A 56509-nucleotide genomic window follows, 5' to 3' on the forward strand; every position below is an offset into this window, starting at 1 on the left:
AGGTGGCGGCCACCGCCAGGTCACCGGTCTGCAGCTCGTCCAGCCGGCGGCGTTCGTCGGCGAGCTTGGCGGCCAGCACCGACACCGTCCAGGTGCGCCGGGCGGCCAGCCGGGCCGCGGCGATCCGGATCGCCAGCGGCAGGAAACCGCAGGCCGCCACCACGTCCAGGGCGGCCTCCCGCTCCGCCGCCACCCGCTCGGCGCCGACGATCCGGGTGAACAGCGCCAGCGCCTCCTCCGGCGACATGACGTCCAGGTCGACCAGATGGGCCCCGGCCAGCCCCGCCAACCGCACCCGGGAGGTGACCAGCGCCGCGCAGCCCGCCGCGCCCGGCAGCAGCGGACGGACCTGGGCGGCGTCCCGGGCGTTGTCCAGCAGCACCAGCACCCGGCGGCCGTCCAGCACCGAGCGGTACAGCGCGGCCCGCTCCTGGAGCGAGTCGGGGACGGCCGAGTCGGGGGTGCCCAGCGCCCGCAGGAACGCGCCCAGCACCGTCTCCGGCTCGGCCGGCCGGGTCCCGGCGCCCTGGAGGTCGACGTAGAGCTGTCCGTCCGGGAAGGCGGCCCTGGCCTGGTGGGCGACGTGCACCGCGAGCGTCGTCTTGCCGACGCCGCCGATCCCGGCGACGGCGGACAGCGCCATCACCCGGCCCGCGGTGCCCGCCGCCGAGCCCAGCACCTCACTCAGCTCCCGTACGAACGCGGCCCGCCCGGTGAAGTCCGGCACCGTGGCCGGCAGTTGCGCCGGGCGGACCGGGGCCGGCGCGGGCCGCTCGACCGGCCCGGCGGGCTCCGCGAGGGCCGGGTCGGCGCGCAGCACCCGCCGCTGGAGCTCCTGGAGCCGCGCCCGCGGGTCCACGCCCAGCTCCTGGGCCAGCAGCTGCCGGGTGTCGGCGTACACGGCGAGCGCCTCGGCCTGCCGTCCGCTGCGGTACAGCGCCAGCATCAGCAGTTCGCGCAGCCGCTCGCGCAGCGGGTGCGCGGCGGTGAGCGCGGTCAGTTCGGAGACGGCCTCCGCGTGGCAGCCCTGCGCCAGGTCCAGGTCGAGCCGGGTCTCCAGGAGTTGCAGCCGCCACTCCTCCAGTCGCACCCGCTGCCCCTGCGCGTACGGCCCGGGTACGCCGGCCAGCGCCTCGCCGTCCCACCGGGCCAGCGCGCCGCGCAGCAGCTCCCGGGCCCGGCCCAGGTCACCGGCGGCGCGCGCCTTCTCCGCGGCGACGGCCACGTCCTGGACGTCGGTGAGGTCCAGCGCCCCGTCGGCCGGCCCGGGCACGGCGTACCCGCCGGACTCGCTGACCAGCACCCCCTCGCCGAGCACCTTGCGCAGCCGGGACGCGTAGGTGCGGACCGCCGCCAGCGCCCGGGGCGGCGGCTCCTCGCCCCACAGGGCGTCGATCAGCTCCGCCGCGGTCGCGGTGCGGCCCTCGCGCAGCAACAGGGCGGCGAGCAGGGCGCGTTGCATGGGCGAGCCGGTGGCCAGCGGTTCGTCGCCGCGCCAGGCGCGTACCGGACCGAGCACGCCGAACCGCAGGGCGGCCCGCTGCCCCGGCGTTCGCGGCTCACCGTCCATCCAGTCCCCCTAGATATCCCGAGCAACCCCGTCAGTCTGCCCTGTCCGTGCCGTCCCCGTCAGCCGGGGGACGCGCGGATCGGCGCCGGAGGTACGGCGTGGCACACAGCTCTCACACGGTCTCCCCAAACGGCCGGTGCGCCACCGCGGTCGCGGACGGTCCGTCTCCGGTCCGTCGCCCGTTGGTCATGTTCGCCGGGAAGCCTCGGGGAAGGTTCCCGTGGAGACCCGGGGACACCGGGACGCGGGGACGCGGGAGAGACGGGTGGTGCGGTCGTGCGGGTCGTGACCTGGAATCTGTGGTGGCGGTTCGGTCCCTGGGCGGAACGGCAGAAGGCGGTCCTGGCCGTACTGCGGGACCTCGGCCCCGACGTGGTGGGCCTCCAGGAGGTCTGGGCGTCGGAGGACGGCGGCAACCTCGCCGAGTGGCTGGCCGGCGAACTCGGCCTGCACTGGACCTGGGCGGCGTACGGCGCGCCGGAGCGCTGGCAGCGGCGGATCGGCTCCGACGCGGTCGTCATCGGCACCGCGGTGCTCAGCCGCTGGCCGGTGGTGGAGCGGGCGGCGCTGCGGCTGCCGGCGCCGGCCGAACTCGACGACGGGCGAATCGCGTTGTACGCCGGTCTGGACGCGCCCGGGCACCAGGTCCCGTTCTGCACCGCCCACCTGACCTCGGCGGCGCCCGCCTCGGCGGTCCGCCGCCGCCAGGTCACCGCGGTCACCGGCTTCCTCGACCGGCACCGGCGCGGCACCGCCCACCCGGGCGTGCTCACCGGGGACTTCAACGCCGGCCCCGGCACCGACGAGATCCGCCTGCTCGCCGCACGGGGCTACCCGGACGCCTGGGACCTGGCCGACCCGGCCGCACCGTCCGCCACCTGGGACCCGGCCAACCCGTACGTCACCGGCGACGGCCCGCCGAACCGCGTCGACTACATCCGCCCCGGCCCGCCCGGCCCCGGCGGCCTGGGCCGGGTCCGGGCGGTGCGCCGGGCGGGCGACGGTCCGGTGGACGGCGTATGGCCCTCGGACCACTTCGCGGTGGTCGCGGACCTGGCGGGGGCCGGCGCACCCCAGGGGGCGTAGGTCCCTGACGGCGGCCCACACCCCAGGGGACGCAGGCCCTTTAACGGCGGCCCACATCCCAGGGGGCGCAAGCCCCCTAACGACGGCCCAGGAACACCGGGTTGGTGAACGCCGCCAGCGCCCCCGGCAGCGCTCCCGCCGCCACCTCGTGCCGTACCTCCGCCCGGACGTAGGCCGCGTACGAGGCGGTGGTCCGCCACTCCACCACGCCCTCGCCGGAGACCGGCAGCGGGCCGCCGGTGTGCAGCACTCCCTGGTCGGTGACGAACCGGACGGTGCAGCGCGGCGCGCCGGTCACCGCCAGCCGGACGGTGACCGGGGTGTCGCCGGCCACCGCGAGCCGCTCGCCGATCCCGGCGTGCTCCCCGCGCCCGCCCGCCGCGGTGAACGCCAGCGTGAGCCGCGCGGACTCGGCGACGTAGCACCGCCCGGCCCGGATGCCGTCCTGGATCGCGCGCCGGGTCAGGTCGTCGGCGAGGACGACGGTCTGCGGCAGCCCGATCACGTCCGGATCGCGGTGCGAGTCGCTGCTGCCCATCGCCGGAAGCCAGCCCCGCCCGTCCCGCCCGTCGCTCCCGTCCCGCACCGACGCCACCAGCATGCCGTCCCAGTCGGCCAGCGCCACCTCGTCGTCCGGGGTGTAGGGCCCGTTCCACACCTCCACCGCGTCCGCCTCGTCGAAGCCGAACTTCCAGTTGCAGCCGATGCAGGTGGCGTGCGGATGGGCCGGGACGACCAGCCCGCCGGCCCGGCGGATCTGCCGGGCGAACCGGCCGAACCGGTTGTCGCGCGCCCGGTAGCGCCAGTCGACGAAGGTCCCCGGGTCCGTGCCCAGCGCCAGCACGTGTCCGTTGCGGGTCGTCACCTCCTCGCCGACCATGATCAGCAGGTCGTCCCCGGCCAGCTCGGCCCAGTGGGCGTGCGCGGCGTGCGTGTTGTGCTCGGAGGAGTTGATGAAGTCAAGGCCCGCCGCCCGCGCCAGCGCCGCGATCTCGGCCGGGGTGCGCCGCCCGTCGGAGTACCAGGAGTGCAGATGGCAGTCCCCCCGGTACCAGGCCCGCCCCCGTCCCCCGGCCCGCTCCGGCGGATAGACCGGCGTCGCGGCCGCGGCCGGTTCGCCGTACGCCAGCGTCACCGTGAGCTCGTACGCCAGCCCCTGCGGGGCCACCGTGTACGGGCCGAGCGCGATGTGCCAGGTCCCGGCCCGCACCGGCCCGGGGAGGTATCCCGGCGTCGCCTCGTCCGCCCGGACGAAGAACTCGGTGCGCGCCCCGCCCGACCAGCCCCGGAAACCCCGGCCGCCCAGCTCGGTGCCGCGTTCGTCGAACAGGCCGATGTCTAGCGCGTTGCCCGCGGTGCCGGCCGGCACGGCGGGCTTGTCGTAGCTGTAGGAGACCCGGAACTCCCGCACCCCGTCCGGTACTTCGACCGGCACGTACACGAAGTCCGGCGACCCGGTGGGCAGTGTGCCCCGGATCGTCCTGGTCTGTTGTCCTTCGGCGGCCGACGCGAAGCTCACGGTGCCGAGCGTAAGCGCGGCGGCGGCCCCCGTCACGAACACGGCGCGTCTGCCGATCCCGGCGGAACTCTCTTCGCACATGGTGGCTGCTCCCGATACCAGGCGGTGGCCGCGACTCTGGTATTGACCCGTGAACCGAGGGACAAGGGAAGACAGCGGGCAGAAGAAACAATCGCCGCGAAGGGCCGCCTCCCGGCCGTCACTCCGCCCTGATCACCGCGCTCGTATGCTCGAAGGATGACGACTTCCGCGCCCTCCGGAACCGGCCCCACCGAGAACTCCCTGCGCCGCGCCCTCAAACGCGCCCGGGACGGCGTCGCCCTGGACGTCTCCGAGGCCGCCGTCCTGCTCCAGGCGCGCGGCGAGCACCTGGCCGACCTCACCGCGTCCGCCGCCCGGGTCCGCGACGCGGGCCTCGCGGCCGCCGGACGCCCCGGCGTCATCACGTACTCGAAGAGCGTCTTCGTCCCGCTGACCCGGCTGTGCCGGGACAAGTGCCACTACTGCACCTTCGTCACCGTCCCCGGCAAGCTGCGCCGCGCCGGCCACGGCATGTTCATGTCCCCGGACGAGGTGCTGGACATCGCCCGCAAGGGCGCCGCCCTCGGCTGCAAGGAAGCCCTCATCACCCTCGGCGACAAGCCGGAGGACCGCTGGCCGGAGGCCCGCGAGTGGCTGGACGCGCACGGCTACGACGACACCATCGCCTACGTCCGCGCCATCTCGATCCGCATCCTGGAGGAGACGGGTCTTCTCCCGCACCTCAACCCGGGCGTCATGACCTGGACCGACTTCCAGCGCCTGAAGCCCGTCGCACCGAGCATGGGCATGATGCTGGAGACCACCGCGACCCGCCTGTGGTCGGAGCCCGGCGGCCCCCACTACGGCTCCCCGGACAAGGAACCCGCCGTCCGGCTGCGGGTCCTGGAGGACGCCGGCCGCTCCTCGGTCCCCTTCACCTCGGGCCTGCTCATCGGCATCGGCGAGAGCTACGCGGAGCGCGCCGAGTCCCTGTTCGCGCTGCGCAAGGTCTCCCGGGCCTACCACGGCATCCAGGAACTGATCATCCAGAACTTCCGCGCCAAGCCGGACACCGCGATGCGCGGCATGCCCGACGCGGAACTCGACGAACTGGTCGCCACGGTCGCCGTCGCCCGGCACATCATGGGCCCGAGCGCCTGCCTCCAGGCACCCCCGAACCTGGTCGACGCCGAGTACGCCCGGCTGATCGGGGCCGGCATCGACGACTGGGGCGGGGTCTCCCCGCTCACCATCGACCACGTCAACCCCGAGCGCCCCTGGCCGGTGATCGAGGAACTGGCGGACACCTCCCGGGCGGCCGGGTTCGAGCTGCGGGAACGTCTCTGCGTCTACCCGGAGTTCGTCCGGCGCGGCGAGCCCTGGCTCGATCCCCGGCTGCTGCCGCACGTCCGCGCCCTCGCCGACCCGGAGACCGGCCTGGCCCGCGCGGACGCGCGGCCCACCGGGCTGCCCTGGCAGGAACCCGACGAGGTGTTCACCGCCACCGGCCGCACCGACCTGCACCACACCATCGACACCGAGGGCCGCACCGGCGACCGCCGCGACGACTTCGACGAGGTCTACGGCGACTGGGCCGCCCTGCGCGAGGCCGCCGCCCCCGGCATGGCCCCCGAGCGCATCGACACCGACGTACGCGCCGCCCTCACCACCGCCGCCGCCGATCCCACCAGGCTCACCGACGACGAGGCCCTCGCTCTCCTGCACGCGGACGGCCCGGCGCTGGACGCCCTCACCGGCATCGCGGACGACGTCCGGAAGTCAGCCGTCGGCGAGGACGTCACCTACATCGTCACCCGCAACATCAACTTCACCAACGTCTGCTACACCGGCTGCCGTTTCTGCGCCTTCGCGCAGCGCCGCACCGACGCCGACGCCTACACCCTCTCCCTGGACCAGGTCGCCGACCGCGCCGAGCAGGCGTGGCAGGTCGGCGCGGTCGAGGTCTGCATGCAGGGCGGCATCCACCCGGACCTGCCCGGCACCGCGTACTTCGACATCGCCAGGGCGGTCAAGAAACGCGTCCCCGGCATGCACGTGCACGCCTTCTCCCCGATGGAGGTCGTCAACGGCGCGACCCGCACCGGCCTGTCCATCCGCGAGTGGCTGAGCGCGGCGAAGGAAGCGGGACTGGACTCCATCCCCGGCACGGCGGCCGAGATCCTCGACGACGAGGTCCGCTGGATCCTCACCAAGGGCAAACTCCCCGCCGCCACCTGGATCGAGGTCGTCGAGACCGCCCACGAACTGGGCCTGCGCTCCTCCTCGACCATGATGTACGGCCATGTCGACCAGCCCCGGCACTGGCTCGGCCACCTGCGCACCCTGGCCGGCATCCAGCAGCGCACCGGCGGCTTCACGGAGTTCGTCACCCTGCCCTTCATCCACACCAACGCGCCGGTCTACCTGGCCGGCATCGCCCGCCCCGGTCCCTCCATGCGGGACAACCGCGCGGTCACCGCGATGGCCCGCCTCCTGCTGCACCCCTGGGTGCCGAACATCCAGACCAGCTGGGTGAAGCTCGGCACCGAGGGCGCGGCCCAGATGCTCCGCTCCGGCGCGAACGACCTCGGCGGCACGCTCATGGAGGAGACCATCTCCCGGATGGCGGGCTCCTCCTACGGCTCCTACAAGTCGGTCAAGGACCTGATCGCGGTCGCCGACGCGGCGGGCCGCCCGGCCCGGCCCCGCACCACGCTCTACGGCGAGGTCCCCGAGGAACGGCAGCGCGCGGCGTCGGCGTCGGACGGACACCTGCCGGAACTCCTGCCGGTACTGGACTGAGGTCCGCTCCGGCGCCCGACCGCCGCCTGCCGGAGATCAGCTGAGCGGTCCCCGGGCCGGATGCCCGGACCGGGCACCCGGCCCGGACGCCCGGTCCGTCAGACAGACCGCTCACAGTACGATGATCCGACCCTGATATGACGGGGGTCCTGTAGCTGAGGAGATGCGTGCCCGTGCCTGCCCGACTGCCTTCGTGGGCCTGGGTCACCGGTCTGACCGCGGGCGCGGTCGTGGCGGTGGCCGCCCTGGCCATACAGGCGGAAAACGGGCCGCACCCGACCGCCACGGCCGCCGCCCGGCCCACCGCCTCGGCCTCCGCCCCGGCGGACGCGAAGCCGTCCGCCGAGGAGACGGAGGCCCCCGCGGTGCCGGACGGCTCCGGCACCGGCCGCCGCGTGGTCTACTCCCTCGGCCAGAAACGGGTCTGGCTGGTCGACGCCAGCGACGCCACCCGGCGCACCTTCACCGTCTGGCCGGGCACGGTCAGCCCCGACCCCGGCGGCTACACCATCGGCACCCGGACCGAGGCGACGACCGGCTCGGACGGCGTCGAGGTCGAGAACATCGTCTACTTCGCCCTCGCGGACGGCGTCAACGTCGGCTTCTCCAACGCGGTGGACGGCTCCTCGCCCCCGCCGGCCGAGTCCGGCACGAAGACCGGCGGGGTGCGCCTGCACAAGGCGGACGGCGCCGCGCTGTGGAAGTTCGGCACGGCGGGGACGACGGTCACGGTGGTCAGGTAGCCTCGCCGGCCGCGAAGTGGTCGACGAGCAGCACGACCCCGCTGAGCAGGAAGACCCGGGTGGCGGCGTCCAGCCCGTTCCAGTCCCCGGACTGCCACATGGCGAACCACTCCCCGCCGATGCCGATGAACCCGGCCCCGAACAGCAGCATCACCATCAGCAGCCCGTACGTGGAGATCCGCCGCCCCCGTACGTGATCGCGCCGCGCCCACAGCCAGGTCCCGTAGACCAGTACCAGCGCGGCGACCGTCTCCCAGACGATGACGACCACGTACGCGGCGTCCTGTATCCACCGGGTGGTGATCGCCCGCCACATCAGGTCCTCGTCCTTGAACGTGGTGTCCATGGCGAACACATGCCGGACGAACTGCTGATTGGTGCCGAAGTCGGTGATGTTGCCGAAGGCGACTAGCGCCATGTAGAGGGCGACGGTCCCGGTGAGGACGGTCGCGGCGAGCGGCAACGCGCGTGAGGTCGTGGTTGTGGCCATGTCACCACCCTCTCCCCACCGGTCCCGCCCTGAACAGCCCTCAGCCGACCAGCAGTTCGGACTTCAGGTGCCGCAGTTCCTTGGCGTCCAGCCCCAGCGCCTGCTTCTCGTACGCGCCGAACGACCCGTACGCGTCCTCGACCTCCTCGAACCCGGCGTTCAGGTACTCGGCGCGGACGTCCAGCATCGGCTTGTAGACGGCGGCCTGCGCGGCGGGCAGCGCGGCGAGCGCGGCGGCGTTGGCCTCGGCCCGGTAGTCGTTGGAGGCGAGGTAGTCCGCCAGCACCGTGGCGCGCGGCACACCCAGCGCGGTGAGCAGCGCGGCACTGGCCCAGCCGGTGCGGTCCTTGCCGGCGGTGCAGTGGTAGACCGAGCCCTCGGCGTCGGCCGCGATCCCGCCGAGCACGGTGCTGTACGCGGTCTTGGCGGTGTCGCCGCTGACCATCGACTTCTCGCCGTCGATCATCATCTGGGCGGCGTCCTCGGCGGTGGTGGGCATCGCCGTGAGGGGACTGGAGCCGCCGAGCACGTCCGCCACGACATAGCGCACCCCGCCGGGCAGCCGGTCCGGCGCGGCGGTCCGCTCGGAGGCCATCCGCAGGTCGTAGTCGGTGTCGATGCCGAGCCGCCGCAGCTTGGCCAGATCGGCGTCGGTGAGCTTGTCCCAGGCGTCGGAGCGGTAGACGACGCCCATCTTGACCCACTGGCCGTCGGCGGTCCGGTACCCGCCCGCGTCCCGGAAGTTGACCGCTCCGTCGAGCTGGATCAGCCGGTCGGCGAGGTGCAGCTTGCCACCGCGCTCGGGCACCAGGTCGAACCACTGCCGGTCGGCGGCGCGCAGCCCCTTGACCACGACGGACCCCGTCGCGCCCCCGGCGGCGACGGTCCGGCCGTTCGCCTTGACGGCCACCTTCCGCACGCCCGGCGCCTTCCAGGTGACCTTGTAGGACCCGTCGTCCTGCGCGGTGACCTCGGCGGCGGTGAAGGGTATCTCCCGGGCCTGCCGCGCCTGGTGCGCGTGGGGTGCCGCCGTGGCGGCGGGGGCGGCGAGGCCGGTGAACAGCGCGGCGGCCGTCAGGGCGTAGGCGGCCCTGACACGTGTCGAATTCGTCATGGCCAGAACTCTCCGGTGCCCTGACGGTCGCCGAGCCAACGGATCATGAACTGGGCGGGTCGGCAGGGCGACGCGATCGTGCCGGTGTACGGCGTCCAGGCGACCGGCACGTGAAACAACCGCCGAGGCGGCTCCGACAGCCACCGCTCCGACAGCCACCGTGAACACTCCTGCACCTTTCCCACCCTGAACCCACCGTCTCCGTTCGATTACAGTGCTGGGCGTCGTACGTACAGACGATGACCGGGGGAGGCCTGGGTGGGCGCGACGACCGGTGCCGTCTGGGGGCGTGCCGAGCAGCAGGACTTCCGGAGCCGGGTGCGCGGCGCCCTGCTCGGCAGCGCCCTGGGAGACGCGCTGGGCACCCCCGTCGACGGACTGGACCTCGACGGGATCCGGGAGACGCACGGCGCCGAAGGGCTGGCCGACCTCGCCCCCGCCTACGGCCGCCGCGGCGCCGTCACCCACCTCACCCAGCTCACCCTGTTCTCCGTGGACGGACTGATCCGCGCCCAGGTCCGCCGGGACACCGGCGCCTGGCACCCGCCCACCGACCTGCACCGCGCGTACCGCCGCTGGCTGGCCACCCAGCACGACTGGGGGCCGGACGAGCGCCGCAAGGACGACGGCTGGCTGGCCCGCGAGGAGTGGCTCTACGCCCGCCGGGACCCGTCCCGCCCGCTGCTGCTCGGCTTCGGCGACACCACGATGGGAACCCCGGACGCGCCGAAGAACCCCGCCGAACGCGGCCCCGAGGCCGCCGCCCGCTCCGCGCCCTTCGGCCTGCTCGTCGGCTGGGAGCCGCAACTCGTCGTCCAGCTCGCCGTGGAGTGCGCCGCGCAGACCCACGGCCACCCCACCGGCTGTCTGGCGGCGGGCGCGTACGCCGCGGTCGTGCACGGCGTGACCCGTGGCGACAGCCTGGACGGCGCCGTACAGCGCGCGCTGGCGCTGCTCGCCGCCCGGCCCGGCCACCAGCCGGTGTCGGACGCGTTGCAGCACGCGCTCGGCGCGGTGCGGCAGGGGCTGCCGACTCCCGCGCGGGTGACCGGACTCAGCGGTGCCGGGACGGCGGAGGGGGTGCTGGCCGCCGCCCTGTACTGCGCGCTGGTGAGCGAGGACGTGCGGCAGGGGCTGCGGCTCGCCGTCAACCACGCCGGCGCGTCGGCCGCCACCGGCGCCCTCACCGGCGGCCTGCTGGGCGCGCTGCACGGCGAGACGGCGCTGCCGCCGGCCTGGCTGGCCGAGTTGGAGGGCCGGCCCACGATCCTCGAACTGGCCGACGACTTCGCCATGGAGATGACCCAGGGACCGGCCCTGCACGGCCCGGCGGGTTCCGCCCCGGGCTGGCTGGCGCGCTACCCGAGAGCCTGACCCCGGCCCGACCGGCTTCCCGGCTTTCGGCTTCCCGGCTTCCGGCTTTCCAGCGGGCGGTCCACTCCTGCAAGATGACTGCGGTCAGCATATTGATCACTGATCACATCAGCACACTCACGGATCGTCCGGGGGAGAGCACCATGTCCGAACAGCCCCAGCAGCCGCCGCAGCCGCCCCAGCAGCCACCTCAGCAGCCGCAGCAGCCGCCCCAGCCGCCGCCCGGCTACGGATACCCGGGCCCCGGGCCCTACCCCGGCGACCCGAACCAGGGCGGCTACCAGCAGCAGGGCGGCGGCTACCAGCAGGCCGGCTACCAGCAGGCCGGGTACCAGCAGCCCGGATACCAGCAGGGCTACCCCCAGGGCGGCGCCTACCCGCCCCCGCCGGGCGGCTACCCCCCGCCGGGCGGCTTCTACACCGGCGACCCCAGCGCCCCCTACGGCTACGACCGTTTCGGCCGCCCCTACTCGGACAAGTCGAAGATCGTCGCCGGGGTGCTCCAGCTCCTGCTCGGCAGCCTCGGCATCGGCCGGTTCTACATCGGCAACGTGGGCATCGGCATCGCCCAGCTCTTCACCTGCGGCGGCTTCGGCATCTGGGCGCTGATCGACGGCATCATCATCCTGACCAGCGACAACACCACCGACTCCGACGGCCGGGTGCTGCGCAGTGGCTGATGTGGTGGGACGTCGCGCGGCCGTCGCCCCCCTCGCCGTGCTCACGGCGGGGGCGGCCGGCGCCGCGTACCTCTACACCACCGACCCGCACGAGCCGGGCCACCTGCTGCCGCAGTGCCCGTTCCGCCTCGTCACCGGGTGGCTCTGCCCCGCCTGCGGCGGCACCCGCATGGTGTACGACCTGATGCACGGTCAGTTCGCCGCCGCCTGGGCCGACAACAGACTCCTGCTGCTCGCCTCGCCGTACGCGCTGGCCCTGCTCGGCCGCTGGGGCTGGGAGGGGCTGCGCGGCCGGCGCTGGCAGCCGCGCCCCGGCCGGACCACGCCCGCGGTGATCCTCGCCGTCGCCGTGGCCTGGACCGTCGTACGCAACGTCGTGGGACCGGGCTAGGTTTTTGGTCACGGAAGGGGAACGATCGTTCGAGGTCACTCCCCATTGCCTCACCCGCCTCCCTATGCTCACGGCTCACAGGGGGGACGACCGGCGCTGCTGACAAGCGCGCTCGGACGTGATGCGTGACACACGGCTGCGGATGCGACGACCTGCTCGCGTACCGGCGTGCCTCCCTGGCCGCCGGAACACCCCGTTCCGGTGTCTCGTGAAAAATTCAGGAGCAGTACTCATGACCGTCCCCACCCCCGAGGCTCCCTACGGCGTCGACCTCAAGGGCCGCCCGTACTCGGACAAGTCGAAGATCGTGGCGGGTCTCCTCCAGATCTTCCTCGGCGGCTTCGGCGTCGGCCGCTTCTACGTCGGCTCGGTCGGCGTGGGCATCGCCCAGCTCTTCACCTGCGGCGGCCTCGGCCTGTGGGCGCTGATCGACGGGATCCTCTTCCTGACGAGCAACGACCGCACCGACAAGCAGGGCCGCGTCCTGCGCGGCTGAGCCCGCGGCACGACCCGGCGACGGCCCCGCTCCCGACCGGAAGCGGGGCCGTCGCCAGGCCGGTTCAGTCCTTGACCGCAGTACGGCCGGCCGGGTCCTCCGTCCCGTCCGCCGGAGCCGGAGCCGGAGCCGGAACCGGCACCGCGGCCGCCGCCGAGCCGTCCCCGTCCGTGTTCACCCGCTCGATGATCGCGAGCCGTTCCGGGGTGTCCTCCGGCTTGACGAAGCCGATCAGGATGTAGAGCACCAGCGAGACGGCGAGCGGGATCGACACCTGGTACTCGAGCGGGACCCCGCCCTCGACGGCCCAGTTGATCGGGTAGTTGACCAGCCAGAAGGCCAGCAGCCCCAGCGCCCAGCTGGTGAGCGCCGCGGTCGGGCCCGAGCGGCGGAAGGGCCGCAGCAGACCGAGCATCATCGGGATCGCGATCGGGCCCATCAGCCCGGCCACCCACTTGATCACGACGGTGATGATGTCCTTGAAGGTGGGCGAGTTGACCTGGGTCGCCACCGCCATCGACAGACCGAGGAAGAGCACGGTCGTCACCCGCGCGGCCAGCAGCCCGGACCGCTGGTCCCAGCTGCGCGCCCGCTTCGACAGCACCGGCGCCACGTCCCGGGTGAAGACCGCGGCGATGGCGTTGGCGTCCGAGGAGCACATGGCCATGGTGTGCGAGAAGAAACCGACGATGACCAGGCCCAGCAGACCGTGCGGCAGCAGTTGTTCGGTCATCAGGCCGTAGGAGTCGGAGCCGTCCGGCTTCTGCGACTCGACCAGCAGCGGCGACATCCACATCGGGAAGAACAGCACCACCGGCCACACCAGCCACAGCACCGCCGACAGCCGGGCCGACCGCTCCGCCTCCCGGGCGTCGCGGGTCGCCATGTAGCGCTGCGCCTGGTTGAGCATGCCGCCGTTGTACTCGAACAGCTTGATGAAGAGGAAGGCCAGCAGGAACACCGTGCCGTACGGGCCGACCAGCGGTTTCCCGTGGCCCTGGAGGGCCGGCTCGTCCCAGACGCCGAAGAAGCCGCCGTGGTCGCCGAGTTCCAGCACGACCGCCACGAACATCGCGACGCCGGCCAGCAACTGGATGATGAACTGACCCAGTTCGGTCAGCGCGTCGGCCCACAGCCCGCCGATCGTGCAGTAGATCCCGGTGATCGCACCGGTGATGAGGATGCCCTGGTTGAGGCTGATCCCGGTGAACACCGACAGCAGGGTGGCGATGGCCGCCCACTTCGCGCCGACGTCCACGATCTTCAGCAGCATGCCGGACCAGGCCAGCGCCTGCTGCGTCTGGAGGTTGTACCGGTTCTTCAGATACTCCAGCGGGGAGGCCACATGGAGTCGTGAGCGCAGCCGGTTGACACGGGGCGCGAACAGCTTCGACCCGATGGCGATGCCCAGTGCGATGGGGAAGGACCAGGTCACGAAGGACGTGACCCCGTAGGTGTAGGCGATGCCCGCGTATCCGGTGAACATCACCGCGCTGTAGCCCGACATGTGGTGGGAGATGCCGGAGAGCCACCACGGCATCTTGCCGCCCGCCGTGAAGAAGTCGCTGACGCTGTCGACGCGCTTGTGCGACCAGACGCCGATGGCGACCATCACGGCGAAGTAGCCGATGAGCACGGCCCAGTCGAGACTGTTCATGTGCCCCCTTTCCAGGGTCCGCCTTGTGAACGGCCCGCTCATCGTGAGTGCGGTGACTAGGACACGACAAGGAAGGGGAAAGTCAAGAGCAAGTAAAAAAGTTCGACCTGTTGGTCGCCGTTCACTCATCTGAACGGCGACTGGGCGGCGACCGGGCGGCGACCGGGCGCCCGCCGCTACTCCTCGCGCCACTCCTCGGGGCACTGCGTACCCCGCGGGAACTGGTACGGAGCCGCCAGCCGGTAGGTGCCCGCCTTCGGCGCCAGCAGCACCGTCCACTTGTCGCCGTCGGCGTCCTCGGCCGTCTCCATCAGACAGCCGTCGACGTTCTCGTACGTCTTCTCCTCGCCGTCCGCCCGGTTCTTCGACGCCTCGGTCTCCTGCGGCGCCTTCAGGCTCTTGCCCTTGGCGTCGACGATGCTCAGCCACGGCGAGTACGGGATCCGCACCAGGATCCGCCCGGCCTCCTCGACCCGGATCGTCCACTCGCCCTGTTCGGCCCGCAGCACCTCGGCGCCGGGCTCGGCCAGCGGCGCCGGATCGGCCACCTCGAACAGCTGCCAGTTCGCGTCGCCCCAGATCTGCTTCAGATACGGCAGCCCCCGCTGCACCAGCTCCCGCTCCCGCTCGCCGCCGTCGCCGTCCGGCTGGTCCTTCGGCAGCACCACGAAGTGCACCGCCCAGCGCTTCAGCCACTCGTTGTAGTTGGCCGAGTTGAGCGTGTCGTCGTAGAAGAGCGGGTTGCGCTCCATGTCGGCCTGCCGGTTCCAGCCGCGGGCCAGGTTCACGTACGGGGCCAGCGCGGACGCCTCCCGGTGCGAGGCGGCCGGCACCACCTCCACCCGGCCCCGGTACGCGCCGACCTCCTGCAACTCGTTGACCAGCGGCGCCAGCTCCCGCGCCCAGGACGCGGCCGGCGTGGTGTGCACCACGTCGTCGACCGACTTGTAGCCGATCCAGCCGACGAAACCGGTCAGGGCGACCAGCACCGCGTACCACTTGCGGGTGCGCGGCACCGTGAACGGCAGCGCGGCGGCCAGCGCCACCCCCGCGAACAGCATCGGCAGCCGGGTGATGTTGGACCCGATCTGCGAGCTGATCAGCCACACCAGCAGCACCGACAGCCCGTACACCGCGGACGTGATCCGCACCGTCGTCCAGCTCCGCGGCACCAGCAGGAAGACCAGCGCCGCGTAGACCACCGGCAGCACCGCCGAGCCGAACGACATTGGCTGCGTCCCCGAGAACGGGAACAGCCACGACGACAGCGCCACCACCGCGGCCGGCGCCAGCCCCAGCGCCCAGGCCCCCGGCCGCCGCTTCTGCAGGAACAGCGCGACCGCCACCAGCCCGACGAACAGCCCCGCCACCGGTGAGGCCATGGTGGCCAGCGCGGCCAGCGGCGCCGCGCACAGCGCCTTCGCCCAGCGCTTGTACCGCCACCGATACGGCCAGCAGAAGACCACCGCCACCGCGCCCAGCCCGAACATCGTGCCCAGGCCGAACGTCACCCGCCCCGACGCCGCGTTGCACAGCAGCGCGTACACGCCCGCGAGCGCGGTCCACAGCGGGTTGCGCACCACCCGGCCGCGCAGCAGCACCATCGTCAGCAGCCCGGCGGAGACGGTCCCCGCGATCATCATCGTGGTCCGCACCCCGAGCACGGACATCAGATACGGCGACACCACGCTGTACGACACCGGGTGCATGCCGCCGTACCAGGCGAGGTTGTACGCCGAGTCCGGGTGCCGGCCGACGAACTCCGCCCACGCGTCCTGCGCGGCGAGATCACCGCCACTGTTCGCGAACGTGAAGAACCAGACGACGTGCAGCACCCCGGAGAGGGCGGTGACGAAGAGGACGGGGTGGCGCAGCAGCCGCGCGCGGACCCGGTGGACCAGCCGGCGCCAGGCACCGGGTTCCGGTCGCGCGCGGGGGCCGTCCGGCGGGGGCAGGGGTATTCGGGAGCCGCCGCCCGGCCCGGGATCGGCGTCGTCGGCGCGTGTCGGCTCCGCAGTGGCCACCTGAAGGCACTCCCCGTGTCCCGGTCTTCTGATCTCGGCCGCGTCCCGTTCCCGTGCGGTTCACGCCCGCGCCGTTCCGACCGGCCACCTTGCCCGTTTCGTGACGCTAGCACGCACCCCGCCCAGCGGCTGCCGGGCGGGGTGCGGGAAGGACGCGTGCAGGTGTTGCCGGTCAGCTGATCCGGGTCAGCTTGGCGGTGAGGGGCGGTTCCGCCAGATCGTCCTTGAGCGCGACGGGCACCTCGACGGTCTCGGCGCTGCTGCCGTCGCCGACGGTGAGCGTGCCCACCTTGGTGCCGGCCTCGGCGGTGTGCGGCACCGAGGCGTCGCTCAGCTCGTTCAGCTCCAGCTTCACGGTCAGCCCCGACCAGCCGACGGCGGAGACGTCCTTGGTGGCGACCACTTCGGTGGTGCCGCCCAGGCTGTCGTCGACCTGCCCGACGACGTCCCCCTTCTTCACGATCGTCTTCGCGGTGAGCGCGTCCTGCCCCGACTCGATCAGTCCCCGTACGACGCCGGTGGCCTCGTCGATGTTGGCAGTGCCGTTCTGTCCGTACTGGCCGAGGGCCGCGCCGATGATCGTCTGGGTCTTGCCGCCGATGTTCTTCTCCGCAGCGAACAGGATGTTAGCGCCTGCTGCGGTGCTGGTGCCGGTCTTGATGCCGATGGCCACGGTCGGAACCAGCGTGAAAAAGTTGTGCTGCTCGTCGCCGTTGAGGTCGACGTAGCTGGGTAGCTTGGAGATCTCCTTGAAGACCGGGTTCTCCATCGCCGCCCGGCCCAGCTTCACCAGGTCCTCGGCGGTGGAGACGGTGGTCTTGTCCAGGCCGCTGGGGTCGGTGTACGTGGTGTTCGTCATCCCCAGCTCCTTCGCGGTCTTGTTCATCTTCGCGACGAACTCGTCCTCGGAGCTGCTGCCGGTGTCCCAGCGGGCGAGCAGCTTGGCGACGTTGTTGGCGGACGGCAGCATGACCGCCTCCAGCGCCTCGTACTCGGTGATCTTCTGGCCCTCGGTGACCTTCACCACCGACTCGTTCGCGGCCTTGCCGGTCTCGTAGTGCTTCTGCGCGGCCGCGTCGACGGTGATCTCCGGACCCTTCGCGCCGGTCTTCAGCGGGTGGTCGCGCAGGATCAGGTACACCGTCATGACCTTGGCGATGCTCGCGATCGGTACGGGCTTCTGGTCGCCGGAGGTACCGAAGCTGCCGATGCCGTTCACGTCCATGGCCGCCTGGCCCTGGGTGGGCCAGGGCACCGAGGGCTTGTCGCCCTCGAAGGAGACGGTCTGCTGCGCGGTGAGCTGGAGGGTGGGCGTCGGCAGCGGGCGCACCGCCTGTACGACCGCGAACACGATCACCAGCAGCAGGACCAGCGGCGTCCAGATCTTCACCCGCCGCCAGGTCGTGCGCAGCGGCGTCTCCGGCGGCGGCGGGGTGTTGGTCAGCTCCGCCAGCAGATCGAGCGGCGGCTTGGGCGGCAACGGCTGCTGCCGGGTCCGCTCGAAGCCTTCGGCGACGGGCGCGGGGGCGGGGGTGGCGGCGGTGGCCTCCGGTGCGGGCTTGCGCGCCGCCCGGTCGTCCAGCGGCTTGAGCGCGACGAACTTGCTGGTCCGCTCGGCGGGGGCCTCGGCCGCCCCGCCTGCCTCGCCCTGCTCGTCCTGCTCGTCCTGCTCCTTCTTCTTGTCCTTGTCGCCCAGCTTGAGCATGGTGGTGGGCTGGTCGACGGGGGGCGCGGCGGGCCGGGGCGCCTTGAAGACGGCGGTGGGCTGGTCCGGGGACTGGGGTACGTCGTCGGCGGCCGCGTCGGCGTCCGCGTCGGCGTCCGCGTCCGGCTTCTCGGGCTGGTCCTCGTCCGCGGCGGGGGACGGGGCGGCGGCGTCGGGCTCGGTGCCGTTGCCGCTCTCGGCGTCGGTGTCGGCGGCGGAGCCCTCCGCACGCTCCTGTGCGCCCTCGGACGCGCCGGAGCCCGCCCCGGGGCCGTCATCGGCGTCCGCAGGCCCCCTGGGAGCCTCCTGCGCCGCCTCCTCGCCCTTCTGCGGGCCTTCCGCGGCCCCGGTCACGTCCTCGGCCGGGCGCCCGGCGTCGCTCTCGGCGTCGTCGTCCTGTCCGGCGTCGGCGTCCGTCGGCTCCTCGTCGGCGTCGGCCGACCGCACCCAGGAGGCCACCGCCTCGCGCAACCGCCCGTCACCCTCGGTGCCGCTCCCGGCATCCTTGGCATCCGTGGCATCCGTGGCATCCTCGGCGCCCTCGGCGCCCTCGGCGCCCGAGTCTGCCGCGTCCGCCGGAGCCGACCGCACCCGCGTCGCCGTATCGGCACCGCCGGCCGGGCCCGGCCCCGAGCCCCGCCCCGCGGCACGCCGCGCCTCCGACTCCCGCGCCACCGCCAGCCGCGGATCACGCGCCTCCTCGGCCCCGCCCTCCGTCCGGGCCCCCGGAACCGGACCCACGCTCCCCGACGTCCGTTCTGCCGACGACTCGCGCTGCTTCGACCTGTCGGGGGACTCGCCCGCCACCGATGCCTCCTCCATGCGCCGCACGCCCCGCGTGCGCGTACCGAACCGTGAACCGCCGCCCGGGACACCGCCCGCAGGCGCTGTCCGAACCATGTACCAGTGTCCTGTGTACGGGCTTGACCGAACCGGTAGACGAGAACGACATACCTGCCGGTTCCCTTACGAAGCGGTCACGCACTCTCGACAGACCAATGTGAGAGGGGTCACCCTGTCTGTCATCCACGCGGGGAGGCATGGATGGGCAGGAGCCGCAGAACACTTCCGGAGGAGCTTCTGCTGCTGGCACTGGACCCGGCCACGGGTACCACTGCACAGCCGCAGTCGCTCGACCTCGGCCTGGCCGGGGCCCAGCTCGTCGAGCTGGCACTGGCCGGACGGATAGCCCCAGACGGGGATCGTATCGCCGTGGTCGCACCACGGCCGACAGGAGATCCGACCTTGGACTGCGCGTTGGAGTTGCTGCGAAGGCGCGGCGCCCCCGTACGCGCGGTGAACTGGATCGGCGGACCCCGGCTGGGGCTCCGCCAGACCTACCTCTCGCATCTGGAGCGGTGCGGCATGGTGCATGCCGTGGCCGGTCAGATGTGCGGAGTGCTGCCGACGACTCGCTACCAGGCGACCGACAACGAGATCAGCCGGGAGATCAGGGCCCGGCTGGACTCCGCGATCCGCACCGGCGTACCGCCGGACCCGCGGACCGCCGCGCTCGCCGCACTGGCGCACGCGGTGGGACTCGGCAAGCACCTCTACCCCGGGAACGAGGGGCGGTCCTCCCGCTCCCGGCTCCGGGATCTGATCCGGCACGACCCGATGGGCGGCCTCGTGGCGCACGCCGTGATGGACGTCCAGAACGGCGTCGCGGTCCAGCCGCGCCGCAGCCCGGCCCCGGCCGGCCGCCAGGCCGCCCCCGGAGCCGGACCCGCACCGGAACCCGCCCGCGGTGTTCCGTCGCAACCGCGCCGTGGCCCCATGGCGCGCGCCGCGGCCCACTGAGCCCCGGCACTACCGGCACCACCGGCACCACCGGCACTACCCGGCGCACCACCACGCACCACCCTCACACCCGCACCACCCGAGCCGCCGCACAACAGTCCCCGAGACCGGTCCGGGAGCCGCTGGCCGCGCGGGGCGACAGGACCGACGTCCGGACGACGACCCGGTCCCGCCGCCCCGCGCGGCCGCATGCGCGGCGCACATCGACCGTTTCCCAGCGGTAGTACGCACCTTGGTGGCAGTCTGCTCAACAGCAGATACGCAAAGTTGCAAGTGGCAGGCAAGACGCACGCAGCCGGAGGTGCACGTCCCGTGGCGTCCAATGTGAATCCCACCGTCCGGCGGCGCCGGCTCGGCCAGGAACTGCGCCGGCTCCGCGAGGTGAAGGGCATGACGGCCGAGGAGGTGGCGGAGCGGCTGCTGGTGTCGCAGTCGAAGATCAGCCGCCTGGAGAACGGCCGGCGCAGCATCAGCCAGCGCGACGTCCGTGATCTGTGCGGGGTCTACGAGGTCGAGGACCAGCGCATCGTCGATTCGCTGATGCAGATGGCCAAGGACTCCCGCCAGCAGGGCTGGTGGCACGCCTTCGGCGACATCCCGTACAGCGTCTACATCGGCCTGGAGACCGACGCGGAGTCGCTGCGCACCTATGAGCCGCAGATGATCACCGGCCTGCTCCAGACCCGTACGTACGCCGAGGCGCTGATCCAGGGCGCGCTGCCGGAGACCCCCGCCGCCGACGTCGAGAAGCGGGTGAACGTCCGGATAAGGCGTCAGGAGCGCATCCACTCCGAGCACGGCCCGCTGCGGCTGTGGGTGGTGCTGGACGAGGCGTGTCTGCGCCGGGTGGTGGGCGGTCCGCAGGTGATGCGGGAGCAGTTGGAGCACGTCGCGGAGATGTCGCAGCAGCCGCACATCACGGTCCAGGTGCTGCCGTTCGACGTCGGCGCGCACCCCGGCGTCAACGGCCAGTACTCCATCCTGGAGTTCGCCGACGCCGCCGACTCCAGCGTGGTCTACATCGAGGGCGTCACCAGCGACCTGTACCTGGAGAAGGCGCACGATGTGCAGAAGTACACGGTGATGTACGAGCACTTGAGGGCGCAGGCGCTGAACGTCGACGAGTCCCGGCGGCGCATCGAGGACGTGGCGAAGGAATACGCCCGCTGAGTCCGCGGCGGCCCCTTTCCCACAAAGCGGCGGGGATCGTACACCCCGGACAGGCCGCACTGGAAGACTCACCTGGAATATGCCATCCGGTCGGGTGAACGACTGCTCCGTATGGGGAGCACGGCGAGTAGCGTCGATCACGCCAACGATCACAACTCGCAACCGGAGCGGAAAAATGGCTATTCATCAGGGCAGCACCGACGCGTGGACCAAGTCCTCCTACTCCGGGGGGAACGGCGCGTGCGTCGAGGTGAAGTCCCCCGTCGTGTCGGCACTGCTGGTCCGGGACTCCAAGGTCCCGGCCGGCCCGGCACTGGCCTTCCCCGCGAACGCCTGGTCGGCGTTCGTGTCGTCGGTCAAGCACTGACGCACGGCACGCAGCACGCGCGGAGCCCTCTCGACCAGTGCGCCGACCTTGCCGAGGGGGCTCGGCTCGTGTCCGGGCGGTCAGGCCAGCTGCGCCTCGACGGCCGCCACCACCTCCGTGTCCTCCGGCTCGGCCTGCGGCGCGAACCGCGCGACGACCTCCCCGTCCCGGCCGATCAGGAACTTCTCGAAGTTCCACCGGATGTCCCCGCGGTGCCCGTCGGCGTCGGCGAACCCGACCAGCCGCTCGTAGAGCGGATGCCGCCCCTCCCCGTTCACCTCGGCCTTCTCGGTCATCGGGAAGGTCACCCCGTACGTGGCCGAGCAGAACTCGGCGATCTCCTCGGCGCTGCCGGGCTCCTGGCCCATGAACTGGTTGCAGGGCACGCCGAGCACGGTGAAGCCCCGCTCCGCGTACCGCTCGTGCAGCCGCTCCAGTCCGGAGTACTGCGGGGTCAGCCCGCACTTGGAGGCGACGTTCACCACGAGCACGACCTGCCCGGCGTACTGCCCGAGAGCCGCGGAACCGCCCTGGAGGGCGCCGATCTCGACGCCGAGCGGGGAGGAAGAGGTGTCGATGTCAGTAGTCATGTCCGGATGCTAGAGGGTGCCGGGCCCGCACCGGGCGACCGTGCACCCGGTGCGGTCCCGCTGGTTCAGCCGGCCGCGCAGCTCACGGTCGGCCAGGTCCAGTTGCCGTTGTGCTGGATGGTGACGCCGAAGGTGTTGCCGCTGCCGTTGGGTTTGGCGGTCAGGACCTGGGCGCTGGGGTAGGCGGCGCTGACGTTCCAGGTGGAGAGCACCTTGGCCGGGGCGGGCACGTTCAGCGTCACGGTCCAGGCGCTGGAGCCGGAGACGGTGACATTGAGGTTGTACCGGTCGCTCCACTGCTGTCCGGCGGAGAGCGTGGCGCTGCACGCGGCACCACCGCCGCCGCCACCCCCGCCCCCGCTGTCGGACGGGGCCACGGCCCGCCCGGTCGCCGGCGAGATCATGCCGGCGCACAGTCCGCGGGCGGTGAGACCCTGGGCGATCCGCGGAATCGCGGCGAGCGTGTTGGCGGGCCAGTCGTGCATGAGGATGACCTGGCCGTTGGTGAGCCGGCCGGCCGCCTGGACGATGGCGTCGGTACTGGCGCCGTTCCAGTCCTGCGAGTCGACGTCCCAGATGATCTCGGTCAGCCCGTACTTGGCCGCCACCGACCGCACGGTCGCGTTGGTCTCGCCGTACGGCGGCCGGAACAGCACCGGCGTACCGCCGCCCGCGCCCGCGATCGCCTGCTGGGTGCGGGCGAGTTCGGAGTCGACCTGGGCCTGGCTGAGCTGGGTCAGATGCGGGTGGGTGTAGCTGTGGTTGCCGACCCACATGCCGGCGTCGACCTGTGCCTTGACCTGGGCCGGGTTGGCGGCGGCGTACTGGCCCTGGTTGAACATGGTGGCCCGCAGCCCGTTCTGGCGCAGCGCGTTGAGCAGCGCGGGTGTGGAACTGGACGGGCCGTCGTCGAAGGTCAGCCCGACGTACCCGGTGCAGGCGGCGGCGCGGGCCGGTGCGGCGGCGGACTGGACGGCGAGGGTGCCCGCGGCGGCCAGCGCGAGGACGACGGCCCGGACCAGGAGGGCGCGCAAGGATGGCATCATCTCGGACTCCTCGGTCAGCTCGCGGCGCACGAGACGGTCGGCCAGGTCCAGTTGCCGTTGTGCTGGATGGTGACGCCGAAGGTGTTGCCGCTGCCGTTGGGTTTGGCGGTGAGGGTCTGGGCGTCGGGGTAGGCCGCGGCGGTGTTCCAGGTGGAGAGCACCTTGGCCGGTGACGGGACCTTCATGGTGACGGTCCAGGCACTGGAGCCGGAGACGGCGACGTTCAGGTTGTACCGGTCGCTCCACTGCTGCCCGGCGGAGAGCGTGGCGCTGCACCCGGTGCCGCCGCCACCGCCCCCGCCGCCCGAGTCGGTGCCGCCCACGGTGATGTTGGAGTTGCCGCTGCTCTGGTAGCCCTCGGTCGCCATGATCATGTAGTAGCTGAAGCTGCCGAGCGGCATCCCGGCCCGGGCCCAGGCGTCGAAGTGGTTCCCGGTGGTGATGGTCCCGCCGGTCCGCTTGGACTGCCGCACGCTCCAGTACTGGTCGAAGGTCTTGGTGCCCTCCACGGACGGGGCGTTGTACCGGGTCGTCTTGTAGATGTCGTACGTACCGCCGTCACTGCTGACGGTCCCCATGAAGGTCCCGGTGGGCCGGAACGTCCCCCAGTTGTCGACGATGTAGTACTCGACGAGCGGGTTCGAGGTCCATCCGTAGAGCGCCAGGTAGGCGTTGCCGGACGGGTTGAAGGTGCCCGAGTAGGTCACGGCCCGGCGCCCGCCGTTGCTCCAGCCCTTGCCGGCGACGAAGTTGCCGGTGTTGGACCAGGAGGTGCTGTAGTTCCCGCCGGAGCCCAGGTTCATGGAGACGGTGCCCTGGGCGTCCGTCCAGAAGGAGTAGTAGTACCCGTTGTTCGTGCCGGTCTGGTTCGTGGTGACGACCGTGTCGGCGTGCGCGGTACCGGGCGCCATGGCGGCCAGTACGGCGGCGCAGAGCGCGCTGATGAATAACCGGAAGCGATGTCTCATGCCGGGCAGTTTTGAGGTGCCCTCGTCAACTGTCAATAGTTTTGGTTTCGGCAGCTTCGCCGAAACATTCGATAACCCGCTTCCATTGCTGTACGGCGACGGTACGGCGATGATCGACCGTCCGCGCCTCGCCCATCCACCCCTGATCGCGTATCTCCGCCGAATGTTTCGAAGCCAAAACTACTGTGGCCGCTGTAGACATTCCTTGATCTCAGGGCTAACGTATGTGCTGTAGCCAGAAGTCAGTGAGGCGTGGCAGAGATGAACTGCCCGCATGCAGTACGCACGAAGGACCGCAGTACTACCGAGAAGTCGGCCCCGGAACGGAAGGTGGTCCCACGGTCAGGCACCAGTACGCAAAGGGCAGGCCGGTACCGCAGTAGGCCGGCCGATGGTGTTAGAAATCCCTAGGGGCCTTGGTGCCGTACGGCACCAAGGCCCCTCGACGCGTGGCCCCCTCAAGAACTCGAAGGTCCATCAGAGGTGCAGATGACCGCAGACACACCGCTCGACCGAATCGACGACGACGACTACCCCGCCTACACCATGGGACGGGCCGCGGAGATGCTGGGCACCACGCCCGCCTTCCTGCGCGCCCTCGGTGAAGCCCGGCTGATCACGCCGCTGCGCTCGGAAGGCGGTCATCGTCGCTACTCCCGCTACCAGCTGCGCATCGCCGCACGCGCCCGCGAGATGGTCGACCAGGGCACCGCCATCGAAGCGGCCTGCCGCATCATCATCCTGGAGGACCAGCTCGAAGAGGCCCGGCGCATCAACGAGGAACTGCGCAGCGGTACCGCCAGGGCCGGCCGCGGGCCGGACGCCTGACCCGGACGACCGCCCGGGGATCAGACGGAACGCGTGATGCCGAGCATCGCGGAGGCCCGCTGGAGCGGGTCGACGATCCTGGCGACCGCGGCCGTGGGCGCCGGCGCGGTACGGCAGGTGAAGCCGAGCTGCGTCATGGCCCGGAGCACCTCGCCGCTGCTGAAGTCGCGGCGGTCCTGCCGGGTGACGACCTGGCCGACCTGTTTGACGGGGTAGTGCCGCCGCCCGACGATCACGTAGTCGCCGTCGACCGGCTCGGGCTTGACGCCCTTCATCGCTTCCAGCACGCGTTCCTTGGTGAGCTCGAACGGAAAGCGGGCGATGACACAGCGCATGATGCCTCACAGAGGAAGAGACGGGGTTTCAGGGGGGTGCGGGCGAGCACGCCCGGCGCGTCGCCGTGACCTTCGGTGCCGGCCTAGGCCGCTGCCGTGCCGGTGGCGGAGCGTCGCGCGGACGCCCGCCGGGCCGCCGAGGCGGGGCGGCGCCGGCCGCGTCCACCGGAGCCGCGCTTGGGCCGTTCGGGTGCGGCCGGCGCGGCGATGACGACCGGGACGCCGGACGGCGCCTGGGCGCCGGTGATCCGGTGCAGGGCCTCCGCGCCGGCCCGCACCTGAGTGGTCTGCGGCACGATGCCGGCCGTCGCCATCAGCCGGCTCATGGCCCGGCGCTGACTCGGGGTGACCAGGGTGACGACGCTGCCGGACTCGCCGGCCCGAGCGGTACGGCCGCCGCGGTGCAGGTAGTCCTTGTGGTCGGTCGGCGGATCGACGTTGACGACGAGGTCGAGGCTGTCGACGTGGATGCCGCGCGCGGCGACGTTGGTCGCCACCAGCACGCTGACGTGCCCGCTCTTGAACTGCGTCAGCGTCCGGGTGCGCTGCGGCTGCGACTTGCCGCCGTGCAGGGCGGCGGCCCGGACCCCGCTGTTCAGGAGGTGCTCGGTGAGGCGGTCGACGGCGTGCTTGGTGTCCAGGAACATGAGCACCCGGCCGTCCCGGGCGGCGATCTCGGTGGTGGCCGCGTGCTTGTCGGCGCCGTGCACGTGCAGGACGTGGTGCTCCATCGTCGTCACCGCCCCGGCCGACGGATCGACGGAGTGCACGACGGGATCGCTCAGGTAACGCCGCACGAGCAGATCGACATTGCGGTCGAGCGTGGCGGAGAACAGCATCCGCTGACCGTCCCGGCGCACCTGGTCGAGCAGTGCGGTGACCTGCGGCATGAAGCCCATGTCGGCCATCTGGTCGGCCTCGTCGAGGACGGTGACGGCGACCTGGTCGAGGCGGCAGTCGCCGCGCTCGATGAGATCCTTGAGCCGCCCGGGCGTGGCGACGACGATCTCGGCCCCGCCGCGCAGCGCGCTGGCCTGCCGGCCGATCGGCATGCCGCCCACCACCGTGGCCAGCCGCAGCCGCACCGCCCGGGCGTACGGCGTGAGGGCGTCGGTGACCTGCTGCGCCAGCTCCCGCGTCGGGACCAGGACCAGCCCGAGCGGCTGCCGGGCCTCGGCACGGCGACCGGCGGTACGGGCCAGCAGGGCCAGCCCGAAGGCGAGGGTCTTGCCGGAACCGGTGCGGCCCCGGCCGAGTACGTCCCGGCCGGCGAGCGAGTTGGGCAGCGTCGCCGCCTGGATGGGGAACGGCACGGCGACGCCCTGCGCCCCGAGCGCGGCCAGCAGCTCGGCGGGCATGTCGAGCTCGGCGAAGGCGTCCGCGGCGGGCAACGCCGGGGTGACCGTCCGGGGCAGCGCGAACTCGGCCGAACTCCGGGAACTCACCGAACTCGTCGAACGGAACCGTTGGGTGGGACGTGCGCGGTTCATACGGAACCTTCCTTGCTTCCTTGATTGCGGTGCGGCACATATCAAGGAATCCCCGCATGACCTGGAAAGCGGCATGAAGAATCGCAAGTACGAGCCGTATGGAACGCAGCCGAAAATTTTGGGAATGCAGCTGGGGCCCGCACCCCGAAGGATGCGGGCCCCAGCTACGAATTACGCGCAGGCGTCAGGCGAGGACGATGTTCTCGGCCGTCGGGCCCTTCTGCCCCTGCGCGATGTCGAAGCTCACCTTCTGGCCCTCGAGCAGCTCACGGAAGCCCTGGGCAGAGATGTTCGAGTAGTGGGCGAACACGTCGGCGCCGCCACCGTCCTGCTCGATGAAGCCGAAGCCCTTTTCCGCGTTGAACCACTTCACGGTGCCAGTAGCCATGTCTTTTTCTCCTTCGGGGTGAATCAGTATCCGCACTCCGCGGATACCACGTCGCCGCGATGATCACCCTGCCCGGAAAAAGCACCGGTACCAAAAGGAATGCGGGAACCACAACTGCAACTGAGATCGACAGTAGCACGTTGCGCCGGACCGTGCGTGTTGAGTAATTACACTCGGCCCGTCGCCCCATGAAAACTGCCCGCGAAATTCGGCAAACCCTCCTGCCGCCGATACAGCTTTCCCACCGCCGCGCAGCACGGCCCGCCCGAAACCGCCCGGGACCCCGAGCCGTACCGCGACCCGCTGCCTCCAGACGTGGGTCGAGGCGTCATCCCTGGCGTCGTGCGTGCCGGTTCGACCGTCGTCGCACGGTGAAGACACAGGCGAGCATGCCGAGGGCCCAGGCAATCAGAAGAGCACCCCACAAGGGCATCGTCACCATCGGAACGAGAAGGCGGATTTCGACACTCGTGCGGTTTTCGAAGATGAAGACCAGGGCGATCGCGGTGATCAGAACGAACGGTACGAGGCGGCGGACAGCGGGGCGGGTAAGGAACGAACTGTGCGCCTTGTCTGTGCTGGTCCGAGTCATGAGATGCCTCTCTCCGTCTCACTGCCCCCATGTCCAGCCTCCTCTCGCACCGCGTGCCCCGCCACTGAAGGGACCGCACGGACGTACACCACATCGCGGTCGCCCGCGGGCGGTACGCCGGTCCCGCGCCGCGACCTTGAGCAGGCCGGCGCTGATGGTCAGCGGGCAGAAGGACTGGATGTGGCGGGGGCGTGTCCCGCGTGTCCCGCAGGGCCGTGTCCGCTCAGTACCAGCTCCTTCGCCCTGCGGAACTCCTCGTCCGTGATGGCTCCCTGATCGCGGATCTCGGCGAGCCGGGTCAGCTCGTCGACGCTGGTGCGCTGTCCGCCGCTCGCGGTCTTCCTGATGTAGGCGTTGAACTCCTCCTGACGGGCGCGGGCATGGGCCGTCTCCCGGCGGCCCATGTTCTTCCCGCGCGCGATGACGTAGACGAAGACGCCCAGGAATGGCAGGACAAGGCAGAACACCAGCCAGCCGGCCTTGGCCCAGCCGCTCAGCCGGTCGTCGCGGAAGATGTCACCGATGATCCGGAAGAGCAGGACGAACCACATGATCCACAGGAAGACCAGAAGCATGGTCCAGAACATGTTCAGCAGCGGATAGTCGTACGCCAGGTAGGTCTGCGCGTTCATGTCCGTCCTCCGTCCCGGGCGTGCCCGGCCGTGGTCGCGTACTGACCTCAGGATGGTCACGGGGCTCACCGTCAGACGTCACCCGGCACGGGTGAGTGCGGCCCCACCCGCGGCCGGCCGGCCGGTTCCCCGCCCGGAGCCACGGCGCTCGTTCATCAGGCTGCTCGATGAGCCGACGGACGCGCCGGTCCGACGGCTGCCGCCAGGACCGCCAGGACGATCGGCGCGGATCGGCGCGGCCGAGATGATCCCGAGGACGACCGCCACAGTGGCGCCGGGCGCCGCCTGGTATGTGTCCGTTCCAGGGTCGGGCCGGCACCGGGGTCACCCGTCAGGGGTGATCCCGGTCTGCCGGCGGGGCGGTGGGGTGGGAGCCGGGAACAGCTGACTACCGGGCGTCCGGACGAGACGGAGCGGACGTGACATGAGCGGACCGGAGTCGCGGCGCGGCCCTCGACGGCTCCCAGACGCGGATGAGGGGAACGTGTGATGGCCCGCACTTCCCAGCAGCACACCAGGAGGACCGCGAGCAGGCCGCACACCTGGAGCGCTCCGCACCCGGCTCGTTCAGCGAGCCGCTGGGCAGGACGGACGCGCCGCACCTCACCCTGGCCACGCTCGTCGGTGGGCCCGTGGAAGAACCGGAGGCCGGACCATGACTGCACCCAGTGCCCTCACCGTCTCCCTGCCGCCGGCCGAGCGGGCCGCGTACGGCAGGAAGGCCCGGGAACGAGCCTCGCGTTCGTGCCACGGCTGGTACGAGACGGGGCAACGGCGGGGCGACCCGGTCGACCTGCTGGAGCGCCAGTCGGATGAGCGCGTACCGGCACTGGTGCCGATCCGCTACGGCCGCATGCTGGAGTCGCCGTTCCGGTTCTACCGCGGGGCGGCAGCGATCATGGCGGGGGACCTGGCAGCCTTGCCCAGCAGCGGGCTCCAGGTGCAGTTGTGCGGGGACGCGCACCCGCTGAACTTCCGGCTCCTGGCCTCACCGGAGCGCCGGCTGGTCTTCGACATCAACGACTTCGACGAGACGCTGCCCGGCCCCTTCGAGTGGGACGTCAAACGGCTGGCGGCCGGCTTCGTGATCGCGGCCCGGGCGAACGGCTTCTCGCCCAAGGAGCAGAACCGCACCGTACGGGCTTGTGTGGGCGCCTACCGGGAACGCATGCGGGAGTTCGCCGGCATGCCGGTCCTGGACATCTGGTACGCCCAGGACGACGCGGATCACGTACGGCAACTACTGGCGGCGAAGGCGACGGGTGAAGCGGAGCGCCGTCTCCGGGACGCGGCCGCGAAAGCACGCACACGCACACACGTGAGGGCGTTCGCGAAGCTCACCCGCGTCACCGCCGAGGGCCGGCGCATCACCCCCGACCCGCCGCTGATCACCCCGCTGGGCGATCTGCTCACCGAGCCGTCCGAGGCGGGCCAGGAGGAGGAACTGCGGTCCGTCGTGAACGGCTACGCACAAACCCTGCCCCCTGAGCGCAGGCACCTGCTGCGCCACTACCGGCTGGTGGACATGGCCCGCAAGGTGGTCGGCGTCGGCAGCGTCGGCACCCGCTGCTGGGTACTGCTCCTGCTCGGCAGGGACGACGACGACCCCCTGCTGCTCCAGGCCAAGGAAGCCACGGAGTCGGTGCTGGCCCCCCACACGGGCGGCGAACGACACGACAACCAGGGCCGCCGGGTCGTGACCGGCCAACGCCTGATCCAGACCACCAGCGACATCTTCCTCGGCTGGACGCGCGCCACCGGCCTCGACGGGCAGGACCGGGACTTCTACGTACGCCAGATGTGGGACTGGAAGGGCATCGCGCGGCCGGAGACCATGAGCCCCCGCCTGCTCTCCCTCTTCGCCCGGCTGTGCGGAGCCTGCCTGGCGAGGGCCCACGCCCGATCCGGCGACCCCATCGCGCTCGCCGCCTACCTGGGCGGCAGCGACCGCTTCGACCGCGCGCTCACCGAGTTCGCCCTGGCCTACGCCGATCAGAACGAACGCGACCACGAAGCCCTGTGGGCGGCCTGCCGCTCCGGCCGGATCACGGCCGCCCGGATGTGACGCCGCCCCGCGGCATCGAGCGGGCCGGCGCGTACCGTCCGCCGGCGTCATTCGGGGAGCTGCCGCATCTCCATGACGCGCAGGCCCAGTGACTGGCAGCGGGTGAGCAGTCCGTACAGATGGGCCTCGTCGATCACCGCGCCGAACAGAACGGTCTGGCCGGCCATGACGACGTGCTCCAGCTCCGGGAACGCGTTGGCCAGCGTCTCCGACAGATGTCCCTCGACACGGATCTCGTAGCGCAAGAGCGGTCCTTCCACCGGACGGTGCTCTGTGCCGATCGTGCGTCTCGTCGTCCTCCGGCGACCTCACCCGGTACAGGTGACTCCGACCCCTGTCCGTGTCCTTCAGTGGGTCACCGCGCTGTCTTTCAGTGGGTCACCGCGATCTTGAGGACGACGATCACCAGACCGAGCAGCACGTTGACCGTCGCGGTGGTGGCCATCAGCCGTCGTGAGGCGCCTGCGCGGTGTGCCGCGGCCACGGACCAGCCCACCTGCCCGGCGACGGCGACGGACAGCGCCAGCCACAGGGCGCCCTGGACGTCCAGCCCCAGCACGGGGCTGACGGCGATCGCCGCGGCCGGGGGCACCGCGGCCTTGACGATCGGCCACTCCTCGCGGCACACCCGCAGGATCACCCGCCGGTCCGGAGCGCGCCGCGCGAGACGCGCGCCGAACAGCTCGGCGTGCACGTGGGCGATCCAGAACACCAGGCTGGTGAGCAACAACAGCAGAACCAGTTCGGCGCGGGGAAACGATCCCAGGGTGCCGGCGCCGATCACCACGGACGCCGCGAGCATGGAACCGTACACTCCGCCGGTGTAGTCCGTGCGGGCCCGGTGTGCGGCCCGCCGCTCCCGCCGGTCGGCAGAGCCTCCTGTCCCGGTCTCGCCTGCGGTCACCTGTGTCTCCTCCGCGCTCAGCCCGTCGGCCCGGTCTGTCCCGATGTCCGGGTCCCGGCAACGGGTCAGGGATCGGCCGGGCGCTCCGCCCGGGCGGTCGGCAGACGCGCGGTGACCAGGAAACTCGCGAGCGCGACGCCGCCGGTGGCCAGGATCGCCGCCTTCAGCCCGTCCAACTGGGCGGAGGCGTACGAGTCCGCCACGGCGTCGACCTCGGACGGCGGCAGCCCGGCCTCCTCGGCCGCGGAACGCACCTGCTCGGTCGGGACGAAGGTGACACCGGCCTCCAGCCGGACCCCGACCTGCTCACGGGCGGCCGGGGACAGCCGTGGGTCGTCCGCGACCTGGGTGGTGAAGGCGCCTGCCAGCGCGCCGACCAGGATCGAGCCGATGAGCGCGGTGCCCAGCGCCGAGCCCAGGTTCTGGGCCGTGAACTGCATCCCTCCGGCCTCGCTGCGTTCGTCCTCGCCGACACCGGACTGCACGACGTTGCCGAGCTGCGAGGCGAGCAGACCGACGCCCACGCCCAGCACGGCCATCGCCCCGGCGAACTGCGCGTCGTCGATGACCGGGTCGATCGTGGCCAGCAGCCACACCACGGCGGCCGCCAGAACCACCAGGGCCAGCCGCACCACCCGGCGCGGTCCCGCCCTGCGCCCCAGCGCGGACCCGCACAGGGAGGTCACCAGCATGGTGGCCGACACGGGCAGCAGGCGCAGCCCCGTCTGGAAGGCGTCGAAGCCCTGCACCACCTGCAGGTAGAGCGGGATGGCGAAGAACAGACCGAGGAGGATGAGGTTCTGGCTGAGCAGGGTCGTCAGACCGGCCCGCAGAGCGGGTCTGCCCAGCAGCGAAAGGTGCACCAGAGGATCGGCGCCCCGGACCGCCCGCCGCCGTTCCCAGCTCCTGAACAGGGCCAGCACGGCCATCCCGGCACCGACGACGAAGAGGGTGGGGGAGAAGCCCAGCACGGTGAAGGGAGGGTTGCGGGGCTCGACCCAGCCCCAACTGCTGCTCTGCAGCACCCCGAGCACGCCCAGCCCCAGCCCGGCGGCGGAGAGCGCCGCGCCGACCCCGTCCAGCCGGGGGCGCCGCGCGGCCGGGGCGGGCGTCGCGATCACCCGTCGGCACAGCAGCACGGCCACGACGACGACTACCTCACCGGCGAAGACCAGCCGCCAGGTGAGGTAGCTCGTCATCCAGCCGCCCAGCAGCGGGCCGACCGCGATCCCGGCGCCGGCGAGCCCGCCGATGACCGCGTAGGCGACGGCCCGGTCCCGTCCCCGGTAGGACTCCGCGACCAGCGCCGCCATGGCCGGCAACACCATGGCGGCGCCGAGCCCTTCGACGACGGACCAGCCCAGCGTGAGGACCCACAGGGTGGGCGCCACGGCGGTCACGGCCGAACCGACCCCGTACACGGCCAGTCCCGTCAGGAACATGCGGCGCCGGCCCAGGATGTCCCCGAGCCGGCCGCCGATGAGCATGAACGCTGCCATGACCAGCGCGTACAGGGTGATGACGGCCTGGATGGCGGTGACCTCCGTGTCGAAGTCCTCGACCAGCTGGCTGATCGACACGTTCATCACGGAGGTGTCCAGCACCATCAGGAACTGGGCCGTGCCGAGCACTGCCAGGGCCCGCCAGTGCTTCACGTCGTCTCACCTCGCCGAGTCGGACCGGTGCGCTGCGGCACGTTCCTCCCATCGCACCCCGGCGCCGGCCCCGCGTGCCTCACCCCTCTCGGGGGAGGTCACAGGAGGCCGAGCTCGCGCGCCCGGCGTACCGCGTCGCCGCGCCGGTTCACCGCCAGCTTCCGGTAGGCGCTCTTGAGGTGGGTCTTCACCGTGTTGACCGACACGTACAGGTCGGCGGCGATCTCCTGCGCGGACATCATGCGGGCCAGCCGCCGCAGCACATCAAGTTCGCGTGCGCTCAGCTCCACCGGCACCAGGAGCGCGGGGTCGGGCCCGGACCGCACTGGTTCGCCGTGCGCTCGTGTTCTGCCGGGCAGCAGCCAGCCCTCGGCGAGTTCGTGCAGTGGCGCTGTGGCCAGCAGCGGCTCGATCCAGTCGCCTGCCTGGAGGAAGGGGCGCCGCAGACGCTCGCGCCGGGCGCCGAGAAGCGCACGTGCGACCAGCCTGCGGGCGGTGACCGTGTCGCCCGACTCCTGCGCCAGCCGGGCCCGCACCAGCGCCGCCCCCACGCTCACCGCGGGGCCGGTGCGTCCCCTGGCGCGAACGGCGCCGAGCAGTTCGGCCGCCGCACGGGGCTGCCCCGCGGCGACCTGGATCCCCGCCGCTTCCACAGCGCACACCGGTTGGTCGGCGCAGACGCCGTGGAGAAGTCGCACGGCTTCGTCCGGCCGGCCGGCTGCGAGGCCGGCGGCGGAGCGGACGACCGCCGCGTGACTCTCCGCCCAAGGGGACGCCACCGCGGCGGCCAGGGCCGGCTCCGCGGCCTCGGCGGCGGCGTGTGCTTCACCGGTGTCGAGGAGCAGGCGTGCGGCGGCCAGGGCCCGCCCCGCCGTCGGCACCGGATCGTGTTCCCGCGCCGGGAGCCCGGCCGTCTCGTCGAGCAGGGCCCGGGCCCGGCCCAGTTCCTGTCGGTCCACGGCCACCGCGGCCAGGACCAGCCGGCCGAGGCCCGCGCCGGGGGGCCGGGGCAGGCCCGCCCGCTCCGCCTCGGACACGGCGGCCAGAGCCCTGCGTTCCGCCCGGCCGAGCCAGCCGCTCAGGTAGTCGAGCAGGGCCAGGTGCCCCATCGACTCCACTCGGGGCAGGACGGTGGCGGGACCGCCCGGGGCGCCGGCCACCCGGGTCAACGCGGCACGTGCGTCGTCGAAGCGCCCTTCCCACAGACGGGCCGAACCCACGTGTGTCAGCAGCAGGGCGGTCAGTTCCGGATGCTCGTCCAGCAGGGCGTGGGGCAGGTCCCGGCGCAGTTCCTCGGCCGTCGCGGCGGCCTGCTCGGCCCGCGCGGGGCATCCGGTGAGCCGGCCGGCGAGCGCCTCCAGCAGCGTGCAGCTCAACCTGGCCGCCACCAGGCCAGCCGTCACCAGGCCAGGGGAGTCCTCGGTTCCGGAAAGCTGTTCCTGGGCCCGTCGCAGCCGGCCCAGACCGTGATCGAGGTCGCGTCGGGCCAGTGCGTCCGCCGCCCGCACGAGGTCGCTCGCCGGACTCGCCGCCTCGGGCCCCATGCCGGCGAACAGCTGGGCCAGAGAGTCCGAGCGCAGGCCCGCGAAGAGCTGCCCGATCGCGAGGTCCTCGACGAGCGCGCCGGCGGCCAGATCGAAGTCGCCGCCCGCGGCGCCATGGGCGAGCGTCTCCGGCAGGAAGCCGCAGCGGCGCAGCCATCGCGCGGCTCGCAGGTGCAGCTCCGCTTCCGTACCGGGCAGGCGTTCGCGCAGGTGAGCCCGGAGTATTTCCCGGAAGAGCGGGTGCAGCCGGTACCAGGAATGTCCCAGCCGCTCGATGAACGCGTTCTCCCGGTGCAGCCCGGCGAGGAGGCGTTCGGCGTCGCTGCGCAGGGTGAGGGCGTCGGCCAGGTCCGGGCAGAAACGGTCCAGCACACTGACCCGCAGCAGCAGATCCTGCGTCTCCTCCGGCCTCCCCTTCAGGACCTCGGACAGCAGGAAGTCCGCGACCATGCTGTGGTCCGTCTCGAACTCCTTCAGATACCGCTCGGGGTCGGTGCTCTCCCCGGCGGCCAAGGCGGACAGCCGCAGTCCGGCGGCCCAGCCCCGGGTGCGTTCCACCAGAGCGGAAGCGGCGTGCGCGGGCAGACGCAGTCCGTGCAGTCGCAGCAGCGCGTCGGCCTCCTGCGGGGTGAAGGACAGTTCGGCGCCGCGTATCTCGGTCAGTTCATCGGCGGCCCGGTAGCGGTGCAGCGGGAGCAGCGGCTCGGTGCGGGTGACGAGGACGAGGCGCAGGCCCGGGCCGGAGTGGCGCAGGACGAACTCCAGCTGTGCCGCGACCTCGGGGTTGGTCATCCGGTCGTACTCGTCGAGCACGAGGACCACGGGACGGTCGAGGGCGTTCAGTTCGGCGGCGAGCGACGTCAGCAGCCCGCGTCCCACACCGCTCGGGTCCGCGGGCGCCCCGGCGGCGTCGGCCGCCCTCACCCCGTACACGCGCAGGGACTCGAAGACGTAGGCCCAGAAGACTCCTGGCCGGTGATCTCCGGCCTCGACGGTCAGCCAGGCGACCGGGGACCGCAGCCCCGCGGCCCAGTCGGCCGTCAGAAGTGTCTTGCCGGCGCCGGCCGAACCGTTGACCAGCGTCAGCGGTGTGCGCAGGGCCTGGTTCAAATGAACGACGAGCCGCTGCCGCCGCAAGAAGGTGGCAGGCCGAGCGGGAAGAGCGAACCGTGTGCGCAGGTACGGATCGCCCAGCGGGTCGGTGCCCGCATCGGCCGGTGCCCTGACTCTGCCGTCGGTCGTGCTCATGCTCCTCCCCCCGGCGACTCCGTCCCCTCGGCGTACTCGGGCCTGAAGCGGTGGAGCACGCTCCCGCCCGGCTGGACTACGCCGTAACTGGCCTCGGGCACCTCGTTCCACGCGCCGGGCAGGTCCCCGAGGGGTTCCGACACGACGAGGCGGGTCTCGTCGGACAGCTCGCGCAGGAACGACACGTCGGGGTGGAGCGCGCGCAGGGCGTCGACCTTGGTGCTGACGTACAACGATCGCGAGCGGCCTGCACTGGAGTAACGGAAGGCCCACACGCGTTCGCCGTCGGTCACCGCCACGGTCATCTGCAGCGGGTGCGGGATGCCGTGCGTCTTCGCGGCCGTCTCGACAAGACCGGCCATGCGCGCCACCGCACCGGGCGGATCGTCGGCCAGACCGAAGGTCAGGGCGAGGAAGAACATGACCTCGGAGTCGGTGAAGCCCTCGATGTCGGGGTACAGGACCGGGTCGACGGACAGCGCGAGATCACGCCGGATCCGGCGGAACTCGCTGATCATCCCGTTGTGCATCCACAGCCACCGACCGCTCCGGAAGGGGTGGCAGTTGCTCTGCTGCACCGCCGTTCCCGTCGATGCCCTGATGTGCCCGAAGAACAGCCCCGAGCGCGTGTGGTGGGCGACCTCCCGCAGATTGCGGTCGTTCCAGGCCGGGCCGACATCCCGCAGGATTGCCGGCTCGGCTGTCGCCGTGTCCTTCGGGTACCAACCGACACCGAAGCCGTCACCATTGGTCGTCTCCACACCCATGCGGGAGTGCAGACTCTGGTCGATCAGGGAGTGCTCCGGCTGGAACAGAACCTGGCTGAGAAGGACGGGTGTACCCGAGTAGGCGATCCAGCGGCACATCGCGACGCCCCTTCCGGCGGCGGCGAAGGCGCCACCGCGGTGGCCGCCGCGGGAACTCCGCAGCTCCGGCGCACGGCAGGCGCCAGGAAGCCGTCCCGCGGCTGCTACCAGTATCGCGTCCGGCAGCCGGCGGGGCATGCGGACAGGGAACCCCCTGGGCCCGCCCCTGGGCAGGCCGACGCCGGGAGGCTCGGCTGCCCGGTCGGTCCTCAGCGAAGCCGCAGCGGCCGAGGACGGCGGCACTGTGCACAGGGTCGCATTGACGGCAAAGTCAGGAAGTTCGATCACTCCTCGGCACTGCCGGGGAACCACCCGGCCACACTGGCCGTGCCGGACCGCCGAGGAGTGCTGGTTTCCAGCGCCGCCGATGTCACTCGTGAAGGTCAGAACGAAGCAACCCACGCGCGTTCGCTGACACGATGGTCCCGTGGTTGACCTGGAGAGCATCGAAGCAGAGACCGTGGCGTACTTCCGAGCGCTCGATGAGAAAGCCACCCTGCGGCACCACTTCCGCCACGCTGACGAGGAGGGCGGTCTGTGGTACATCGAGGCCGTACCCGACCGTGGCGAGCTGATCGTCATCAAGCAAGCCGAGCTGACTCCGGCCGGCCAGCTCAACCGGTACAGCTGGGAGCACTTGGAGGACGAGCACGGCGGCCTGACGGACCAAGCGATCGACCCTGAAGGGGATCCGCTGGAGACCATCCCGACCGAGGAGTTCCAGCGGGTGTGGACTCAGTGACAGGGTCGGACAACCACTTCTAGGAGAGAGGCTGGGGTGTCGGGCCGGTGACCTGTGGCTTCGATGCCTGGCGAGACGCCCGGCAACTCGACGTTCAAACAATCTTGATGACCGTTGCTGACCGCATGAGGTTCTCCGGCGTAGTCATCCGAACCAGCGTGCCCTTCCTCCAGCCGCGGCCTCGTGCGTGAGGCCATGATGCACCAGGACGGCCTGGAGGCACTGGGGGAGTCCATGCGCCTGCACGGGCAGTGCTGCCGCAGCATCTCTCTCACCTGGGGACTGCCTCTCCAGTACCTGCCGTCGTGGCAGACAACGTCCGACGCCGTCCACCGCCGCGGACTTCACACGACGGAGGCGCAACGAGACTTCCATCTCCGCGTGTGGACGCATGCCCGGCGCCGGCTGCAGGATGACATGCGCGAGCGCACCCGCCCATCCCCGCTGTTGACGAGCTCGCTCAGCCTTCGCTGTGGCGGATGGCACCACTGGCAGTACACGCTGATGGCGAACCGTCTTCCGCTGCCGCCCGGCGCACTGCGCCACGCTGGCCCCTGACATGACTTGGAGACAGAGGCACGCAACGCACTCGCGAGCGCGGTCGATGCTTACAACTTCCTCGAAGACACCGGCCTCCGCGGACTCGCCCACAACCACGCCCATCACGTTGCAGCTCTGGTAGGCGGACTGTTCGGGTGCGACATCGAGTACTCGGACAACACCTACAGGGATGTCTGCTCCCTCTCACTTGACACCCGTTACCCCGTCACCGTGCAGCGCGTTGGCGAGGGAACGTGCAACGCCTGCGGATGCCAAAGCTGCTCTCACACCGACGGGGAGACCGTTATGGCTTATCCGCGGCCGATCCTCTCCGAGGGGTAACTGCACGAAGTGAGCCTGGTCTCCCGGCCGGGACACCCCCTGGCCCGCTTCACCAGATTCGAAATCGATCCGCAGTTGCTTGGCTGTGGGGTGCGACGGCCGCCGCATATACCTCGCCGCCCCCGAGCGTCGACACCGTGTCGAGGCCATCGGGATGCACGCGCTGAATCTCCAGCCCCACACCCCGCCGCTGGAGCGGTTCCTCACCGAACTGTCCCGCGCCCAGTGCGCGCAGGTCACCGTCTTCGACTGGGGCGCCGCCGCGGCGATGCCGTTCCTTCCACGTCTGCGGTACGGGCGGACAGTACTGGCACCGGCACGCTGGAAGCTGGAAGCGTCCGAACTGCCCGGCCATGCCCGCCCGCGGACCGAGTGGGACGCCGCGCTCAGCGACTGGCGTGCCCGGCGGAGGCTGCCGCGCCGCGTCTACCTCGCAGAGGACGACCGGCGCCGCTTCCTCGACTTCGACGAGACCGGCCACCGCGCGCTCCAGCCGTGTTCCACTCCATGCTCAGGATTGAAACAGATTATTGTTGATAAAGGAATTGTTGAATTTGATTGCGATGAGCCCGCTCGACAGTTGCGCGCATGAAGGGGTCGTGGTCCTATGGAATAGGGATGACGTTACGGGGGCGAAAGTCGGAGGCGAGATTCATGGGCAGGGCTGTCAGGGCGACGAGTATTACGTGCCACCAAACGGACGACGACGACATGGACGAAATCTTCTTGCACTACAACGGCCTAAGGTTTTGGCCTTCCGCCGACGGCACCGTCGGGACGTCGGCGACTGGCACGTATGGCGTTAACAGTGCCGCATTCGACCTCCCCGGACGGTTCAGCCTGCGGGATGACGAGGGCCCCTGGGGTTCCGACTCGCTCGGCTGGGTTGACCTATCCGCCGACGAGCCGGTGGGCGGAGACCAGCACGCGGACTTCATTGGCACCGACGACGACGGGCACTACACATTGAATTACAGGGTAGGGGAAACTTTCTAGAGCTTCCTCAGTTTGCCCCGAGCGGAGCGACGAATGACCTATGGGTGACACCCCCGCGAGGTGTCACCCATTACTTACTTGGTCGAATGCTCCGGTCTCAAGTGGTCTCTTGCGCTCGAGATGACATCAATCGGGATCGACTGATCGTGAGGTTGGCCAGAGATTTGACGCAAGTGCTGAAGCCGTGGGATATCGCTTGATTAGTCTCGGCATGCTTGCTTCCCGGATCCCATCGCTCGCCCCAGAGGGCCGGCACTCGCGAACGGCGCCTTCTCCATCTCGGAGTCTGGGCGCCCCCGCCGGACGCTTGCCTTTGACTCGCGGGTGACTTCCCGCGCTCCTGCCGGCGCGCGCCCGCGCTGTGCGCGGGCCATGAGCCTGTGCAGAAGGTTGTAACTCAGGTGGCGTCTGGGATGCGCCAGGGTGGAGCTGCGTACTGCTCCGGGCGTCTGGTGAGCAGGAGTTGGTGTAGGTCGAAGGTGTGCGACCGGAAGGCCGGGGAGATCGCCAAGGATGCCGTGAGCGGTGAGGCCCTGATGGCGGTCGGCGTCGTCTGCATCGACGAGGGTGAGACGTCGCTGATCCAGGTCATCGTCTCGGAGGGCGGAGTCACGGACGGTCTGACCGTCGGTGCGCCCGTCTCCCTGCCCAGCCTGGTGGTCCGTCCGTGGGGAAGCGTCTTCAGCGGCCGGCAGCCATCGCGGATCGGCTCGGTGCCCTCATTCGAGGCGATGGGGGAGCGACCGCCGGATCGGCGGGAGAAGGAACCGGACAGCGGTAACGGCGACTACGTAGCCGTGACGCCTGGACTGTAGAGGGTTGGCTCGTGCGGAAACCTCCTGTGAGCTGGCCCTTCTGCTTCTACAGGGCCTTTCGCTGGCTTCGCGCTTTTCGCTGAAAACTTTCTTTGCTTGCTCTACTCCCTCCGTTTGCGTTACTCTTCCGTGGTCGACACCGACTAGCAAGGGGGAGGGCATGAGCCCAACTATTGAGGTTGATGAACAGACCTATCGTTCGATCGAGTTCGCGGCACGAATGGGCGGTAGCACTGCCGGCGAGGTTGTCGCTCGGCTCGTGCGAACCGCAAGCGTGCCGCCCTCTGTGCCAGCCGCCGCGAGCAAGGACGGCGCGGAGAAGGAACGCAAGGTCGACGTGTATGCCGACTACGAAGGTCATCGGACTCGCGGCAGCTATGACCTGGACACGAAGCGGATTGACATCACTTCGGGGCCGCTCGCCGGGCAAAGTTTCAAGACGCCGACCGGGGCAGCCCGGGCGGTAGTGGCGCACTACAAGCCGGACGTGAACCCGAACCGCAATGGTTGGTCGTTCTGGCTGCTTGATGACGGGTCCGGCGGGCTTCTGCAGAGCATCCGGCGCTTGACGTGAGCCCGCGGGGGACGACCTGTTACGTGGCGTCTCGCCCATGTGCAGGTGGTCCGTCCAGGGCGGGGAAGCCGACGTAGTGGCACGCGGGTGGCGCGGTGCCTGAAACGGCTGAGGGCCAGCCCGGGAGGAAACCCCTTCTGAGCTGGCCCTTCTGTGTGTGCCCCCGGCAGGATTCGAACCTGCGACACCCGCTTTAGGAGAGCGGTGCTCTATCCCCTGAGCTACGAAGGCGTGGGTGGCCCGGCCACCGTCGACAGTGTAGCGGGTGGTGTGCCGGCGTCGGGGTGGTCAGGTCGGTGGGACGGTTCGGAAGCGGCCTGCTGTGCGGAGGTCGGACTCGATCGCGGTCGCCGTTTCGCGCAGGGCGGGCAGGAGTTCCGCGGTGCAGGACTCGGGGGTGCGGCGGGCCGCGTGGGTGGTCACGTCGATCGCGGCGACCGGGTGGCCGGCGCGGTCGCGGACCGGGACGGCGAGGGAGCGCAGGCCCGCTTCCGGTTCGCCGTCGGTGAGGACGTGGTCCGGGGCCGCCGGGCCGGCCAGCAGGACCCGGCCGAGGGCGGTCGTGCGGGCCGGGAGGCGGGCGCCGACCGTGACGCGGGCGCTCAGGACGCGGCCGGCGGCGGCGCGGGCGGTGTACTGGATCTCCGCGCCGGAGTCGGACAGCACGGCCATCGCCGTCGACTCGTGGACGTGGGCGGCGAGCGCCTCCAGATGGGGCTGGGCGATCTGGGGGAGGGAGAGGCGGGACAGGGGCGGGAAGCCGAGGGAGAGGACCCGGGGGGTGAGGGTGAAGGTGCGGTCCGTCGGGGCGGCGGGGGTGATCAGGCCGGCGTGCTGGTGGGTGATCAGGGCGCGGCGGGCCGTGGCCCGGGACAGGCCGGTCGCCTTCGCCACCTCCGTGAGGGTCAGCGCGGAGCGGCCCTCGCCGAAGGCTGTCAGCACGGTCAGGCCGCGGGCCAGGGACTCCACGAAGCTGCGGCCCAGTTCGTGCTTGGACGCGCCGGTCCAGCCGGCCAGGCCGGCGCGGGCCGGGCCGGGTTCCGGGGGCGGGGCGGCGCGCAGGTCGGACTCCATCGCCGCCACTGTTGAGAGGAGGGCCGGCAGGAGGTCGTCGCGCAGGGCCGTGGCGGTGTGTCTGCTGGTGTGGCTGACCACGCTGGCCACGCAGACCGTCCGGCCGGTCCCCGGGTCCCGTACCGGTGCCGACACCGCGACCAGGCCCGGTTCGATCAACTGGTCGTCCAGCGCCCAGCCGTCGCCCGCCGCGCGGGCGGTACGGCGGGTGAAGTCCTCGTCGGGGGTGGGGTGGTCGTTGGGCGGGACGGCCGGGAAGGCGGTGTCGTGCGGGTCCGCGGCGCGGCGGGCGCGCCAGTGGCACCAGTCGGGGTCCGCCCATTGCGTCGCGAACAGCGGGCCCGGCGCGGTGCGTTCGGCCGGCAGCAGGTCGCCGATGCGGAAGCTGAGGGACATCGCCCGGCGGCGGGTGGCCTGGTGGATGAAGCGGACGGCGTCGCGGTCGGCGACCGCGAGGGAGACCGACTCGTCCAGTTCGTCGGCGAGGGCGTCGGCCCGCCAGGAGAGCAGGGCGGGCAGCCGCAGCGCGGCCAGGTAGGCGTTGCCCAGCTCGGCCGCGCGGGGGGCCAGTGTCACGTCGCGGCCGGTCAGGCGGACGTAGCCCATGTGGGCGAGGGTGGCGGTGACGCGGTCGACCGTGGCCCGGGCGAGGCCGGTGCTCCGTTCCAGGGCGCTGGGGCTGAGCGTGCCGTCCGCCTCGGTCAGCCGCCGCAGGACCGTGATCCCGCGCAGCAGCGGCGTGACCGCCTCCGCCGGTCCGGCCGGTTCGGCGGCAGACGGGCCGTGCGTGTCGTTCGTGGTGCTGGCGGGCATCGGATCTCCGGTACGGCGGTCGAGGCAGGCCCTACCGTAAGCCGAAGCCGTGCCGCGGGGGTCAGCCCCGGGTGATCCGTACCCGGTGGTCGCCCTTCAGGTCCGCGCCCGCCACCGTGATCGTCACCTTGTGGTGCGGGTCCTTGAACGTCTCGCCGGGGGCGAAGGCCGCGTCGGAGAGTTCGGCGTGCACGTTGGGGCTGCGGGTGCAGCCGCCGCTGTCCCGGCGGGAGTCGTACACCTTGACCGGGCCCATGCCGGTGTCGACGTCCGCGTCGACCTTGTAGATCAGGACGCCGGGGCGGCACACCGCCTCGTCGTTGCCCGCGCGGGTGCGCAGTTCGACGGCGTAGCCCGAGCGGGCGTCCAGCGGGACGAAGACCAGTTTGTCGCCGCCCGCGCGGGCCAGCGGGGTGAGCGTGTACTCCTTGCTGCCCGGCACCGCCGCGCAGTGCACCTGGTCGGCGTCCAGCCAGCCCAGCTTCCACTTGTGCCAGCCGACCAGGTCGTTGTTGGCGCCCCAGTCCTCGCTCATGATGTCCCAGTGGCCGGCCGCGCCGCCGCCCTCCTGGGTGTACAGGTCGGGCAGGCCGAAGACATGGCCGTTCTCGTGCGGCAGCACCCGGTAGCCGGTCTTGCCGTAGCTGCCGGAGCCGTCGTCCTGGCGGGAGTAGACGAAGGACGCGTTGGCGACCGGGACGCCGTCGGCGACGGGGGCCTCGTGGTTGCCGGCGAAGGTGACGGACAGCACGGTGTCCAGGGCGGAGGGGCCCGCGTTCGGGGTGACCAGGATGTTCAGCAGGTCGTAGGCGCGGAAGTCGACCTCCGGGTCGGCCGTTGCCACGATGTCCTCGACCAGGTCGCGGTAGGCGGGGTCGAAGGGGGCGCCGCGCTCTATGCCGTACTCGGCGAAGGGTCTGGGCATGCGCAGCCAGTCGCGGACCGGGGCTTCGGGGCGGTAGTCGAGGCGGCCGTAGGAACTGGTGCGGAACCAGTCCTGGGTCTGCGGGAAGAACTCGGCGTAGCGGTCCAGGGCCCTGCCCTCGCCGGGGGCGTCGGAGAAGTCGACCATCAGGTTGAGGGCGCGGACGGTGCCGGTGGAGCGGGAGTAGCCCTGCGAGGTGGGGACGCCCTCGGACATCTGGATCTCGGCACCGCCGGTGATCATGCAGGGGCCGTGCGCGGAGGAGCGGGAGAGGGAGGCGGGGGAGGCGCCCGCCGCGGCGGCGCCGGGCGGCAGGTGGCCGGTGCCGGCCGAGGTGCTGACCGCCAGGGTCAGTCCGGTCACGGACAGGAGGGCGGCCACGCGGCGGGGGCGTATCCGACGGCGCTGCTGCGGCTGCATCCAGTCCTCCCGGGGACGGCCCGGCAGCCGCCGGTCTCCGGCTGCACCCTTGGGCTCACCCTGTGCCGGGGGCGGCGGGGGCGCGCGTTGGAGGAGACCGATCGTGGGTTTCCGGCCGGTAGGGGGTCGGGAGGCGGGCGGGGGAGGGCAGTAGAGGTGGTTTGGCCCGCGTGCGTCGCACCGGCCGCGCGGGTGGTGTGACGCAGGTCACCGCAGAAGGTTGGAAGCGGGGAAATAACCGGGGATCGTTTCCCCGTTTAGACCTGTGTCCGAGCGAAACGGGGAGTCGTTCCCCGGTTCGTACAGTTCGTTCACAGGCATTCGTTCACAGGCATTCGTTCGCAGTTGTTCGTTCACAGCTACCACCGAGGAGTACGCCGTGCAGACCGCGACCCCCGTGCAGCGCAAGGTGACCCGGCCGCGCGCCGATGCCCTGCGCAACCGGGAGCGGATACTCACCGCCGCCCAGGAGATGTTCGTCGAGCACGGCCCCGATGTGCCGCTCGACGAGGTCGCCCGCCGGGCCGGTGTCGGCAACGCCACGGTGTACCGCAACTTCCCCGACCGTGACGCCCTCGTCCGCGAGGTCGTCTGCTCGGTCATGGACCGCATGGCCGGGGCGGCCGAGGTGGGACTCGCCCGGGGCGGGGACCCCTTCGCGGCGCTGGAGCGCTTCGTGCACGTCGTCGCCGACGAGCGGATCGGCGCTCTGTGCCCGATGGTCTCCGCCACGTTCGACCAGCACCACCCCGACCTGGAAGCGGCTCGCGAACGGGTCGAGGGACTGGTCGGCCGGCTGATGGACCGGGCAAGGACGGCCGGTCTGCTCCGCGACGACGTGGGCGTCGGCGACCTGCTGGTCGCCGTGACCCAGCTCAGCCGGCCGCCGGCCGGTACCCGGTGCATGGGCGGCGACCGCTTCACCCACCGTCATCTCCAGCTGTTCCTGGACGGGTTGCGGGCTCCGGCCCGCTCCGCCCTGCCGGGTACGGCCATCACCGTGGAGGATCTGCGCCGGCCCTGCGACCAGCTCAGCTAGCCCAGTAACCAGCCAGTAACCAGTACGTGCCGATCGTACGTACGCGAGTCCGTACAGCTTCCGCGATCCCCCCACAGCTTTCCCCGCGGATTTCCGCAGCATCTCGAGAACACCAGGCGACCGTCGGCGTGGACGGGCCGTCATCCGGTCCGGTCCGGTCCTGTCCGGTCCTGCCCTGTCCTGCCCTGTCCTGTCCTGTGCGGTCATCCCGTCCTGCCCGCCTGCCTCACACCTTTTCCGTTACGCCAGCCAGAACGTCACAACGTCCCGAAGTGGGTACTCCCATGTCCGCAGCAGCCGTCAAGGCAGCTCCCGGCGTCCCCGACGCCGGCCGCTGGAAAGCGCTCGTCTTCATCGCGCTCGCCCAGCTGATGGTCGTCCTCGACTCGACCATCGTGAACATCGCCCTGCCCTCCGCCCAGCAGGACCTCGGCATCTCCGACGGCAACCGCCAGTGGGTCGTCACGGCCTACGCGCTCGCCTTCGGCGGCCTGCTGCTGTTCGGCGGCCGGATAGCCGACCTGTGGGGCCGCAAGCGCACCTTCGTCGTCGGCCTGATCGGCTTCGCGCTGGCCTCCGCGCTCGGCGGTGCCGCCACCAACGAGGCGATGATGTTCGGCGCCCGCGCCCTCCAGGGTGCCTTCGGCGCCCTGCTCGCGCCCGCCGCGCTCTCCCTGCTCGCCGTGACCTTCACGGACGCCAAGGAGCGCGCCAAGGCGTTCGGCATCTACGGTGCCATCGCCGGTGGCGGCGCGGCCGTCGGTCTGATCCTCGGTGGTTTCCTCACCGAGTACCTGGACTGGCGCTGGACGTTCTTCGTCAACATCCCGTTCGCCGCGGTCGCCGCGGCCGGTGCCTGGTTCGTCGTCCACGAGCCCGAGGGCAGCCGCAACCGCTCCACGCTCGACATCCCCGGTGTCATCCTGTCCACCCTGGGCCTGGTCGCGCTGGTCTACGGCTTCACCCGCGCCGAGTCCGAGGGCTGGAGCGACCCCACCACGATCGGCATGTTCGTCGCGTCCGCCGTGCTGCTGCTCACCTTCGCCCTGGTCGAGTCCCGGGTGCGGGCCCCGCTGCTGCCGCTGCGCGTGGTCGCCGACCGCACCCGCGGCGGCATCTACCTCTCGCTGGGCCTCGCCATCATCGGCATGTTCGGCCTGTTCCTCTTCCTCACCTACTACCTCCAGATCGTCAAGGGCTACTCGCCGGTCAAGACCGGCTTCGCCTTCCTGCCGATGGTCGCGGGCATGATCACGGGCTCCACCCAGATCGGCACCCGGCTGATGACCCGGGTCGCGCCCCGCTTCCTGATGGGCCCCGGCTTCCTGGTCGGCGCGGTCGGCATGCTGCTGCTGACCCAGCTGGAGATCGACACGTCCTACGCCGCCGTGCTGCTGCCCGGCATGCTGCTGCTCGGTCTCGGCATGGGTACGGCGTTCATGCCGGCCATGTCGATGGCCACCCAGGGCGTGCGGCCGCAGGACGCCGGTGTCGCCTCCGCGATGGTCAACACCTCCCAGCAGGTGGGCGGCGCCATCGGTACGGCGCTGCTGAACACGATCGCCGCCTCGGCCACCGCGTCCTACCTCACCGACCACATCGGCGGTGCCACCAGCCGGTCCCAGCAGCAGCTGGTCCAGCTCCAGGCACAGGTGGACGGCTACACCAGCGCCATCTGGTTCGCCGTCGGCATCCTGGTCGCGGCGGGCGTCATCGCCCTGACCCTGGTCAACGCGGGCCGTCCGGGCTCCGGCCAGGTGGCCGGCTCCGGTACGGGCGAGGGCGCGGAGGACGAGCTGCTGGTGCCGGTCATCGCCCACTGAGGCGGCAGCCGTAACCGCAGTACCCCTTCGGGCACCACCCGGCACCACCCGTACGTACGGGGAGGGGACGCCTCGTACGTACGGTCCCGGCGGACCTGTCCCGGCTGCCACCGCCTCGCGGTCAGCGCAGCCAGGGCAGGTCCGCGCCCGCTGTGGCGGGCTGGAGTCCCTCGGCGACGATCCGCATGATCTCGCCGAGGGACTCCTGCTGTTGTGGGGTGAGCCGGTCGAACACGGCCTGCCGGACGGCGGCCACATGTCCCGGCGCGGTCCGGGCCAGCACCGCGTACCCCTCGTCGGTGAGCACCGCGAACTGGCCCCGCTTGTCGGACGGGCAGTCCTCCCGGCGCACCCAGCCGTTCTTCTCCAGGCGGGCGACCGCGTGCGAGAGCCGGGACCGGGTGATCTTGGCGTGCCGGGCCAGCTCCGTCATCCGCAGCCGCCGCCGGGGCGACTCACCCAGCTTGACCAGCAGCCCGTAGTACATGTGCGGCATCCCCGCGTCCCGCTGGAGCTGGCGGTCGAGATGGTCCTCCAGGAGGGTCGCCGCCTCGATGTAAGAACGCCAGACGAGCTGCTCGCCGGGGGAGAGCCAGCGCGGCTCGGCGGCGGCCGGTGCGGGGGTGGGTGCCGTGTTCATGGTTCCACTGTAAGAGGCCCCTCCTTGAATCTTAAACAAGTAAGTCATAGCCTTCTTTCCCGAAGAGCTTGATAGTTCAAGTTGCTGGAGAGTTTTGAGCTCGACCGCTCCCTTCGCTTCAGCAGACGAGGAGCCGCCGTCATGACCGCCGCCGCCCCGGAGCGCATGCCCGCCCTCTACCTCAGCCACGGCGCCCCGCCGCTCGCCGACGACCCCCTCTGGCCCGGCGAACTGGCCGCCTGGTCCGCCGCCCTGCCGCGCCCCACCGCGATCCTCGTCGTCTCCGCCCACTGGGAGGAGGCCCCGCTCGCCCTCGGCGCGGTCGAGACCGTCCCCCTGGTCTACGACTTCTGGGGCTTCCCCGAGCACTACTACCAGGTGCGGTACGAGGCTCCGGGCGCCCCCGCGCTCGCCGCGTCCGTCCGCAAGCTGCTGCGCGCCCCCGGCACCCCGGTCCAGGACGTCCCGGACCGGGGTCTGGACCACGGCGCGTACGTCCCGCTGGTCGAGATGTACCCGGACGCCGACCTGCCCGTCCTCCAGGTCTCCATGCCGACCCTCGACCCGGTCCGGCTGATGGAGATCGGGCGCCGGCTGGCGCCGCTGCGCGACGAGGGCGTGCTGATCGTCGGCTCCGGCTTCTTCACCCACAACCTGGCCGCCCTGCGGCAGGACTCCACCCCCGCCTGGTCCGCCGAGTTCGACGACTGGGGGAGGCGCGCGCTGGACGCCGGGGACGTGGACGCGCTGCTCGACTTCGGGCACAAGTCCCCGGCGGGCCGGCTCGCCCACCCGCGCACCGAGCACTTCGCCCCGCTGTTCGTCACGCTGGGCGCGGCGGACGCGGCCGGCGAGCTGGGCAGCCAGCGGTCGGTGATCGACGGGTTCTGGCTGGGGCTGGCGAAGCGGTCGGTGCAGTTCGGCTGACCGGGGCAGGGGGAGGGGTCGGGGCTGGGGCTGGGGGCTGGGGACGGGGACGGCAGGGGCAGGGGCCGGAGTGAGACCGGGGCCGGCTGCGGGGCTGTGCCGCACCGGCTGAACGGCCCGGCCCGGCTACCGGCCGCGCCGGCTTCGCGGACCGGCTACAGCTGCTTCTCGTACCAGGCCACGTCCCAGTACCGCCCGAACTTGCGGCCCACCTCCCGGTACGTGCCGACGGGCCGGAAGCCGAACCGCTCGTGCAGCCGGGCCGACGCCTCGTTGGGCTGCGCGACACCCGCGTAGGCGCGGTGCACGTCCTCGTCGGCCAGGGCCGCGAAGAGGGCTCGGTAGAGCAGGGTGCCGATGCCCCGGCGGCCGGCCCCCGGCGCCACGTACACCGTGGTCTCCACCGAGGTCGCGTACGCCGGCTTGGGGCGGAAGGCGCTGGAGGTGGCGTACCCCAGAATCCGCTGTGAACCGTCGCCGGTGGCAACCATCAGGCGGTGCGGTCCGTCTTCAGGGTGGGAGAGCAGCCACGGGCGGCGCTCCTCGGGAGTGAAAATCCGGGTGTCGAAGGTGATGGCCGTCTCACTCACATAGTGGTTGTAGAGCTCGGTGAGGGCCTTGAGGTCCCCCTCGACTCCCGGCCTGACCTGGACATCCGCGCCTTCCGGCTGCATTCCGCCTCCTCGTGTGGCGGCACAGGGTACTGCATGATCAGAAAAATCGGGGGACGGGGTGGGAATTCTGTCCGGATTCCAGTCGTTGTTTCCATCGGATGCAGGGCACCCGAGCAGAGTCCGGAACCATGACCGAGCCGGCCGGGGAGGGCGCCCCTAGTCCACAGAACCACCCGCTGACCCCACCATCGCAAAGGGAGCACGCATGGCAACCCGTGCCGTCGCCCGTCGTAAGTCCGCCAACGGCGAGACGAGCGACGCGGCAACCAGCGTCCGCGCAGGCGGTGGCGAGCTCGCCGACCGCGATCTGGTCGGCATGTACCTCGACGAGATCGCGCGTACACCGCTGCTCGACGCCGCCAAGGAGGTCGAGCTGTCCCAGACCATCGAAGCGGGTGTGTTCGCGCGACAGGTCCTCGAAGGGTATGAGGACACCGAGGCGGATGCCAGTCGTGAGGAGCTCCAGGCCCTGGTCGACGAGAGCGAGCGGGCGAAGGACGTCTTCATCCGGTCCAACCTCCGCCTGGTCGTCGCCGTCGCCCGCCGCTACCCGCGCAGCGGCCTGCCGCTCCTCGACCTGATCCAGGAGGGCAACGCCGGCCTGGTCCGCGCGGTCGAGAAGTTCGACTACCGCAAGGGCTTCAAGTTCTCCACGTATGCCACGTGGTGGATCCGCCAGGCCATCACCCGCTCGATCGCCGACCAGTCCCGCACCATCCGGCTCCCCGTCCACCTGGTGGAGGAGCTGGGCCGGATCCGCCGGGTGCAGCGCGAGTTCAACCGCGAGCACGGCCGCGAGCCGGAGCACGCCGAGATCGCCAAGGAGCTGGGCTCCACCCCCGAGCGCGTCACCGACGTGCTCGACTGGGCCCGCGACCCGGTCTCGCTGAACATGCCGGTGGACGACGAGGGCGAGACCCAGTTCGGCGACCTGCTGGAGGACTCCTCCGCCGTGTCGCCCGAGCAGTCCGTGATGACCCTGCTGCGCAGCGAGGAACTGGACGACCTGATCGGCCGCCTCGACCCGCGCACGGCCTCCATCATCAAGATGCGGTACGGCATCGAGGACGGCCGGGAGCGTACGCTGACCGAGGTCGGCAAGGAGCACGGGCTGACGCGGGAGCGGATCCGGCAGATCGAGAAGCACGCGCTGCTGGAGCTGAAGAAGCTGGCCCGTGACACCGGCTTCGAAGCGGCCGCGTAAACCCGGCGTACGCCCGGTGGTGCGGGGCCGCGTGAAGGCGGCGAAGATGACTGTGTAACGCTGCTTCAAACGGCAGGGTCCTGGGAACAAGCATTCAGGGCCCACCAGTTCGAGTCCATCAGTACGAGCAGTTCGGGCTCATTGGTCCAGACCGACGACCCAGGTCCGTCGGTCGCTCCAACGGGCCGCTTACCGAGACCACGTCCCGCCGCACTCCCCCCGGCGCCGGGACGTCCCCAGCCGGGCTCGGCGCTCTCCCCCCGGGCGTCGGGTCCGGCTCTTCGCTGTCCGGACACACCGGGAGGGCGGGGCACCCCGAACCTGAACCCCGGGGTGGCCCGCCAGATGGCAGATTGTGCCACAGGGGCATACATTGCCGAAGTGAGCAGCACGACCCCTGAGCCCAGCCGGCCCGCCGCGTCCGTTCCAGCGTCCGTTTCCGCCTCTGTGTCCGGCTCTGGTGGGGCGTCCGGCTCCGCCGCCCGGTCGCTGACCGAGCGGCGCAAGGCCGAGACCCGGTTGGAGATCGCCCAGGCCGCCGCCCGGCTCTTCGTACGGCAGGGGCTGCGGGCCACCCGGGCCGAGGACATCGCCCAGGCCGCCGGGGTCGCCCCGCGCACCTTCTACCGCTACTTCGCGACCAAGGAGGAGGCCGTCGCGCCCCTCTACGCGGCCGGCGCCCGGCTCTGGGCGGAGGCGATCCGGGACGCCCCCGCCGAGCTGTCCCCGCGGCAGGCCCTCGAACACGCGACCCGGCTCACCCTGGCCCCCGGCGGCGAGGTGTCGGCCGCCACCTGGGAGTGGACGCGCGCGCTGATCCGGCTGGCCGAGAGCAGTCCGGCGCTGCGCAAGGTGTGGGCGGAGGTGTGCCACCTGGCGGAACGGCCCCTCGCCGAGGTGCTGGCGACCCGGGTCGCGCAGGGTGACGACAACGTTGCCGCGCGCCTGGCGGCCTCGCCCCGGCTGAGCTTCGCCGCCGCGGTGGCGGGCGCGGCGGTCCGGGTGGCCGTGGAGCAGTGGGCCGCCGACGACCAGCCGGGAAACGCCGGCCGCAGCCCTCTCGAACCGGCCCTGCGCAATCTGGCGGCGCTGGGGGACTTTCCCTGGGGGACGCTCGCGGAGGAGACAGGCTGAGGGGTGGCGTGAGTGCCGTGCCGTGCCTTGCTGGACGGGACGGGGAGGGTCGGTGCGGGCGCCTTGCTGGGTGGGGATGGCCGGTGCGGGCGCCTTGCTGGGCGGGGAGGGTCGGCGCGAGTGTCTCGCTGGGCGGGAGGGGCGGCCGCCAGGGGGGTGCCCGTCACTCACCCCCCGCCGCCCGCCCGAGCCGCGCCCCCATCCCCCGTACGCACTCCACCAGTTCCGCCGGCTCGTCCACCCGGAAGTCGATGCCGAGCAGGGCCAGCCGTACCGCCAGCCACTCCACCGGGTCCGTCACGGTGGCCCGCAGGACGCACGAGGCGCCGCCGTCCGTGACCTCGGGCCGGTCCAGCCACCCCGGCAGCCGAGGTGCGACGGCGGCCACCGGTGCGGCGAAGGTGACCTGGACCTCGTAGGCGTCGCCGCGCCGGTGCATGGAGCGGCGCAGGAATTCGGCCGCGTCGCCGGTCGGCAGTTCGCGCGGGGTGAAGCGGGCGCCGGTCGGGAAGGGTTCGCCGACCCGGTCGACCCGGAAGGTCCGCCAGTCGGCGCGGTCCAGGTCGAAGGCGACGAGATACCAGCGCCGGCCGGTCGAGACGAGCCGGTACGGCTCGGTCAGGCGCCGGGTGGCGGTGCCGTCGGCGGCGCGGTAGGCGAACCGGAGCCGCTCCCGGCCGGCCACCGCCGAGGCCATCGCGGTCAGCGTCTCGGGCGCGATGGTCGGACCGTCCCCGCTGGTCAGCGGTGTGGTCGCGGCCTGGAGGGTGGTGACCCGGTGACGCAGCCGGGACGGCAGCACCTGCTCCAGCTTGGCCAGCGCGCGCACCGACGCCTCCTCCACGCCCGCGACCGCGTGCCCGGCACCGGCCCGCAGCCCGACCGCGATCGCCACGGCCTCCTCGTCGTCCAGCACCAGCGGCGGCATCGCCTTGCCCGCGACCAGCCGGTACCCGCCGTCCGAGCCCATCGTCGCCCGCACCGGATAGCCGATCTCCCGCAGCCGCTCGACGTCCCGCCGGACCGTGCGCCGCGACACCCCGAGCCGCTCGGCGAGTTCGCCGCCGGGCCACTCACGGGGCGTCTGGAGCAGGGAGAGGAGCGCGAGCAGCCGGGCCGGAGTGTCCGTGGTCATGAGGGGGAGGATGCCGCACGGCTAGGACACGAACTGACCTATTGACCGATCTGCTGACCCATTCCCCTGGCCAGCCATGCCCGTTTGCGCCCGTACATGCCCGATCCTGTTTACTTTCCGGGCCACCGGACATAGCCTCCCCCGAAACCACACGCTCGGGCACGGTCGGAGGCAGACGCACATGTACGCACCGGAGCGGCAGCAGGAGATCCTCCGGCTGGCCCGGGACGGCGGCCGGGTGGATGTGGTGTCGCTGGCCGAGGAGTTCCAGGTGACGGCGGAGACCATCCGCCGCGACCTCAAGACCCTGGACCGCGCCGGACTGCTCCGCCGCGTGCACGGCGGCGCCCTCCCCGCCGGCCGCCTCGACTTCGAACCCGACCTCGCCGAACGCGAGTCCACCGCCGCCGACGAGAAGGACCGCATCGCGCGGGCCGCCCTCGCCGAACTGCCGGCCGACGGCACGGTGATCCTGGACGCCGGTTCCACGGTGGCCCGGCTGGCCGCCGCCGTCCCGCCCGGGGCGACGCTCACCGTCGTCACCCACAGCTTGCCCACCGCCGCCCGTCTCGCCGACCACCCCGGCATCCAGCTCCACCTGGTCGGCGGCCGGGTCCGGCACCGCACCCGGGCCGCCGTCGACGCCTGGGCGCTGCGCGCGTACGGCGAGATCCGCGCCGACGCCGCCTTCGTGGCCGCCAACGGCTTCTCCGCCGCGCACGGCCTGACCACCCCCGACCTCGCCGAGGCCGCCGTCAAACGGGCCGCCGTCGCCGCCGCCCGCCGCGTGGTGCTGCTCGCCGACTCCACCAAGCACGGGCAGGAGCACTTCGCCCGGTTCGGCGCGCTGGCCGACGTGGACCTGCTGATCACCGACAGCGGGCTGAGCCCGGACGACGCCGCCGCCATCGAGCAGGGCGGCCCGGAAGTGGTACGCGCATGATCCTCACCGTCACCCCCAACCCGTCCCTGGACCGCACCTACGAGGTCCCCTCCCTCGACCGGGGCGAAGTGGTCCGCGCCACCGGCGAACGCGTCGACCCCGGCGGCAAGGGCGTCAACGTCTCCCGGGCGACCGCCGCCGCCGGCCGCCGCACGGTCGCCGTACTGCCGCTCGGCGGGGCGCCGGGTGCGCTCGTCGCCGACCTGCTCCACGCGCAGGGCATCGAGGTCGCGGCGGTACCGGTCGCCGGGGCCACCCGCTCCAACATCGCCCTCGCCGAGGCGGCCGGCGTCCTCACGAAGATCAACGCCCCCGGCCCCGAACTGTCGGCCGCCGAACAAGAACTCCTCCTGGAGACCGTACGCTCGCGGTCCCGCGACGCCGACTGGATCGCCTGCTGCGGCAGCCTGCCGCGCGGCCTCGCCCCCTCCTGGTACGCCGAACTGGTCGCCCGCGCGCACACCGCCGGCGTCCGGATCGCCCTGGACACCTCCGGACCCGCGCTGCTGCGGGCGCTGCCCGAGCGGCCCGACGTGGTCAAGCCCAACGCCGGGGAACTTGCCGAGGCCGTCGGCCGGCCGCTGGCCACCGTCGGGGACGCGGTGCGGGCGGCCGGGGAACTGCGGGGCCGCGGCGCCCGGACCGTGCTGGCCAGCCTCGGCGCCGACGGCCAACTGCTGGTGTCCGACGCCGGCACCTGGTTCGGCACCGCCCGGGTGGCCGCCGTACGCAGCAACGTCGGGGCCGGGGACGCCTCGCTCGCCGGGTTCCTGATCGCCGGTGGCGCCGGGCCCGACGCCCTCGCCTCAGCCCTCGCGCACGGCGCGGCCGCCGTCGGCCTGCCCGGCAGCGTGATGCCCACCCCGGCCGACCTGGACCCGGGTGCCGTCAGGGTCACGGCAGAGGTGCCGGTGGACCGCCCCTTGCAGGAAACGGTGTCATGACCCCGCGAAGGAGCCCGCGATGAGTGGACCGAGTGAGCCGAGCGATGTGTCAGGTGACCCGAGTGAGCCGAGTGATCTGGCGCGTGGCCTGAGTGAGCCGAGTGATCTGGCACGTGGCCTGAGTGAGCCGAGCGACTCGAGTGACTTGATCACCGAGGAACTGGTCGATCTAGATCTCCGTGCCGACACCAAGGAAGCCGCGGCCCGCGCCCTCGCCGGGCGGATGGCGGCGCTGGGCCGGGTGACCGACCTGGACGGCTTCCTCGCCGACGTGGCCGCCCGCGAGGCACAACTGCCGACCGGCCTGGACGGCGGCATCGGCATCCCGCACTGCCGCAGCGCGCACGTAACCGGGCCGACGCTCGCCTTCGGACGCAGTACGGCGGGAATCGACTTCGGCGCGGCGGACGGCCCGGCCGACCTGATCTTCCTGATCGCCGCGCCGGCGGGCGCCGACGACGCGCACCTCACGATCCTCTCCGCACTGGCCCGGCAGCTGACCAACGCCGAGTTCACGACCGCGCTGCGGGCGGCGACGGACCCGGGGGAGGCGGTGGCGCTGGTCCGGGGGGAGGAGAGGGCTTCCGGGACCAGTAGGGCTTCCGGGGTCACTGGGGCTTCCGGGGTCACTGGGGCCGGCGTGAGCGAGGAGACGGCCGAACCCGCCCAGGCCACCGGCGCCGGCGCCGCCCCCTTCCGTATCGTCGCCGTCACCTCCTGCCCCACCGGCATCGCCCACACCTACATGGCGGCCGAGGCCCTGGAGAACGCGGCCCGCGCCGCCGGGGACGTCGAACTCGTCGTCGAGACCCAGGGATCGGCCGGCTTCACCCGCCTGGACCCCGCGCTGATCGACGCGGCGGACGGCGTGCTCCTCGCCCATGACGTGGCTGTGCGCGACAAGGCCCGGTTCGCCGGGAAGCCCACCGTCGACACCGGGGTCAAGGCGGCCGTCAACCGCCCCGGCGAGCTGATCGCCGAGGTCCGCGCGAAGGCCGCGCGCGGCGAGGTCACCGCGGGCACCACCCCCGTCGAACGTACCGGCGGCCACGACGAGGGCTACGGCTCCAAGCTCCGCAAGTGGCTGATGTCCGGCGTCAGTTACATGGTCCCGTTCGTCGCGGCCGGCGGTCTGCTCATCGCCCTCGGCTTCGCGATCGGCGGCTACGAGATCAACAAGGCCCCCTCGGTCATGGACCACTTCCAGTGGACCCAGACCGACAGCTGGGCAGCGCTGCTGTTCCAGATCGGCGGCGTGGCCTTCGGCTTCCTCGTCCCCGTACTCGCCGGGTACATCGCCTACGGCATGGCCGACCGCCCCGGCCTGGTCCCCGGCTTCGTCGGCGGTTCCGTCGCGCTGAGCATCGACGCCGGTTTCCTCGGCGGACTGGCGGCCGGACTGCTCTCCGGCGCGGTGGTGCTGGCCGTCCAGCGGATACGGATCCCCGCCCCGCTGCGCGGCATCATGCCGGTGGTGGTGATCCCGCTGATCTCCTCGGCGGTCATCGGGTTCCTGATGTTCGTGGTGATCGGCAAGCCGATCGCCTCGGCGCAGCGGGCGATGACCGACTGGCTCGGCGGACTGTCCGGCACCAACGCCGTGCTGCTCGGCGCCCTGCTCGGCCTGATGATGTGCTTCGACCTGGGCGGTCCCGTCAACAAGGTCGCCTACACCTTCGCCACCGCCGGCATCGCGGTCGCCGACCCCAGCGACTCCGCGATGAGGATCATGGCGGCGGTGATGGCGGCCGGCATGGTCCCGCCGCTGGCGATGGCGCTGGCGACGACCGTGCGCGGCAGGCTGTTCGACGCCACCGAACGGGAGAACGGCAAGGCCGCCTGGGTGCTGGGCGCGTCCTTCATCTCCGAGGGCGCGATACCGTTCGCCGCCGCCGACCCGCTGCGGGTCATCCCGGCCTCGATGGCGGGCGGCGCGCTCACCGGCGCGCTGTCGATGACCTTCGACGCCACTCTGCGCGCCCCGCACGGCGGGGTCTTCGTGGTCCCGCTGATCGGCAGCCCGCTGCTGTACCTGGTCGCCGTCGCGGCGGGCGTCTCGGTCACCACGGCCCTGGTGGTGCTGCTGAAAGGCCTGCGCACCCGGGCGCCGGGGGCACGGACGGCCGGGGAACCGCGGGACACCTCGTCGGCGAAGGAAACGAAGGAGACGAAGGAGACGAAGACGGTGACGGCGTAGAAGCCCGGACCGGAGGCCGCCCAGGCACCGCACCACCGGCCGTGTCAGGACAGCCGCACCGGCCGTGTCAGGACAGCCGGGCCGCCCGCCGCTCCATCGCCCGCCGGGCGGCGTCCTCGCTGACGTACACCTCGCACATGTGCCGCCCGTCGGGCGTCGCCGTGTGCTCGACCTCCCAGAGGGAGACCTGCTCGCCGCCCCGGAGCAGGAACGCGTGCTCGTACAGCGAGAAGGGCAGTCCGGCCCGGCCCGCGCGGCCGGGGCGGCCGAACGCCTGCGTGATCTGGTGCGCGAACGCCGTGGTCAGCCGCTCGGCGGTGTCCGCGCCGGGCCGGTCCGCGTTCTCCGCGCGACGCAGCAGCCGGCGCGCGTGGTCCGCCGAACCGTCGGGCAGATAGCCGAGCTGCGCGACGGGCACGGAGAACAGCTCGGCCAGCTCCACCTGGAC

At 71.8% G+C, this 56509-nt stretch carries 50 protein-coding genes, 1 tRNA gene and 2 pseudogenes (2 of these 53 running past the window's edge); 25 read left to right on the forward strand and 28 right to left on the reverse strand.

The features are described 5' to 3' along the window. Window positions 1-1570 carry the 5' portion of a BTAD domain-containing putative transcriptional regulator gene (locus AB0G32_RS01485; protein ID WP_361156535.1) on the reverse strand. The gene continues 1367 nt to the left of window position 1, outside the view, so 1570 of the gene's 2937 nt are visible here — the first part of the coding sequence; its start codon is at window positions 1568-1570; its stop codon lies off the left edge, out of view. Between the two features lie 276 nt (window positions 1571-1846). On the opposite strand from AB0G32_RS01485, the gene AB0G32_RS01490 reads away from it, so the two are divergent. Next, entirely contained in the window at window positions 1847-2656 is an 810-nt protein-coding gene (locus AB0G32_RS01490; protein WP_361156537.1) for an endonuclease/exonuclease/phosphatase family protein, read from the forward strand. 76 nt (window positions 2657-2732) lie between these two features. On the opposite strand, the gene AB0G32_RS01495 is transcribed toward AB0G32_RS01490, so the two are convergent. Further along, entirely contained in the window at window positions 2733-4256 is a 1524-nt protein-coding gene (locus tag AB0G32_RS01495) for a CehA/McbA family metallohydrolase (RefSeq protein WP_361156540.1), read from the reverse strand. Window positions 4257-4412: 156 nt separating this feature from the next. Between AB0G32_RS01495 and AB0G32_RS01500 the strand changes: the two genes are divergently transcribed. Both AB0G32_RS01500 and AB0G32_RS01505 read left to right on the forward strand, forming a co-directional pair. Next, the gene (locus AB0G32_RS01500; protein WP_361156542.1) at window positions 4413-6998 is read left to right on the forward strand and encodes a bifunctional FO biosynthesis protein CofGH; all 2586 of its coding nucleotides are present in this window, start codon (window positions 4413-4415) and stop codon (window positions 6996-6998) included. A 167-nt stretch (window positions 6999-7165) separates the two neighbouring features. Further along, on the forward strand, window positions 7166-7741 hold the full coding sequence (locus AB0G32_RS01505) for a hypothetical protein (RefSeq protein WP_361156545.1): 576 nt from the start codon (window positions 7166-7168) through the stop codon (window positions 7739-7741). On the opposite strand, the gene AB0G32_RS01510 is transcribed toward AB0G32_RS01505, so the two are convergent. Continuing rightward, a complete protein-coding gene (locus AB0G32_RS01510) occupies window positions 7734-8231 on the reverse strand; it encodes a DUF2165 domain-containing protein (RefSeq protein WP_361156547.1) in 498 nt (165 codons plus the stop codon). The two genes, AB0G32_RS01505 and AB0G32_RS01510, sit on opposite strands and share 8 nt — an antisense overlap. A 40-nt stretch (window positions 8232-8271) precedes the next feature. Then, window positions 8272-9345, reverse strand: a complete 1074-nt coding sequence (locus AB0G32_RS01515) for a tyrosine-protein phosphatase (RefSeq protein ID WP_361156550.1) — start codon at window positions 9343-9345, stop codon at window positions 8272-8274. Between the two features lie 258 nt (window positions 9346-9603). On the opposite strand from AB0G32_RS01515, the gene AB0G32_RS01520 reads away from it, so the two are divergent. From AB0G32_RS01520 to AB0G32_RS01535, 4 genes are all read left to right on the forward strand, one after another. Further along, on the forward strand, window positions 9604-10719 hold the full coding sequence (locus tag AB0G32_RS01520) for an ADP-ribosylglycohydrolase family protein (protein WP_361156552.1): 1116 nt from the start codon (window positions 9604-9606) through the stop codon (window positions 10717-10719). Window positions 10720-10862: 143 nt separating this feature from the next. Further along, window positions 10863-11399, forward strand: coding sequence for a TM2 domain-containing protein (locus AB0G32_RS01525; RefSeq protein ID WP_361156555.1), 537 nt, complete (start codon window positions 10863-10865; stop codon window positions 11397-11399). Next, complete coding sequence (locus AB0G32_RS01530; protein ID WP_361156558.1) at window positions 11392-11790, forward strand: DUF2752 domain-containing protein; 399 nt, start codon at window positions 11392-11394, stop codon at window positions 11788-11790. Before AB0G32_RS01525 ends, AB0G32_RS01530 begins: the two co-directional genes overlap by 8 nt. A 232-nt stretch (window positions 11791-12022) precedes the next feature. Continuing rightward, a complete protein-coding gene (locus AB0G32_RS01535; RefSeq protein ID WP_361156561.1) occupies window positions 12023-12286 on the forward strand; it encodes a TM2 domain-containing protein in 264 nt (87 codons plus the stop codon). Window positions 12287-12350: 64 nt separating this feature from the next. On the opposite strand, the gene AB0G32_RS01540 is transcribed toward AB0G32_RS01535, so the two are convergent. The 3 genes from AB0G32_RS01540 to AB0G32_RS01550 form a co-directional block, all read right to left on the reverse strand. Then, the gene (locus AB0G32_RS01540; RefSeq protein WP_361156564.1) at window positions 12351-13943 is read right to left on the reverse strand and encodes a sodium:solute symporter family protein; all 1593 of its coding nucleotides are present in this window, start codon (window positions 13941-13943) and stop codon (window positions 12351-12353) included. A gap of 176 nt (window positions 13944-14119) precedes the next feature. Then, window positions 14120-15967 (reverse strand): MFS transporter, encoded by a 1848-nt coding sequence (locus AB0G32_RS01545; RefSeq protein ID WP_361156567.1) that lies wholly within the window; start codon window positions 15965-15967, stop codon window positions 14120-14122. Between the two features lie 172 nt (window positions 15968-16139). Next, entirely contained in the window at window positions 16140-18263 is a 2124-nt protein-coding gene (locus tag AB0G32_RS01550) for a D-alanyl-D-alanine carboxypeptidase (RefSeq protein WP_361156570.1), read from the reverse strand. 453 nt (window positions 18264-18716) lie between these two features. Between AB0G32_RS01550 and AB0G32_RS01555 the strand changes: the two genes are divergently transcribed. The 3 genes from AB0G32_RS01555 (at window position 18717) to AB0G32_RS01565 (ending at window position 21009) form a co-directional block, all read left to right on the forward strand. Further along, the gene (locus AB0G32_RS01555; protein ID WP_361156573.1) at window positions 18717-19472 is read left to right on the forward strand and encodes a GPP34 family phosphoprotein; all 756 of its coding nucleotides are present in this window, start codon (window positions 18717-18719) and stop codon (window positions 19470-19472) included. A 312-nt stretch (window positions 19473-19784) separates the two neighbouring features. Then, window positions 19785-20642, forward strand: a complete 858-nt coding sequence (locus tag AB0G32_RS01560; RefSeq protein ID WP_361156576.1) for a helix-turn-helix transcriptional regulator — start codon at window positions 19785-19787, stop codon at window positions 20640-20642. A gap of 175 nt (window positions 20643-20817) precedes the next feature. Continuing rightward, on the forward strand, window positions 20818-21009 hold the full coding sequence (locus tag AB0G32_RS01565; protein WP_361156578.1) for a DUF397 domain-containing protein: 192 nt from the start codon (window positions 20818-20820) through the stop codon (window positions 21007-21009). Window positions 21010-21089: 80 nt separating this feature from the next. On the opposite strand, the gene AB0G32_RS01570 is transcribed toward AB0G32_RS01565, so the two are convergent. The 3 genes from AB0G32_RS01570 to AB0G32_RS01580 form a co-directional block, all read right to left on the reverse strand. Then, window positions 21090-21599 carry a glutathione peroxidase gene (locus tag AB0G32_RS01570; protein WP_361156581.1) on the reverse strand — a complete coding sequence of 170 codons (510 nt, stop codon included), beginning with the start codon at window positions 21597-21599 and terminating at the stop codon, window positions 21090-21092. Between the two features lie 65 nt (window positions 21600-21664). Then, a complete protein-coding gene (locus AB0G32_RS01575; RefSeq protein WP_361156584.1) occupies window positions 21665-22645 on the reverse strand; it encodes a polysaccharide deacetylase family protein in 981 nt (326 codons plus the stop codon). 14 nt (window positions 22646-22659) lie between these two features. Further along, a complete protein-coding gene (locus tag AB0G32_RS01580) occupies window positions 22660-23613 on the reverse strand; it encodes a glycoside hydrolase family 11 protein (protein ID WP_361156587.1) in 954 nt (317 codons plus the stop codon). 489 nt (window positions 23614-24102) lie between these two features. Between AB0G32_RS01580 and AB0G32_RS01585 the strand changes: the two genes are divergently transcribed. Beyond that, window positions 24103-24441 carry a MerR family transcriptional regulator gene (locus AB0G32_RS01585; RefSeq protein ID WP_361156590.1) on the forward strand — a complete coding sequence of 113 codons (339 nt, stop codon included), beginning with the start codon at window positions 24103-24105 and terminating at the stop codon, window positions 24439-24441. A gap of 20 nt (window positions 24442-24461) precedes the next feature. Here AB0G32_RS01585 and AB0G32_RS01590 read toward each other — a convergent pair whose 3' ends face one another. The 6 genes and pseudogenes from AB0G32_RS01590 to AB0G32_RS01615 form a co-directional block, all read right to left on the reverse strand. Next, window positions 24462-24776, reverse strand: a complete 315-nt coding sequence (locus tag AB0G32_RS01590; protein WP_361156593.1) for an SCO5918 family protein — start codon at window positions 24774-24776, stop codon at window positions 24462-24464. An 83-nt stretch (window positions 24777-24859) separates the two neighbouring features. Then, window positions 24860-26266, reverse strand: coding sequence for a DEAD/DEAH box helicase (locus tag AB0G32_RS01595; RefSeq protein WP_361156596.1), 1407 nt, complete (start codon window positions 26264-26266; stop codon window positions 24860-24862). 184 nt (window positions 26267-26450) lie between these two features. Next, a complete protein-coding gene (locus tag AB0G32_RS01600; RefSeq protein ID WP_073934532.1) occupies window positions 26451-26654 on the reverse strand; it encodes a cold-shock protein in 204 nt (67 codons plus the stop codon). 328 nt (window positions 26655-26982) lie between these two features. Then, entirely contained in the window at window positions 26983-27246 is a 264-nt protein-coding gene (locus AB0G32_RS01605) for a hypothetical protein (RefSeq protein ID WP_361156599.1), read from the reverse strand. Window positions 27247-27404: 158 nt separating this feature from the next. Beyond that, a complete protein-coding gene (locus tag AB0G32_RS01610) occupies window positions 27405-27878 on the reverse strand; it encodes an SHOCT domain-containing protein (protein ID WP_361156602.1) in 474 nt (157 codons plus the stop codon). Between the two features lie 431 nt (window positions 27879-28309). Then, window positions 28310-28426 (reverse strand): annotated as a pseudogene (locus AB0G32_RS01615) (two pore domain potassium channel family protein); the annotation flags it as partial. Between the two features lie 107 nt (window positions 28427-28533). Here AB0G32_RS01615 and AB0G32_RS01620 point away from each other — a divergent pair. After that, window positions 28534-29943 (forward strand): DUF2252 domain-containing protein, encoded by a 1410-nt coding sequence (locus AB0G32_RS01620; protein ID WP_361156604.1) that lies wholly within the window; start codon window positions 28534-28536, stop codon window positions 29941-29943. A 47-nt stretch (window positions 29944-29990) separates the two neighbouring features. On the opposite strand, the gene AB0G32_RS01625 is transcribed toward AB0G32_RS01620, so the two are convergent. The 5 genes from AB0G32_RS01625 to AB0G32_RS01645 form a co-directional block, all read right to left on the reverse strand. Then, on the reverse strand, window positions 29991-30188 hold the full coding sequence (locus AB0G32_RS01625) for a hypothetical protein (RefSeq protein WP_361156607.1): 198 nt from the start codon (window positions 30186-30188) through the stop codon (window positions 29991-29993). Window positions 30189-30313: 125 nt separating this feature from the next. After that, a complete protein-coding gene (locus tag AB0G32_RS01630; protein ID WP_361156610.1) occupies window positions 30314-30847 on the reverse strand; it encodes a hypothetical protein in 534 nt (177 codons plus the stop codon). 65 nt (window positions 30848-30912) lie between these two features. Then, window positions 30913-32502 carry an MFS transporter gene (locus AB0G32_RS01635; protein ID WP_361156613.1) on the reverse strand — a complete coding sequence of 530 codons (1590 nt, stop codon included), beginning with the start codon at window positions 32500-32502 and terminating at the stop codon, window positions 30913-30915. Window positions 32503-32600: 98 nt separating this feature from the next. Continuing rightward, window positions 32601-35294, reverse strand: a complete 2694-nt coding sequence (locus AB0G32_RS01640; protein WP_361156616.1) for a LuxR C-terminal-related transcriptional regulator — start codon at window positions 35292-35294, stop codon at window positions 32601-32603. Next, window positions 35291-36160, reverse strand: a complete 870-nt coding sequence (locus AB0G32_RS01645; RefSeq protein ID WP_361157144.1) for a class II glutamine amidotransferase — start codon at window positions 36158-36160, stop codon at window positions 35291-35293. Before AB0G32_RS01645 ends, AB0G32_RS01640 begins: the two co-directional genes overlap by 4 nt. Window positions 36161-36587: 427 nt before the next feature. Here AB0G32_RS01645 and AB0G32_RS01650 point away from each other — a divergent pair, with 427 nt between their 5' ends. From AB0G32_RS01650 to AB0G32_RS01670, 5 genes and pseudogenes are all read left to right on the forward strand, one after another. Then, a complete protein-coding gene (locus tag AB0G32_RS01650) occupies window positions 36588-36902 on the forward strand; it encodes a hypothetical protein (RefSeq protein WP_361156619.1) in 315 nt (104 codons plus the stop codon). 961 nt (window positions 36903-37863) lie between these two features. Next, window positions 37864-38274: pseudogene (locus AB0G32_RS01655) on the forward strand (lantibiotic dehydratase); the annotation flags it as partial. 221 nt (window positions 38275-38495) lie between these two features. Further along, on the forward strand, window positions 38496-38780 hold the full coding sequence (locus AB0G32_RS01660) for a hypothetical protein (RefSeq protein WP_361156622.1): 285 nt from the start codon (window positions 38496-38498) through the stop codon (window positions 38778-38780). Window positions 38781-39229: 449 nt separating this feature from the next. After that, entirely contained in the window at window positions 39230-39595 is a 366-nt protein-coding gene (locus AB0G32_RS01665) for a hypothetical protein (protein ID WP_361157146.1), read from the forward strand. Window positions 39596-39755: 160 nt separating this feature from the next. Continuing rightward, window positions 39756-40169 (forward strand): hypothetical protein, encoded by a 414-nt coding sequence (locus tag AB0G32_RS01670; protein ID WP_361156625.1) that lies wholly within the window; start codon window positions 39756-39758, stop codon window positions 40167-40169. A gap of 158 nt (window positions 40170-40327) precedes the next feature. On the opposite strand, the gene AB0G32_RS01675 is transcribed toward AB0G32_RS01670, so the two are convergent. The 3 genes from AB0G32_RS01675 to AB0G32_RS01685 all read right to left on the reverse strand — a co-directional run bounded on the left by AB0G32_RS01675 (window position 40328) and on the right by AB0G32_RS01685 (window position 43401). Continuing rightward, window positions 40328-40400, reverse strand: a tRNA-Arg gene (locus AB0G32_RS01675). A 57-nt stretch (window positions 40401-40457) separates the two neighbouring features. Beyond that, on the reverse strand, window positions 40458-42056 hold the full coding sequence (locus AB0G32_RS01680) for a helix-turn-helix domain-containing protein (RefSeq protein ID WP_361156628.1): 1599 nt from the start codon (window positions 42054-42056) through the stop codon (window positions 40458-40460). A 61-nt stretch (window positions 42057-42117) separates the two neighbouring features. Then, window positions 42118-43401 carry a M6 family metalloprotease domain-containing protein gene (locus AB0G32_RS01685; RefSeq protein ID WP_361156631.1) on the reverse strand — a complete coding sequence of 428 codons (1284 nt, stop codon included), beginning with the start codon at window positions 43399-43401 and terminating at the stop codon, window positions 42118-42120. Window positions 43402-43780: 379 nt separating this feature from the next. Between AB0G32_RS01685 and AB0G32_RS01690 the strand changes: the two genes are divergently transcribed. Together AB0G32_RS01690 and AB0G32_RS01695 are read left to right on the forward strand one after the other, a co-directional pair. After that, window positions 43781-44440: a TetR/AcrR family transcriptional regulator gene (locus AB0G32_RS01690; protein ID WP_361156634.1), complete on the forward strand. Its 660-nt coding sequence runs from the start codon at window positions 43781-43783 to the stop codon at window positions 44438-44440. A gap of 284 nt (window positions 44441-44724) precedes the next feature. Then, window positions 44725-46263, forward strand: a complete 1539-nt coding sequence (locus tag AB0G32_RS01695) for an MFS transporter (RefSeq protein WP_361156637.1) — start codon at window positions 44725-44727, stop codon at window positions 46261-46263. 121 nt (window positions 46264-46384) lie between these two features. Here the strand turns inward: AB0G32_RS01695 and AB0G32_RS01700 are convergent, their stop codons facing one another. Continuing rightward, a complete protein-coding gene (locus AB0G32_RS01700; RefSeq protein ID WP_361156639.1) occupies window positions 46385-46903 on the reverse strand; it encodes a MarR family transcriptional regulator in 519 nt (172 codons plus the stop codon). Window positions 46904-47044: 141 nt separating this feature from the next. On the opposite strand from AB0G32_RS01700, the gene AB0G32_RS01705 reads away from it, so the two are divergent. Beyond that, a complete protein-coding gene (locus AB0G32_RS01705) occupies window positions 47045-47830 on the forward strand; it encodes a class III extradiol ring-cleavage dioxygenase (protein ID WP_361156641.1) in 786 nt (261 codons plus the stop codon). 155 nt (window positions 47831-47985) lie between these two features. Here AB0G32_RS01705 and AB0G32_RS01710 read toward each other — a convergent pair whose 3' ends face one another. After that, window positions 47986-48504, reverse strand: a complete 519-nt coding sequence (locus AB0G32_RS01710) for an N-acetyltransferase family protein (protein WP_361156643.1) — start codon at window positions 48502-48504, stop codon at window positions 47986-47988. A 205-nt stretch (window positions 48505-48709) separates the two neighbouring features. Between AB0G32_RS01710 and AB0G32_RS01715 the strand changes: the two genes are divergently transcribed. Both AB0G32_RS01715 and AB0G32_RS01720 read left to right on the forward strand, forming a co-directional pair. After that, window positions 48710-49708, forward strand: a complete 999-nt coding sequence (locus AB0G32_RS01715) for a sigma-70 family RNA polymerase sigma factor (protein ID WP_361156646.1) — start codon at window positions 48710-48712, stop codon at window positions 49706-49708. A 447-nt stretch (window positions 49709-50155) separates the two neighbouring features. Further along, entirely contained in the window at window positions 50156-50842 is a 687-nt protein-coding gene (locus tag AB0G32_RS01720) for a TetR family transcriptional regulator (protein WP_361156648.1), read from the forward strand. Between the two features lie 163 nt (window positions 50843-51005). Here AB0G32_RS01720 and AB0G32_RS01725 read toward each other — a convergent pair whose 3' ends face one another. Next, window positions 51006-51977 carry a YafY family protein gene (locus AB0G32_RS01725; protein ID WP_361156651.1) on the reverse strand — a complete coding sequence of 324 codons (972 nt, stop codon included), beginning with the start codon at window positions 51975-51977 and terminating at the stop codon, window positions 51006-51008. A 181-nt stretch (window positions 51978-52158) separates the two neighbouring features. Between AB0G32_RS01725 and AB0G32_RS01730 the strand changes: the two genes are divergently transcribed. The 3 genes from AB0G32_RS01730 (at window position 52159) to AB0G32_RS01740 (ending at window position 56061) form a co-directional block, all read left to right on the forward strand. Continuing rightward, window positions 52159-52920, forward strand: a complete 762-nt coding sequence (locus AB0G32_RS01730; protein WP_361156653.1) for a DeoR/GlpR family DNA-binding transcription regulator — start codon at window positions 52159-52161, stop codon at window positions 52918-52920. Then, entirely contained in the window at window positions 52917-53864 is a 948-nt protein-coding gene (gene pfkB, locus AB0G32_RS01735) for a 1-phosphofructokinase (RefSeq protein ID WP_361156655.1), read from the forward strand. The genes AB0G32_RS01730 and pfkB overlap by 4 nt, the downstream gene beginning before the upstream one ends. Window positions 53865-54009: 145 nt before the next feature. Then, the gene (locus AB0G32_RS01740) at window positions 54010-56061 is read left to right on the forward strand and encodes a fructose-specific PTS transporter subunit EIIC (RefSeq protein ID WP_361156657.1); all 2052 of its coding nucleotides are present in this window, start codon (window positions 54010-54012) and stop codon (window positions 56059-56061) included. 67 nt (window positions 56062-56128) lie between these two features. Here AB0G32_RS01740 and AB0G32_RS01745 read toward each other — a convergent pair whose 3' ends face one another. After that, a protein-coding gene (locus AB0G32_RS01745) for a DUF6227 family protein (protein ID WP_361156659.1) crosses the window boundary here: on the reverse strand, window positions 56129-56509 show its 3' portion. It continues 462 nt past the right edge of the window; only the last 381 of its 843 coding nucleotides appear in the window; its start codon lies off the right edge, out of view; the stop codon is at window positions 56129-56131.

Origin of the sequence: Streptomyces sp. NPDC023723 (assembly GCF_040639815.1) — a bacterium.
In the GTDB taxonomy this organism is placed as follows: Bacteria; Actinomycetota; Actinomycetes; order Streptomycetales; family Streptomycetaceae; genus Streptomyces.

Bases quoted from the DNA above. Each gene is read 5' to 3' on its own strand.
- AB0G32_RS01495 (WP_361156540.1), bottom strand. From the start codon at position 4,256: ATGTGCGAAGAGAGTTCCGCCGGGATCGGCAGACGCGCCGTGTTCGTG.
- AB0G32_RS01500 (WP_361156542.1), top strand. From the start codon at position 4,413: ATGACGACTTCCGCGCCCTCCGGAACCGGCCCCACCGAGAACTCCCTG.
- AB0G32_RS01510 (WP_361156547.1), bottom strand. From the start codon at position 8,231: ATGGCCACAACCACGACCTCACGCGCGTTGCCGCTCGCCGCGACCGTC.
- AB0G32_RS01515 (WP_361156550.1), bottom strand. From the start codon at position 9,345: ATGACGAATTCGACACGTGTCAGGGCCGCCTACGCCCTGACGGCCGCC.
- AB0G32_RS01525 (WP_361156555.1), top strand. From the start codon at position 10,863: ATGTCCGAACAGCCCCAGCAGCCGCCGCAGCCGCCCCAGCAGCCACCT.
- AB0G32_RS01535 (WP_361156561.1), top strand. From the start codon at position 12,023: ATGACCGTCCCCACCCCCGAGGCTCCCTACGGCGTCGACCTCAAGGGC.
- AB0G32_RS01540 (WP_361156564.1), bottom strand. From the start codon at position 13,943: ATGAACAGTCTCGACTGGGCCGTGCTCATCGGCTACTTCGCCGTGATG.
- AB0G32_RS01555 (WP_361156573.1), top strand. From the start codon at position 18,717: ATGGGCAGGAGCCGCAGAACACTTCCGGAGGAGCTTCTGCTGCTGGCA.
- AB0G32_RS01565 (WP_361156578.1), top strand. From the start codon at position 20,818: ATGGCTATTCATCAGGGCAGCACCGACGCGTGGACCAAGTCCTCCTAC.
- AB0G32_RS01570 (WP_361156581.1), bottom strand. From the start codon at position 21,599: ATGACTACTGACATCGACACCTCTTCCTCCCCGCTCGGCGTCGAGATC.
- AB0G32_RS01575 (WP_361156584.1), bottom strand. From the start codon at position 22,645: ATGATGCCATCCTTGCGCGCCCTCCTGGTCCGGGCCGTCGTCCTCGCG.
- AB0G32_RS01580 (WP_361156587.1), bottom strand. From the start codon at position 23,613: ATGAGACATCGCTTCCGGTTATTCATCAGCGCGCTCTGCGCCGCCGTA.
- AB0G32_RS01585 (WP_361156590.1), top strand. From the start codon at position 24,103: ATGACCGCAGACACACCGCTCGACCGAATCGACGACGACGACTACCCC.
- AB0G32_RS01590 (WP_361156593.1), bottom strand. From the start codon at position 24,776: ATGCGCTGTGTCATCGCCCGCTTTCCGTTCGAGCTCACCAAGGAACGC.
- AB0G32_RS01595 (WP_361156596.1), bottom strand. From the start codon at position 26,266: ATGAACCGCGCACGTCCCACCCAACGGTTCCGTTCGACGAGTTCGGTG.
- AB0G32_RS01600 (WP_073934532.1), bottom strand. From the start codon at position 26,654: ATGGCTACTGGCACCGTGAAGTGGTTCAACGCGGAAAAGGGCTTCGGC.
- AB0G32_RS01605 (WP_361156599.1), bottom strand. From the start codon at position 27,246: ATGACTCGGACCAGCACAGACAAGGCGCACAGTTCGTTCCTTACCCGC.
- AB0G32_RS01610 (WP_361156602.1), bottom strand. From the start codon at position 27,878: ATGAACGCGCAGACCTACCTGGCGTACGACTATCCGCTGCTGAACATG.
- AB0G32_RS01620 (WP_361156604.1), top strand. From the start codon at position 28,534: ATGACTGCACCCAGTGCCCTCACCGTCTCCCTGCCGCCGGCCGAGCGG.
- AB0G32_RS01640 (WP_361156616.1), bottom strand. From the start codon at position 35,294: ATGAGCACGACCGACGGCAGAGTCAGGGCACCGGCCGATGCGGGCACC.
- AB0G32_RS01645 (WP_361157144.1), bottom strand. From the start codon at position 36,160: ATGTGCCGCTGGATCGCCTACTCGGGTACACCCGTCCTTCTCAGCCAG.
- AB0G32_RS01660 (WP_361156622.1), top strand. From the start codon at position 38,496: ATGGACGAAATCTTCTTGCACTACAACGGCCTAAGGTTTTGGCCTTCC.
- AB0G32_RS01670 (WP_361156625.1), top strand. From the start codon at position 39,756: ATGAGCCCAACTATTGAGGTTGATGAACAGACCTATCGTTCGATCGAG.
- AB0G32_RS01680 (WP_361156628.1), bottom strand. From the start codon at position 42,056: ATGCCCGCCAGCACCACGAACGACACGCACGGCCCGTCTGCCGCCGAA.
- AB0G32_RS01685 (WP_361156631.1), bottom strand. From the start codon at position 43,401: ATGCAGCCGCAGCAGCGCCGTCGGATACGCCCCCGCCGCGTGGCCGCC.
- AB0G32_RS01695 (WP_361156637.1), top strand. From the start codon at position 44,725: ATGTCCGCAGCAGCCGTCAAGGCAGCTCCCGGCGTCCCCGACGCCGGC.
- AB0G32_RS01700 (WP_361156639.1), bottom strand. From the start codon at position 46,903: ATGAACACGGCACCCACCCCCGCACCGGCCGCCGCCGAGCCGCGCTGG.
- AB0G32_RS01705 (WP_361156641.1), top strand. From the start codon at position 47,045: ATGACCGCCGCCGCCCCGGAGCGCATGCCCGCCCTCTACCTCAGCCAC.
- AB0G32_RS01710 (WP_361156643.1), bottom strand. From the start codon at position 48,504: ATGCAGCCGGAAGGCGCGGATGTCCAGGTCAGGCCGGGAGTCGAGGGG.
- AB0G32_RS01715 (WP_361156646.1), top strand. From the start codon at position 48,710: ATGGCAACCCGTGCCGTCGCCCGTCGTAAGTCCGCCAACGGCGAGACG.
- AB0G32_RS01725 (WP_361156651.1), bottom strand. From the start codon at position 51,977: ATGACCACGGACACTCCGGCCCGGCTGCTCGCGCTCCTCTCCCTGCTC.
- AB0G32_RS01730 (WP_361156653.1), top strand. From the start codon at position 52,159: ATGTACGCACCGGAGCGGCAGCAGGAGATCCTCCGGCTGGCCCGGGAC.
- pfkB (WP_361156655.1), top strand. From the start codon at position 52,917: ATGATCCTCACCGTCACCCCCAACCCGTCCCTGGACCGCACCTACGAG.